At 71.1% G+C, this 55,577-nt stretch carries 53 protein-coding genes (2 of these 53 cut by a window edge); 18 read left to right on the top strand and 35 right to left on the bottom strand.

The features are described 5' to 3' along the window. The 3 genes from nirB to IEX05_RS13040 all read right to left on the bottom strand — a co-directional run. Positions 1-990: the start of a nitrite reductase large subunit NirB gene (gene nirB, locus IEX05_RS13030; protein WP_188702548.1), read on the bottom strand. It extends 1,599 nt beyond the left edge of the window; 990 of the gene's 2,589 nt are visible here — the first part of the coding sequence; the start codon lies at positions 988-990; the stop codon falls past the left edge of the window. A 98-nt stretch (positions 991-1,088) separates the two neighbouring features. Then, on the bottom strand, positions 1,089-1,559 hold the full coding sequence (locus tag IEX05_RS13035; RefSeq protein WP_188702550.1) for a VOC family protein: 471 nt from the start codon (positions 1,557-1,559) through the stop codon (positions 1,089-1,091). A 67-nt stretch (positions 1,560-1,626) separates the two neighbouring features. Then, positions 1,627-2,862: an Nramp family divalent metal transporter gene (locus IEX05_RS13040; RefSeq protein ID WP_188702552.1), complete on the bottom strand. Its 1,236-nt coding sequence runs from the start codon at positions 2,860-2,862 to the stop codon at positions 1,627-1,629. Positions 2,863-2,964: 102 nt separating this feature from the next. On the opposite strand from IEX05_RS13040, the gene IEX05_RS13045 reads away from it, so the two are divergent. After that, complete coding sequence (locus IEX05_RS13045) at positions 2,965-3,570, top strand: TrmH family RNA methyltransferase (protein WP_229661309.1); 606 nt, start codon at positions 2,965-2,967, stop codon at positions 3,568-3,570. A 191-nt stretch (positions 3,571-3,761) separates the two neighbouring features. Here IEX05_RS13045 and IEX05_RS13050 read toward each other — a convergent pair whose 3' ends face one another. Next, entirely contained in the window at positions 3,762-4,397 is a 636-nt protein-coding gene (locus IEX05_RS13050; RefSeq protein ID WP_188702555.1) for a metal-dependent transcriptional regulator, read from the bottom strand. A gap of 9 nt (positions 4,398-4,406) precedes the next feature. Beyond that, positions 4,407-5,381 (bottom strand): SDR family NAD(P)-dependent oxidoreductase, encoded by a 975-nt coding sequence (locus IEX05_RS13055; protein ID WP_229661310.1) that lies wholly within the window; start codon positions 5,379-5,381, stop codon positions 4,407-4,409. 93 nt (positions 5,382-5,474) lie between these two features. Between IEX05_RS13055 and IEX05_RS13060 the strand changes: the two genes are divergently transcribed. Beyond that, positions 5,475-6,251, top strand: a complete 777-nt coding sequence (locus IEX05_RS13060) for an HAD-IIA family hydrolase (RefSeq protein WP_188702558.1) — start codon at positions 5,475-5,477, stop codon at positions 6,249-6,251. Further along, positions 6,248-6,376: a hypothetical protein gene (locus IEX05_RS15445; RefSeq protein ID WP_268237876.1), complete on the top strand. Its 129-nt coding sequence runs from the start codon at positions 6,248-6,250 to the stop codon at positions 6,374-6,376. The genes IEX05_RS13060 and IEX05_RS15445 overlap by 4 nt, the downstream gene beginning before the upstream one ends. Before the next feature lie 16 nt (positions 6,377-6,392). Here IEX05_RS15445 and IEX05_RS13065 read toward each other — a convergent pair whose 3' ends face one another. Both IEX05_RS13065 and pyrE read right to left on the bottom strand, forming a co-directional pair. Next, positions 6,393-7,310, bottom strand: a complete 918-nt coding sequence (locus tag IEX05_RS13065) for an ROK family protein (RefSeq protein WP_188702664.1) — start codon at positions 7,308-7,310, stop codon at positions 6,393-6,395. A 2-nt stretch (positions 7,311-7,312) separates the two neighbouring features. Continuing rightward, positions 7,313-7,891: an orotate phosphoribosyltransferase gene (gene pyrE / locus IEX05_RS13070; protein WP_188702560.1), complete on the bottom strand. Its 579-nt coding sequence runs from the start codon at positions 7,889-7,891 to the stop codon at positions 7,313-7,315. A gap of 39 nt (positions 7,892-7,930) precedes the next feature. Here pyrE and IEX05_RS13075 point away from each other — a divergent pair, with 39 nt between their 5' ends. From IEX05_RS13075 to IEX05_RS13085, 3 genes are all read left to right on the top strand, one after another. Beyond that, positions 7,931-8,200, top strand: coding sequence for a hypothetical protein (locus IEX05_RS13075; protein ID WP_188702562.1), 270 nt, complete (start codon positions 7,931-7,933; stop codon positions 8,198-8,200). Positions 8,201-8,210: 10 nt separating this feature from the next. Further along, entirely contained in the window at positions 8,211-9,053 is an 843-nt protein-coding gene (locus IEX05_RS13080; protein ID WP_188702564.1) for an exodeoxyribonuclease III, read from the top strand. A gap of 124 nt (positions 9,054-9,177) precedes the next feature. Continuing rightward, positions 9,178-9,660 carry a pyridoxamine 5'-phosphate oxidase family protein gene (locus tag IEX05_RS13085; protein ID WP_188702566.1) on the top strand — a complete coding sequence of 161 codons (483 nt, stop codon included), beginning with the start codon at positions 9,178-9,180 and terminating at the stop codon, positions 9,658-9,660. Positions 9,661-9,675: 15 nt separating this feature from the next. Here the strand turns inward: IEX05_RS13085 and IEX05_RS13090 are convergent, their stop codons facing one another. From IEX05_RS13090 to IEX05_RS13100, 3 genes are all read right to left on the bottom strand, one after another. Then, positions 9,676-10,314 (bottom strand): response regulator, encoded by a 639-nt coding sequence (locus tag IEX05_RS13090; protein WP_188702568.1) that lies wholly within the window; start codon positions 10,312-10,314, stop codon positions 9,676-9,678. Positions 10,315-10,378: 64 nt separating this feature from the next. Next, entirely contained in the window at positions 10,379-11,665 is a 1,287-nt protein-coding gene (locus IEX05_RS13095; protein WP_188702570.1) for a sensor histidine kinase, read from the bottom strand. 131 nt (positions 11,666-11,796) lie between these two features. Further along, entirely contained in the window at positions 11,797-12,351 is a 555-nt protein-coding gene (locus IEX05_RS13100; RefSeq protein ID WP_188702572.1) for an NADPH-dependent FMN reductase, read from the bottom strand. A gap of 216 nt (positions 12,352-12,567) precedes the next feature. On the opposite strand from IEX05_RS13100, the gene IEX05_RS13105 reads away from it, so the two are divergent. Together IEX05_RS13105 and IEX05_RS13110 are read left to right on the top strand one after the other, a co-directional pair. Next, complete coding sequence (locus IEX05_RS13105) at positions 12,568-13,452, top strand: ABC transporter ATP-binding protein (protein WP_188702574.1); 885 nt, start codon at positions 12,568-12,570, stop codon at positions 13,450-13,452. Continuing rightward, positions 13,449-14,537: an ABC transporter permease gene (locus IEX05_RS13110; protein ID WP_188702575.1), complete on the top strand. Its 1,089-nt coding sequence runs from the start codon at positions 13,449-13,451 to the stop codon at positions 14,535-14,537. The genes IEX05_RS13105 and IEX05_RS13110 overlap by 4 nt, the downstream gene beginning before the upstream one ends. Here IEX05_RS13110 and IEX05_RS13115 read toward each other — a convergent pair. From IEX05_RS13115 to IEX05_RS13145, 7 genes are all read right to left on the bottom strand, one after another. Continuing rightward, entirely contained in the window at positions 14,452-16,401 is a 1,950-nt protein-coding gene (locus IEX05_RS13115; protein WP_188702577.1) for a phosphotransferase, read from the bottom strand. The genes IEX05_RS13110 and IEX05_RS13115 overlap by 86 nt on opposite strands. Then, on the bottom strand, positions 16,394-18,115 hold the full coding sequence (locus IEX05_RS13120; protein ID WP_188702580.1) for an ABC transporter ATP-binding protein: 1,722 nt from the start codon (positions 18,113-18,115) through the stop codon (positions 16,394-16,396). Before IEX05_RS13120 ends, IEX05_RS13115 begins: the two co-directional genes overlap by 8 nt. Then, complete coding sequence (locus tag IEX05_RS13125; RefSeq protein WP_229661320.1) at positions 18,112-19,263, bottom strand: glycosyltransferase family 4 protein; 1,152 nt, start codon at positions 19,261-19,263, stop codon at positions 18,112-18,114. Before IEX05_RS13125 ends, IEX05_RS13120 begins: the two co-directional genes overlap by 4 nt. Next, positions 19,263-20,447: a glycosyltransferase gene (locus tag IEX05_RS13130; protein WP_188702584.1), complete on the bottom strand. Its 1,185-nt coding sequence runs from the start codon at positions 20,445-20,447 to the stop codon at positions 19,263-19,265. Before IEX05_RS13130 ends, IEX05_RS13125 begins: the two co-directional genes overlap by 1 nt. Next, complete coding sequence (locus tag IEX05_RS13135) at positions 20,437-21,624, bottom strand: glycosyltransferase family protein (RefSeq protein WP_188702586.1); 1,188 nt, start codon at positions 21,622-21,624, stop codon at positions 20,437-20,439. Before IEX05_RS13135 ends, IEX05_RS13130 begins: the two co-directional genes overlap by 11 nt. 88 nt (positions 21,625-21,712) lie before the next feature. Further along, a complete protein-coding gene (locus IEX05_RS13140) occupies positions 21,713-22,378 on the bottom strand; it encodes a response regulator transcription factor (RefSeq protein ID WP_188702588.1) in 666 nt (221 codons plus the stop codon). Then, positions 22,353-23,807, bottom strand: coding sequence for a sensor histidine kinase (locus IEX05_RS13145; protein ID WP_188702589.1), 1,455 nt, complete (start codon positions 23,805-23,807; stop codon positions 22,353-22,355). Before IEX05_RS13145 ends, IEX05_RS13140 begins: the two co-directional genes overlap by 26 nt. Positions 23,808-23,918: 111 nt before the next feature. Here IEX05_RS13145 and IEX05_RS13150 point away from each other — a divergent pair, with 111 nt between their 5' ends. After that, complete coding sequence (locus tag IEX05_RS13150) at positions 23,919-24,374, top strand: hypothetical protein (RefSeq protein ID WP_188702680.1); 456 nt, start codon at positions 23,919-23,921, stop codon at positions 24,372-24,374. 87 nt (positions 24,375-24,461) lie between these two features. Here the strand turns inward: IEX05_RS13150 and IEX05_RS13155 are convergent, their stop codons facing one another. The 4 genes from IEX05_RS13155 to IEX05_RS13170 all read right to left on the bottom strand — a co-directional run bounded on the left by IEX05_RS13155 (position 24,462) and on the right by IEX05_RS13170 (position 29,335). Further along, positions 24,462-26,594, bottom strand: a complete 2,133-nt coding sequence (locus IEX05_RS13155; RefSeq protein WP_188702592.1) for an ATP-dependent Clp protease ATP-binding subunit — start codon at positions 26,592-26,594, stop codon at positions 24,462-24,464. A gap of 146 nt (positions 26,595-26,740) precedes the next feature. Beyond that, positions 26,741-27,430 carry a DUF899 domain-containing protein gene (locus IEX05_RS13160; protein WP_188702594.1) on the bottom strand — a complete coding sequence of 230 codons (690 nt, stop codon included), beginning with the start codon at positions 27,428-27,430 and terminating at the stop codon, positions 26,741-26,743. Between the two features lie 127 nt (positions 27,431-27,557). After that, positions 27,558-28,160: a response regulator transcription factor gene (locus tag IEX05_RS13165; protein ID WP_188702596.1), complete on the bottom strand. Its 603-nt coding sequence runs from the start codon at positions 28,158-28,160 to the stop codon at positions 27,558-27,560. Continuing rightward, positions 28,157-29,335 carry a sensor histidine kinase gene (locus IEX05_RS13170; RefSeq protein ID WP_188702598.1) on the bottom strand — a complete coding sequence of 393 codons (1,179 nt, stop codon included), beginning with the start codon at positions 29,333-29,335 and terminating at the stop codon, positions 28,157-28,159. Before IEX05_RS13170 ends, IEX05_RS13165 begins: the two co-directional genes overlap by 4 nt. 169 nt (positions 29,336-29,504) lie before the next feature. Here IEX05_RS13170 and IEX05_RS13175 point away from each other — a divergent pair, with 169 nt between their 5' ends. Next, positions 29,505-30,020 (top strand): small multidrug efflux protein, encoded by a 516-nt coding sequence (locus IEX05_RS13175; RefSeq protein WP_188702601.1) that lies wholly within the window; start codon positions 29,505-29,507, stop codon positions 30,018-30,020. 33 nt (positions 30,021-30,053) lie between these two features. Here the strand turns inward: IEX05_RS13175 and IEX05_RS13180 are convergent, their stop codons facing one another. The 4 genes from IEX05_RS13180 to IEX05_RS13195 all read right to left on the bottom strand — a co-directional run bounded on the left by IEX05_RS13180 (position 30,054) and on the right by IEX05_RS13195 (position 34,845). Then, entirely contained in the window at positions 30,054-31,271 is a 1,218-nt protein-coding gene (locus tag IEX05_RS13180) for a glycosyltransferase family 4 protein (RefSeq protein ID WP_229661311.1), read from the bottom strand. After that, complete coding sequence (locus tag IEX05_RS13185; RefSeq protein ID WP_188702668.1) at positions 31,268-32,407, bottom strand: glycosyltransferase; 1,140 nt, start codon at positions 32,405-32,407, stop codon at positions 31,268-31,270. The genes IEX05_RS13180 and IEX05_RS13185 overlap by 4 nt, the downstream gene beginning before the upstream one ends. 53 nt (positions 32,408-32,460) lie before the next feature. Continuing rightward, positions 32,461-33,888: a CCA tRNA nucleotidyltransferase gene (locus IEX05_RS13190; RefSeq protein WP_188702603.1), complete on the bottom strand. Its 1,428-nt coding sequence runs from the start codon at positions 33,886-33,888 to the stop codon at positions 32,461-32,463. A 162-nt stretch (positions 33,889-34,050) separates the two neighbouring features. Next, positions 34,051-34,845 carry an SDR family NAD(P)-dependent oxidoreductase gene (locus IEX05_RS13195; protein ID WP_229661312.1) on the bottom strand — a complete coding sequence of 265 codons (795 nt, stop codon included), beginning with the start codon at positions 34,843-34,845 and terminating at the stop codon, positions 34,051-34,053. A gap of 58 nt (positions 34,846-34,903) precedes the next feature. On the opposite strand from IEX05_RS13195, the gene IEX05_RS13200 reads away from it, so the two are divergent. Continuing rightward, positions 34,904-35,434, top strand: coding sequence for a helix-turn-helix domain-containing protein (locus tag IEX05_RS13200; RefSeq protein WP_188702607.1), 531 nt, complete (start codon positions 34,904-34,906; stop codon positions 35,432-35,434). Between the two features lie 20 nt (positions 35,435-35,454). Further along, positions 35,455-36,972, top strand: a complete 1,518-nt coding sequence (locus IEX05_RS13205) for a DUF7059 domain-containing protein (RefSeq protein ID WP_229661313.1) — start codon at positions 35,455-35,457, stop codon at positions 36,970-36,972. A gap of 285 nt (positions 36,973-37,257) precedes the next feature. On the opposite strand, the gene galK is transcribed toward IEX05_RS13205, so the two are convergent. Beyond that, the gene (gene galK / locus IEX05_RS13210) at positions 37,258-38,445 is read right to left on the bottom strand and encodes a galactokinase (protein ID WP_188702609.1); all 1,188 of its coding nucleotides are present in this window, start codon (positions 38,443-38,445) and stop codon (positions 37,258-37,260) included. After that, positions 38,442-39,599: a galactose-1-phosphate uridylyltransferase gene (gene galT / locus IEX05_RS13215; protein WP_229661314.1), complete on the bottom strand. Its 1,158-nt coding sequence runs from the start codon at positions 39,597-39,599 to the stop codon at positions 38,442-38,444. Before galT ends, galK begins: the two co-directional genes overlap by 4 nt. 157 nt (positions 39,600-39,756) lie before the next feature. On the opposite strand from galT, the gene IEX05_RS13220 reads away from it, so the two are divergent. The 3 genes from IEX05_RS13220 to IEX05_RS13230 all read left to right on the top strand — a co-directional run bounded on the left by IEX05_RS13220 (position 39,757) and on the right by IEX05_RS13230 (position 43,688). Next, the gene (locus IEX05_RS13220) at positions 39,757-41,679 is read left to right on the top strand and encodes a DUF6049 family protein (RefSeq protein ID WP_229661315.1); all 1,923 of its coding nucleotides are present in this window, start codon (positions 39,757-39,759) and stop codon (positions 41,677-41,679) included. 90 nt (positions 41,680-41,769) lie between these two features. Further along, the gene (locus tag IEX05_RS13225) at positions 41,770-43,050 is read left to right on the top strand and encodes a right-handed parallel beta-helix repeat-containing protein (protein WP_188702615.1); all 1,281 of its coding nucleotides are present in this window, start codon (positions 41,770-41,772) and stop codon (positions 43,048-43,050) included. After that, positions 43,047-43,688 (top strand): hypothetical protein, encoded by a 642-nt coding sequence (locus IEX05_RS13230; RefSeq protein ID WP_188702618.1) that lies wholly within the window; start codon positions 43,047-43,049, stop codon positions 43,686-43,688. Before IEX05_RS13225 ends, IEX05_RS13230 begins: the two co-directional genes overlap by 4 nt. A 47-nt stretch (positions 43,689-43,735) precedes the next feature. Here the strand turns inward: IEX05_RS13230 and IEX05_RS13235 are convergent, their stop codons facing one another. Further along, complete coding sequence (locus tag IEX05_RS13235) at positions 43,736-44,206, bottom strand: hypothetical protein (protein ID WP_188702619.1); 471 nt, start codon at positions 44,204-44,206, stop codon at positions 43,736-43,738. 131 nt (positions 44,207-44,337) lie between these two features. On the opposite strand from IEX05_RS13235, the gene IEX05_RS13240 reads away from it, so the two are divergent. Next, positions 44,338-45,294, top strand: a complete 957-nt coding sequence (locus IEX05_RS13240; protein WP_188702620.1) for a Dyp-type peroxidase — start codon at positions 44,338-44,340, stop codon at positions 45,292-45,294. Between the two features lie 119 nt (positions 45,295-45,413). On the opposite strand, the gene IEX05_RS13245 is transcribed toward IEX05_RS13240, so the two are convergent. Beyond that, a complete protein-coding gene (locus IEX05_RS13245; RefSeq protein ID WP_188702621.1) occupies positions 45,414-45,977 on the bottom strand; it encodes a TetR/AcrR family transcriptional regulator in 564 nt (187 codons plus the stop codon). 91 nt (positions 45,978-46,068) lie between these two features. On the opposite strand from IEX05_RS13245, the gene IEX05_RS13250 reads away from it, so the two are divergent. Next, positions 46,069-48,321, top strand: a complete 2,253-nt coding sequence (locus IEX05_RS13250) for a glycoside hydrolase family 3 C-terminal domain-containing protein (RefSeq protein ID WP_188702622.1) — start codon at positions 46,069-46,071, stop codon at positions 48,319-48,321. A 225-nt stretch (positions 48,322-48,546) separates the two neighbouring features. Here the strand turns inward: IEX05_RS13250 and IEX05_RS13255 are convergent, their stop codons facing one another. The 6 genes from IEX05_RS13255 to IEX05_RS13280 are packed head-to-tail and all read right to left on the bottom strand — an operon-like array spanning position 48,547 to position 55,295. Next, a complete protein-coding gene (locus IEX05_RS13255) occupies positions 48,547-49,548 on the bottom strand; it encodes a hydroxyacid dehydrogenase (protein WP_188702623.1) in 1,002 nt (333 codons plus the stop codon). A gap of 9 nt (positions 49,549-49,557) precedes the next feature. Then, positions 49,558-50,220: a DUF624 domain-containing protein gene (locus IEX05_RS13260; protein WP_188702624.1), complete on the bottom strand. Its 663-nt coding sequence runs from the start codon at positions 50,218-50,220 to the stop codon at positions 49,558-49,560. 2 nt (positions 50,221-50,222) lie between these two features. Further along, positions 50,223-51,137, bottom strand: coding sequence for a carbohydrate ABC transporter permease (locus IEX05_RS13265; RefSeq protein WP_188702625.1), 915 nt, complete (start codon positions 51,135-51,137; stop codon positions 50,223-50,225). After that, positions 51,134-52,051, bottom strand: coding sequence for a carbohydrate ABC transporter permease (locus tag IEX05_RS13270; RefSeq protein WP_188702627.1), 918 nt, complete (start codon positions 52,049-52,051; stop codon positions 51,134-51,136). The genes IEX05_RS13265 and IEX05_RS13270 overlap by 4 nt, the downstream gene beginning before the upstream one ends. 54 nt (positions 52,052-52,105) lie before the next feature. Beyond that, on the bottom strand, positions 52,106-53,389 hold the full coding sequence (locus tag IEX05_RS13275) for an ABC transporter substrate-binding protein (RefSeq protein ID WP_188702629.1): 1,284 nt from the start codon (positions 53,387-53,389) through the stop codon (positions 52,106-52,108). A gap of 40 nt (positions 53,390-53,429) precedes the next feature. Then, the gene (locus IEX05_RS13280; protein WP_229661316.1) at positions 53,430-55,295 is read right to left on the bottom strand and encodes a DUF2264 domain-containing protein; all 1,866 of its coding nucleotides are present in this window, start codon (positions 55,293-55,295) and stop codon (positions 53,430-53,432) included. Between the two features lie 100 nt (positions 55,296-55,395). Between IEX05_RS13280 and IEX05_RS13285 the strand changes: the two genes are divergently transcribed. Next, positions 55,396-55,577: the beginning of a heparinase II/III domain-containing protein gene (locus tag IEX05_RS13285; protein ID WP_188702633.1), read on the top strand. The gene runs 1,651 nt beyond the window's last position; 182 of the gene's 1,833 nt are visible here — the first part of the coding sequence; it begins with the start codon at positions 55,396-55,398; its stop codon lies beyond the right edge, outside the window.

Genomic DNA, 55,577 nt, shown 5'->3' on the forward strand with positions numbered 1-55,577 from the left:
GTATCCGGGGAACACCGCCGAGCCGCCGCTGAGGCGGTCGGCGAGGACCTCCGCCATGGCGTAGCCGGGCGCGACGAGCCCGACGCTGCGTCCCGCGTAGTTGGCGACCTCGCCGATGGCGTACACCGACCGGTCCGCCGTCATGCAGCCGTCGTCGATGAGCACGCCGCCGTTCGCGTGCGAGGCGATGCCCGCCTCGCGCGCCAGCTCGTCGTTCGGCCGCACCCCTACGGTGAAGATCACGATGTCGGCCTCCTCGTAGGAGCCGTCGGGGAACTCGAGCGCGGCGACCTGCGAGGCCGCCGTCGGCGCGATCCGCGTGGTGCGCGACTCGCACCGCACCCCGATCCCCCGGGCCCGGATCAGGCGCCCCAGCACCTCGCCGCCCGCCCGGTCGATCTGGCTCGACAGCAGGTGCGTGCCGGAGTGGATGACGGTGCAGTCGACGTCGAGGCCCTGCAGTGCGCCCGCGGCCTCGAGGCCCAGCAGCCCGCCGCCGACGACCGTGCCGCGCAGCGGCCGGCCGAGCGCCGCGGAGCGATCGCGCACGAAGGACTCGATCGCCTGGAGATCCTCGATCGTGCGATAGACGAAGCATCCGTCGAGGCGGGCGCCGTCGATCGCGGGGCGGGCGGCGTAGGATCCGGTCGCGAGAACGAGGGCGTCGTAGGCGTACGAGGCGCGCGACTCGGTCCAGACCAGCCGGCCCGCGCGGTCGATGAAGCTCGCGCGATCGCCCGTCACGAGCGTGACGCGCGGATCCGCGAAGGGCGCCGGATCCAGCGCCAGCTCCTCGGCCGACCGGCCCTCGAAGTAGGAGGTGAGGCCGACGCGATCGTACGGACCGCGGCGCTCCTCGCCGAGAACGGTGATCTGCCAGGGCACGTCCTGCCGGGCGAGCAGGCTCTCGACGAAACGGTGAGCGACCATGCCCGCGCCGACGACGACGATCCGCCGGGCGGAGGTGGGGGTGGCGTGTGCGGGGCTCATGCGAGCCACGTTAGGGACGGCGTGTTTCCCCGGAGGTGCCCAATTGTTTCCGCGTGTAAACGAGTGCCTCACACCGTCGCCGCGCGCGGTGTGAGGCGTTACAGCCCGGCGTCCTCCAGCTCGGAGATGACGATCTTCTTCATCGCCATCATCGTCTGCACCTGCTTCGGGGTCGTCATGAGCTGCGCCATGTTGGCGGGGACGATCTGCCAGCTGACACCGAAGCGATCCTTGCACCAGCCGCACTGCTCGGCCTCGGGCGTGTGCGAGAGGGCGTGCCAGTAATAGTCGATCTCGTCCTGATCCGCGCAGGTGACGACGAAGGAGACGGCCTCGCTCAGCTGGAACACCGGGCCGCCGTCGAGGCACACGAAGTCGACGCCGTCGAGCGTGAATTCGCCGTTGATCACCTTCCCGCGCATGCCCTCGAAGTGCTCGTCGAGGCTCTCGTCCGGATAGGTCTCGATCGAGCGGATCCTCGAGTTCGGGAAGATCGCCGTGTAGTACTCCATCGCCTCCCGCGCCTGATCGTTGAACCACAGGCACGGCTGGATCTTGCTGAGCTCCATCGCTTGCTCCGTTCGTCGGGTGCTACCGACGGTACGCGCGTGCGCGGCGCGGGGGAAGGGGCTGGTATCAGCCCGTGAAGGTGAGCCAGAGGAGCAGCGCGTTGAGGGCGACCAGGAAGGCGGCGAAGACGGCGCCGAGGAGGGTCGTCCACCAGCGGTTCCGGTAGGCTCCGAGCACGCCCTCGCGCGCCGTGAGCCACACGAGCGGCACGAGGGCGAAGGGGATGCCGAACGACAGCACCACCTGGCTCAGGATCAGCGCCTGGGTCGGGTCGAAGCCCACGCCGAGCACGACGAGCGCCGGAATCAGCGTCACGACCCGGCGCGCGAGCAGGGGCACGCGCACCCGCAGGAGCCCGTGCATGATCTCGGATCCGGCGTACGCGCCCACGGCGGTGGAGGCGAGTCCCGACGCGAGCAGGCCGACCGCGAAGACGGTCGCGACGGATCCGCCCAGCACCGCGGCGAGCGCCGCGTGCGCCCCCTCGAGGCTGTCGGTGCCCGGGACGCCCGGCAGATTCGCGGCGCCGAGCAGCAGGATCGCGAGGTTCACGGATCCGGCGATCGCGAGCGCGATCGTCACGTCCCAGCGCGTCGCGCGGAGGAGCCGCGGGATGCGGGCGGGGTTCCCGCCCGACGCGGGGTCGCTGCTCACCGAATCCGTGGCGAAGCGGTCGCGGGCGAGGGCGGAGTGGGCGTAGATCGCGTGGGGCATGACGGTCGCGCCGAGGATCGAGGCGGCGAGGAGCACGGAGTCGGACCCCTCGAAGCGCGGCACGAGGCCCGCGACGACGGATCCGGCGTCCGGTGGACCGAGGAAGACGCCGACCGTGAAGCCGACCGCGATGATCGCGAGGAGCGCGATGACGACGAACTCGAACGGCTTCGCGCCCCGGCGCGACTGGATCCACAGCAGCAGCATCGAGACCGCGCCCGTGATGAGGCCGCCCGCGAGCAGCGGGATGTCGAAGAGCAGCCACAGCGCCACGGCGCCACCGATGATCTCGGCGATGTCGGTGGCCATCGCGACGAGTTCGGCCTGCAGCCAGTACGCCCGGCGGCCCGTCGTCGAGGTGATCCGGCGCCCCAAGGTCTCGGCGAGGCTCTTGCCGGTGACGACGCCGAGCTTCGCAGAGAGGTACTGGATCAGCCAGGCCATCGCGTTGCCCAGCACGACGACCCACACCAGCAGATAGCCGAAGCGCGCGCCCGCAGACATGTTCGTCGCGACGTTTCCGGGGTCGAGATAGGCGACGCCGGCGACGAGGGCGGGGCCGAGCAGCCAGGCACGGGTCTTGGTCATGCACCCATAGTGGCAGATTTTTCGGTACACCGAAATCTCTGGATGGCGGCCGCGCGATCGCGCCCGGATCTCCCTCCCACGGGCGGGTGGGACGATGGATCCGTGACCGATGAACCGACCCACGGCGTGGGGCCCTGGCAGGGCGAATGGCCGACGGACGAGCGCTACGACCGCGAGCTGCTCGAACACGGCGATACCCGCAACGTCGTGGACGAGTACCGCTACTGGACGATGGAGGCCATCGTCGCCGACCTCGATGCGAAGCGCCACGGCTTCCACGTGGCGATCGAGAACTGGCAGCACGACATGAACATCGGATCCATCGTGCGCAGCGCGAACGCGTTCCTCGCGGAGGCCGTGCACATCATCGGCCGGCGGCGCTGGAACCGCCGCGGCGCGATGGTCACCGACCGCTACCAGCACGTGATCCATCACCCCGATGTGGCGTCGTTCCGCGCCTGGATGGACGAGCGCGGGATCCCCATCATCGCCGTCGACAACGTCGGCGAGGCGCTGCCGGTCGATAGGGCGGATCTGCCGGAGCGGTGCGTGTTCCTCTTCGGCCAGGAGGGCCCGGGCCTCACCGACGAGGCCCTCGCCGCGGCCTCGTCCCACATCGAGATCACGCAGTACGGATCCACGCGCTCGATGAACGCCTCGGCCGCCGGCGCGGTCGTGATGTACGAATGGTGCAGGCGGTGGGCGTAGCCCGGCGCCGGCACGCGCCGAAGGCGCCAGCGGCACCGCGCCCCGCGTCACCCGCCCGCGGGGGACGCAGGCGCTGGGCGTAGCCCGCGCAATTCCTCACTTTCCCGACCGCTCATCATGTCTCCGACAACTCCTCCGGCAACGACGGATGATTCGTCGGAGACTGGATGACGTGTGGCGAATGGGATGATTTACGCGGTGAGCCAGACGGCCTCCGCGGCCCCCTCCGGGAGCTCGACGGGCGTGCCGTCGAGCTCGAGGCCGTCGGCGCTCACGACGACGCGCGTGCCCACATCGATTCCGCAGGCGGTGATCGCGCGCAGCAGCAGCGGATCCCGGTCCAGCACGCGCAGCACGCGCCCCTCGTGCCCGACCGGCGCGGCGTCGAGGCGCACGAACGCGGGGCGGGCGACGGATCCGTCGGGCCGCGGGATGAGGTCGCCGTGCGGGTCGACCTCGGGGTGGCCGAGGCGGGCGTCGACCTTGGCGAGCATGCGGTCGCTCAGCGCGTGCTCGAGCACCTCGGCCTCGTCGTGCACCTCGTCCCACGTGTATCCGAACTCGCGCACCAGCCAGGTCTCGATGAGGCGGTGGCGGCGCGTCATCGCGATCGCGCGGGCCGAGCCGGCGGCGGTGAGCGTGACGGCGCGGTAGGGCTCGTGATGCACGAGGCCCGAGGCCGCGAGCTTCTTGACCATCTCGGTCACGCTCGACGGCGCCACGCCGAGCTTGGCCGCGAGCACCGAGGAGGAGATGGGCTGATCCTGCCACTCGGTGTGGGCGTAGATCGTCTTGAGGTAGTCGTCGGCTGCGGGGCTGGAGGGCATGCCTCCAAACTACCTGCGGCCCCGCGCCGCCTTCGCGAACGGCCAGGTCTCCCCGGAGAGCTGCTCGCAGCGCGCCCAGATCTCGGCCCGCAATTCCGGATCCAGGGACGTCGCGGACGGGCGCTGCCGCTCGGTGCCGCGCCCGAAGAGGCGCGGGCCCCAGTATTCGCCGCCGCCGATCTCGGGATCCACGAGGGCGCGGACGATCGCGTCGGCGCCGCGCTCCTTACTCGTCGCGATGGGTGCCTGCAGGCCGTCGCGGATCCGCTTCCAGCGGCTGGGCTCGTTCACGCCCGTGATCGTCTCGGTGCGGCCGCCGATCGCGTACCCGGGGTGCGCGACGACGCTCGCCACGGGCACCTCGGCGTCGCGGAGGCGGGCGTCGGCCTCGAAGCCGAGCGCCTGCACGGCGACCTTCGACTGCACGTAGGCCTTCCACCCCGAGTACGACTCCTCCAGCTGCACATCCGTCGGACGGTATGCCCCGAGGCGCGTCGAGATGCTGCCGAGCCACACCATGCGGGGGGTGCGGCGCGCGCTCGCGGAGCGGGCGAGGGAGACGAGCAGCTCGGCGCCCAGCACGAAGTGTCCGAGGGCGTTCGTGGAGAACACGAGCTCGCGCCCGTCGCGGGTCAGGGTGCGCTCCCGCGGCGTGTGCACGATGCCGGCGTTGAAGATCACGCCGTCGAGGCGGCGGCGGTCGAAGAGCCCGCCGCGCAGGCTGGCGGCGGCCGAGCGCACGGATCCGGGGTTCGCGACGTCGAGGATCAGCGTCTCGACGCTCGCGCCCGGCACGCGCGCTTCGAGCGCGTCGTGCGCGGCCGCGAGCCGGTTCGGGTGCCGGCCGCTCATGATGACGTGCGCGCCGGCGCGCGCGAGCTTCTCGGAGGCGAAGTAGCCGAGCCCCGCGTTGGAGCCCGTCACGAGATAGGTCCGCCCGTCCTGGGGCGGCACCTCGAAGTCGTCACCCGAGTGTGTGCGCACGATGCCGAGCATATTCCAGTGCCCGGCTTCCCGGGCGCGGCGCGCGGGAAAGAGGGCCTCGCAGATATTCCCCGATCGGCATACGCTGTGATCATGCAGAATCGCGGCGACATCGAGTGCTGGCTGACCGATATGGACGGCGTTCTCGTTCACGAGAATCGTGCCATCCCCGGCGCCCCTGAGCTGCTGGCGCAGTGGGCGAAGAACGATACCCCGTTCCTCGTGCTCACGAACAATTCGATCTTCACGCCCCGCGACCTGTCGGCGCGGCTGAGCGCGAGCGGCATCGAGGTGCCCGAGGAACGCATCTGGACCTCGGCGCTCGCAACGGCGGCGTTCCTGAGGAGCCAGTCGCCCGGCGGCACCGCCTACGTGGTCGGCGAGGCGGGAATTCTGACCGCGATGCACGAGGCCGGCTTCATCATGACCGAGACGGATCCGGAATACGTCGTCATCGGCGAGACCCGCAACTACTCCTTCGAGGCGATCACGAAGGCCATCCGCCTGATCAACGGCGGCGCCCGGTTCATCTCGACGAACCCCGATGCGACGGGCCCCTCCGCCGAGGGTCCGCTCCCCGCCACCGGCGCCATCAACGCCCTCATCACCAAGGCGACGGGCAAGGAGCCCTACGTCGTCGGCAAGCCGAACCCGATGATGTTCCGCTCGGCCCTCAACCGCATCGGCGCGCACAGCGAGAACACCGGCATGATCGGCGACCGCATGGACACCGACATCGTCGCGGGCATCGAAGCGGGCCTGCACACCGTTCTCGTCATGACCGGCATCAGCGACCAGCGCGAGATCGACCGCTACCCGTTCCGTCCGAGCGAGATCCTCGGATCCGTCGCGGAGCTGCTGGAGTCATGATGGAGATCTTCGGCATCGTCATCGCGCTCGCCTGCGTGAGCGCGATCGTCATGGGCATCCGCGCCGTGATGCACCTGAACAAGTCGGGGCGCGACGACGACGACGAGTTCGGCCCGCGCCGCTGACGCGGGCCGAACCGGCCTACGGCCTCAGCGCCAGCGCCGCGGCCCCGATGAGGGGGCCGTCGGCACCGAGGCCGCTGCGCACCACGCGCGTTGCCCGCGCGTAGGGGAGCTCGGCCCACTTCGCGAGGGACGCGGCCACGAGCTCGACGTAGTCGTCGGCGACGAAGCTGAAACCGCCCGAGATCGCGATGACCTCGAGGTCGAGCAGGGTCGACGCGTCGGCGAGCGCGCGTCCCACCGCTTCGGCGGAACGCTCGATGGCGGCGCGCGCGACGCGATCTCCGCGCCGCGCGTCGTCCGAGAGTTGTTCGCCCGTGGTGCCCTGCCAGCCGTTCAGCTGCGCCCAGCGCACACTCGACGGGCCGGAGGCGACCTCTTCGAGGGTGAGCTCGCCGCCCTGCTCGGCCGCATGCGTCTGGCCGAGGTGCCCGGCGTTGCCGGTGCGCCCGCCGATCGGGCGCCCGCCGATGACGATTCCGCCGCCGACGCCCGTCGACACGACGATCGACAGCGACGCGGTCGTACCGCGCGCGGCGCCCAGCCACGATTCGGCCATGGCGAGCGCGCCGCCGTCGTGGCGCATGGTGACGTCGACGTCGCTCGCGCCCAGGTCGACGATGACCGCGTCGCGCACGGCCTCGACGAGGCCGAAGCCGAACGCGTTCGGCATGTTGACGGGGTGGATCGTGCCGTCGGCCAGGCTCACCGGGCCCGCGGATCCGATGCCGGCGCCCGCGAAGTCCGCGCCCTGCGGCAGGTGGTCGAGGGCGTGGGCGACGACGGTCGACACGGCCCGCGCGAGGCCGTCTGCCGTGATGTCGCGCCCCGTGGGCACGCGGTTGCGGCTGGCGGCGAGGACCTCGCCCGCCTCGGAGACGAGCCCGGCCTCGATCTTCGTGCCACCCAGGTCGATGGCGAGCGCGTAGCGGGTCATCGTCACTGCGGGTCGAGACCGAGGTCGCCGAGATCGATGGCGGCGCGCCACTCGAGGCCCTCGGCCTCGATCGCGGCCTGCGCGCCCGTCAGGCGGTCGACGATCACGGCGACGGCGACGACCTCGGCACCGGCCTTGCGCAGCGCCTCGACGGCCTTGAGCGCCGACTGTCCGGTCGTCGAGGTGTCTTCGAGCACGACGACGCGCTTGCCCTCGACCTCCGCGCCCTCGATCTGGCGGCCGCGGCCGTGATCCTTGGGCTCCTTGCGAACCACGAAGGCGTCGAGGGGCTTCTCGGACGACGCGGTCGCGTGCATGACGGCGTTGGCGATGGGATCCGCGCCGAGCGTCAGGCCGCCGACGGCGACGACGCCGTCGATATCGGCGATGAGGTCGGCCATGATGCGGCCGATCGCGGGCGCGGCTCGGTGGTCGAGCGTGAGCTTGCGCATGTCGACGTAGTACGTGGCCTTCTTGCCGCTCGAGAGCGTGAAGTCACCGTGGAACACCGCCTCATCTTTGATGAGCGCGATGAGGTTCTGGCGGTCGTTTTCGAGCGCGGGCGTGGATGCGATGGCCATGCGACCCAGTCTATTCTTTTCGCCCCGTAGGCTTGGGGCATGGCAAAGAAGGCACGTCAGCCGCTCGAGGAGTGGCTCGCATCGCACCCGTTGAAGAAGCCGGGTATGTTCGCGGGTGAGGGGTACTCGCGCCGCGCCGTCGACGAGGTCACCGACAAGATCGTCGACCGCCTGCGGGCGGACCGGCAGTACATGGACCTCATCAAGAAGCTCGATTTCCCCCGTGCGCCGCGCGCCGAGGCCTACGACATCGCCGCCGTGGACGACCTCTTCGACAACCTGAAGTGGGGCTCCGACCCCCGCCACTAGGCTTTTGGGCATGCGCATCGCGACCTGGAATGTGAACTCCGTCCGTGCCCGTGTCGAGCGGATCGTGGCCTTCGCCGAGCGAGAGGGCATCGATGTCCTGCTGATGCAGGAGATCAAGTGCAAGCCCGAGCAGTTCCCGTTCCAGCCCTTCGAGGACGCCGGCTACACCGTCGAGGCGCACGGCCTGAATCAGTGGAACGGCGTCGCGATCGCCAGCCGCCTCCCGATGGAGGACGTGCAGCTGTCGTTCCCCGGGATGCCGGGCTTCAAGAAGGGCTACGACGGCGACGACGCGCCGCTCGAGGCCCGCGCGATCTCGGCCCTCATCGAGGGCACGCGGCTGTGGAGCCTCTACGTTCCGAACGGTCGCGGGCTCGATGACCCGCACTACGCCTACAAGCTGCGCTTCTTCGCGGCCCTGGAGGAGTACGTGCGCGGCGAGCTCGCGAAGGATCCGTCGCTGCCGCTCGCTCTCACGGGCGACTTCAACGTCGCGCCCTTCGACGCCGACAACGGCGACCCGTCGATCATCGAGGGCGTGACGACGCACGTCTCCCCGGCCGAGCGGGCCGCCTTCTTCGCGCTCGGCGACGCCGGCCTCACCGATGTCGTGCGCCCCCTGGTACCGGAGGGCTTCACCTTCTGGGACTACAAGCAGCTGCGCTTCCCCCGGAACGAGGGCCTGCGCATCGACTTCATCCTCGGCTCGCCCGCCTTCGCCGAGGCCGTCGAGGGCGCCTCGATCCAGCGCGACGAGCGCAAGGGCGAGGGCCCGAGCGACCACGTCCCGGTCGTCGTCGACCTGAACCTCGATGAGAATGACGACGACGACCTGCCGATGATCTTCGGCTGAGCCCGGAGAGGTTCCCCGGCTATAACGCGCCGCCCCGGCGTCCGCAACCCCTGAGGCCGACACGGTGAGGTCGGCGGAGGATGTGGACGAGCCGCCGACGGCGCGGCTCGGAAGGAAGGAACCCATGACCGACACGACTCCGACGCAGCGCGTCGCCGAATTGATCTCGGATCACCGGATCGCCATGCTGACCACGCGCAACGAGGAGGGGCGCCTCGCCGCGCACCCGCTCACCGTGCAGGAATCGGAATTCGACGGGGATCTGTGGTTCCTCGTCTCGAAGAGCTCGACGTTCGCCTCCGACCTCCGCCACGACGCGCACGCGGGCATCTCGCTCTCGTCCGGAAGCTCGTGGGTGTCGCTATCGGGCGAGGCACAGCTGGTGGAGGATCCCGCGAAGGTGCACGAGCTGTGGAGCTCGATGGACGAGGCGTGGTTCCCGCAGGGCGTCGACGACCCGGATCTCGGCCTGCTGAAGTTCACGGCCGAGTCCGCGGAGTATTGGGACTCCCCCGGCGGCAAGATCGCCGCCGCCTTCAGCCTCGTCAAGGCGAAGCTCACCGGGGAGCGGTACCAGGGCGAGAACGAGACGGTCGAGCTGCCGTAGCGTTCCGCCCGGCCCCTACACGACCCCGTTCCGGTACGCCCACACCACGGCGGCGACGCGGTCGCGGGACCCGGTTTTCATCAGGATATTGGAGACGTGGGTCTTCACGGTCGCCTCGCCGATGTACAGCTCGCTCGCGATCTCGGCGTTGCTCATCGCCCGGGCGAGGAGGCGGAGGATCTCGGTCTCGCGCTCGGTGAAGCCCGCGGGCTCTGCGGGATCCGCGGAGACGGCGGCGCCGTGCCGCTCGATCACGCGCCGGGTCACCGCGGGCGCGAGCAGCGCGTCGCCCGCGGCGGCGACGCGCGCCGCGTTCACGAGTTCCTCGGGCCCGGCGTTCTTGAGCAGGAAACCGCTGGCCCCGGCGTCGAGCGCGGCGAAGAGGTAGTCGTCGCGGTCGAAGGTCGTCACGATGACGACGCTCGCGCGCCCGCCCGCGGCGACGATCCGCCGGGTAGCCTCGATGCCGTCCATGTCCGGCATCTGCACGTCCATGAACACGACGTCCGGATCCAGCGCCGCCGCGCGGGCGACGCCCTCGAGGCCCGTGGCCGCCTCGCCGGCGATCTGCACGCCCGAGGCCTCGAGGATCATCCGGAACCCCGCCCTCATGGTCGCGTGGTCGTCGACGAGTAGAACGGTGGGCTGATTCATGAACCTATCCTCCGTTGAAATGACACATGTGAGGGGTGTGGACGCCCGCAACCCCGGAAAGGTGTCATATGAATGGTGGGGTGAGGGGGACCTTGACGCGCACGAGGTAGCCGCCGGAGTCGCGCGGGCCCGCCTCCAGGTGGGCGCCCATCGCCGTGGCGCGCTCGCGCATGCCGAGGGTGCCGAGGCCCGTGCGCGAGGCGAGGACGATGCGGCCCGTATTCGTCACCTCGAGCTCGACGAAGTCGGATCCGTAGCGCAGCCGCACATCGGCCGTCACGTCGGGCCCCGCATGGCGGCGCGCGTTCGTCAGCGCCTCCTGCGCGATGCGGTACAGGTTGACCTGGGCGAAGGCGGGAACGGGCCGCGGCTCGCCCACGATGCGGAGGCTCGTGGGGGTGCCGGCCGCCTGCGAGGAGCGCACCAGCGGATCCAGCGCCTCGAGCCCGATAGTCGACGGCGCGTCGTCGTCATCATCGGAGGAGCGCAGCGTGTCGAGGAGGTGCCGCAGCTCGCCGATGACCTGCCGCGACGATTCCTCGACCGCCGCGAGCGCGCCCTTGGCGGCCTCCGGATTCGCGTCGAGCACGGTGCGCGCGGCCCCCGCCTGCACGCCCATTGCCGAGACGTGGTGGGCGACGACGTCGTGCAGCTCGCGGGCGATGCGCACGCGATCGAGGGCCACCGCCTGAGCGGCGGCGATCTCCTGCTGCTCCTCGAGCTCCTGGGTGCGCTCCCGCAGGGCACGGCGGCCGAGGGCCGCCTCGTAGGCGCGGTCGCCCATGACATAGGCTCCCGCGAAGAACACGAGGTTCACGAGCCACTGGATCATCATGTACGCCACGAGCGGCGACATCGCACCCACGGCGTCGGGCATTCCCTCCGGTGGCGGCTCGGTCGCCGAGCGGAAGGTCGCGACCAGCAGCCAGATGAACATGGCGGCGATGATGCCGAAGCGCACGAGCTGCGCCCGGCGCCGGTCGTCGACCCACGCGCCGACGGTGTACATCGAGAGGAACAGCGCGATCTGGCCGACGTAGGCCTCCGTCGCGCCGGCCTCCATGCCGACGATGTAGACGAGGTTGACGACGATCGCGACGAGGATCGGGTGGCGACGCCGCACCACGAACGGCAGCGAGAGCGCCGCGGCGTAGAGCAGGCCCCAGCGGAGGTCGAGGCCAGCGGATCCGAACATCTGGGCGAAGTAGCCGAGGATCAGGCTGATCACCGAGCCGACGAAGAGCGCCAGGCCCACCCAGACGTCGCTGCGCGCCTCCGCCGCGGTCAGCGGATCCCGGGTGAAGGTCGCGGCGGCCGCGGCCGCCGCCGGCCGCTCGAGCGTCGTGGTCATGCGATCTACGCTATGCGGATCCGGCGACGCTCGCTTCCCCCGCGCGGCGGATCCGGTGCCCCGCGCACAGCAGAGCGCCCCACGGATCCCGGGGGAGAAAGTGGATCCGTGGGGCGCTGGTCTGATGAGGCTTAGGCGTGGGCCTTCTGCATGCGGGCGACGTGACCGAGGAAGGCGTCGGTGTAGCCCTGGAGGAACGCCTTGGTGCCCTCGTTCGTGATCTCGCCGTTCTCGATGAGGCCCGGCGTGACCTGGATGAAGCCCTCGGGCTGGCCCATGACGATCGCGTTGACGTGGCTCAGCACGGCCTTGAGGTGCTGCTGGGCGGCCGCGGTGGCGATGCCGCCGGGCGAGGCGCCGATGACCGCGACGGGGGTGCCGCCGAAGGAGAAGTCGCCGTAGGGGCGGCTCGCCCACTCGATCGCGTTCTTGAGGACGCCGGGGATCGAGCGGTTGTACTCGGGGGTGAAGATGATGATGCCGTCGGCCGACTCGATCTGGTCCTTGTAGTCGCGCGCGACCTGCGGGAAGTCTGCCTCGAGGTCGGTCGAGAAGAAGGGCAGCTGCTTGATCGGGATCTCGAAGACCTCGACGTCGGCCGGGAAGAGCTTCGCGAGGGCTTCAGCGAGCTGGCGGTTGATCGAGGTCGATCCGATGGATCCGACGATGTAGCCGATCTTCGTCACAGGGGTTCTCCTTGAGAGTCTTCAGGGGTCGGGCGCGAGTGCTCCGTGAAGCTGAAACCACGATAGCGGCAGCTGTATTCCCGTGAATCTAATTTTCCTGTGCGTCGCCGACGCCTCCCCCGCGAGGGGGAGAGCACGATCTCCCCCACCGGGCGGAAGCGCGCCGCCTCGGCCTTCCGTAGCGTCGGAGACACACAGCGACAGAAAGGATCCGACATGCTCGAGATCATCGGAATCACGAAACGATACGGCGAGCGCACCGTGCTCGACGACGTGTCGTTCACCGTCGGCCGGGGCCGGCTGACCGGTTTCGTCGGCGGCAACGGCGCCGGCAAGACGACGACGATGCGCATCGCGCTCGGCCTGCTCTCGCGAGAGTCCGGATCCGTGCGCCTCGACGGCACCGAGCTCACCGCCGACCGCCGCCGCGGCTTCGGATACATGCCGGAGGAGCGCGGCCTCTACCCCAAGATGAAGGTGCTCGAGCAGATCGCGTACCTCGCCCGGCTGCACGGCTTCGACAAGCGCGAGGCGACGGCGAAGGCGACCGAGATCCTCACCCAGCTGGGCCTCGAGGAGCGCCTGAACGACGGCATCGAATCGCTCTCGCTCGGCAACCAGCAGCGCGCCCAGATCGCCGCCGCGATCGTGCACGACCCCGACGTGCTGATCCTCGACGAGCCCTTCAGCGGCCTGGATCCGCTGGCCGTCGAAACGGTCGTCGGCGTGCTGCAGGAGCGCGCGCAGCGCGGCGCCGCGGTGCTGTTCTCCTCGCACCAGCTCGACGTCGTCGAGCGGCTCTGCGACGACCTCGTCATCATCGCGGGCGGCACTGTCCGCGCCGCGGGCGAGCGCGAGGCGCTCCGCCGCGAGCACTCGAGCAACCGATACGAACTCGTCTCCTCGGGAGACGCCGGCTGGATCCGCGACGAGCCCGGCGTGGAGGTGGTCGAGTTCGACACCGGCCACGCCGTCTTCGACGTCGACGGCGAGGAGACCGCGCAGCGCGTTCTCCGGCGCGCCGTCGCGGAAGGATCCGTCACCACCTTCGCCCCGCAGCACCCCTCGCTCGCCCAGATCTTCAAGGAGGTCGTCCGATGAACGCGCAGCCCCTGTCCCTGCCCCAGGCCACGTACCTCGTCGCGGAGCGCGAGGTCACCACCCGCGTGCGCAGCAAGGCCTTCATCATCTCCACGCTGATCCTCCTGATCGGCATCATCGTCGGCATCGTCGCCATGAACTTCTTCGCGAATCGCGAGGAGTCGACGACGGTCGCCGCACCCGCCGAGATCGCCGCGACGCTCGGGAGCCTGCCCGGGGTCGAGATCACCGAGGTCTCCTCCGCGTCGGACGCCCGCGCACTCGTCGAATCGGAGGAGGTCGACGCCGCCGTGATCTCGAGCGCCGACTCCCCCACCGGGACGGCGATCGTCGCCCTCACCGAAGCCCCGAGCGGGCTCGTCGAGGCGCTGTCGCAGCCGCCCGCGGTCGAGCTGCTGAACCCGGACGGTGGCTGGTCGCCGATCCGCTACATCCTCGCGATCGCGTTCGGCATCGTGTTCATGATGTCGGCGATGTCGTTCGGCATGCCGGTCGCGACGAGCGTCGTCGAGGAGAAGCAGACGCGCGTGATCGAGATCCTCATCACGTCGATCCCGGCGCGCGCGCTGCTGGCCGGCAAGGTGCTCGGCAACACGCTCCTCGCCCTGGCCCAGATCGTCCTGATCGTCGCCGCGGTCGCCGTGTCGCTCGTCCTCACCGATCAGACCACGATCCTCGCGGGGCTCGGGACTCCGCTGCTCTGGTTCGCCCTGTTCTTCGTGACGGGCTTCCTGCTGATCGCGACGCTCTTCGCCGCGACGGGCGCGATGGTCTCGCGCCAGGAGGACATCAGCCAGTCGATCGCACCGATCATGTACATCGTGATGATCCCGTACTTCCTCGTGATCTTCTTCAACGACAACCCGCTCGTGATGACGATCATGTCGTACGTGCCGTTCTCGTCGCCGGTGTCGATGCCGATCCGCCTCTTCTTCAACGAGGCCAGCTGGTGGGAGCCGATCGTCTCGATCGCGATCTCGTTCCTCGCCTTCGCCGCCGTCATCGGTCTCGCCGCGAAGATCTACGAGAACTCGCTGCTGCGGATGGGCTCGAAGGTGAAGTGGCGCGAGGCGCTGCGGAAGTAACCGGGGCCGGAACGCGGCGGAGCATTTCGCGGGAAGCGTGGTCTCCGCCGCGCCGGGCCGCGTAGACGCCCGCGAGGCGCAGGCGGGCGGCGGCGGCGTACGCCGGCACGCGGTCCCAGACGGCGCCCCCGCCGAAGCCCTCGCGCAGCGCCGCCGCGCCGAGGCGCGCGCGGCCCTCCGGCAGCATCCCCTGCACCTCGCGCAGCTCCAGGTGCACCAGGAGGTTCGCGACGTCGAGGGCGCGCTCGCCGACCCCGAGGGTATCGACGTCGATGAGCCTGATCGGGGCGATGCCGCTCGCCGGCAGCAGCAGCTGCTTATCGTGCAGGTCGCGGTGCAGCACGCCGCGCGGGCCGGATCCGCTCCGCAGGCCCCGTTCGACCAGCGCATACTCGTCGGGCGCGTGCAGCCCGCCTCCGGCGAGGGCGCGGCGGATCGCGGCGAGCTCCTCGTCGACGCCGTGCGTCGGCAGGCCCGACGGGTCGAGCTCCGCGAGCTCGGCGAGCCCAGCGCCGACCGTCCGCCACGCCGCGCGGAAGTCGTCGCCGCCGAGGTCCCGTCCCGCCTCGAGCAGGGTCCGCTCTCCGACGCTCTCGAGGCTCAGGGTCGCGCGGGCGTCGTCCCGCCGGAGGATCCGCGGCGCGCGGAGCGTGGCGAGCCCGGTCACGCGTTCTGCCCGGTCGGCGATGCCGGCGAAGCGCGAGGCGCGCGCGAGCTTGACGAAGCGGTCCCCGCTGCGCAGCACGGCGCGGCGCCCGGCGCGGTGGGCAATCACGGTGGCGTCCGGCGTGGCCGCCGCCGCACCCGGGAGCGCCTCGTCGCCCCGGACCCGTGCGAGCGCGAGGAGAGCCTCCGCCTCGCCGAGCATCCGTTCGCACTCCGACTGCCAGCCCTCGTCCTGGCGGCGGAAGGGCTCGGCGGCGCGCCGCAGCACGCCCGCCGCGGTGTGCGCCAGCAGTGCGGCCTCGGTGATGCTGCCGCCCGCGGCGACGTAGCCCTCGCGGAGCGCGGCGCCCGCGAGCGCCCGCGGGATCCCGCGCGCGATCTCGTCGGCGGCCCAGGATCCGAGGTCGGCGTGCGGGTCGCCGACGCCCGCGCGGTCAAGGTCGATGACGAAGGTCCCCGCGGGCCCCGTGAGCACCTGATCGGCGGAGAAGTCGCCGTGCACGGGCGCGGTCCGCGTGCCCGCCGCGAGCGCCTCCCGGATCCCCTCGGCGAGCCGCGCCTCGCGCTCCGCGAGCGCCGGGAGCACCGCGGCGAGCGCGCCCGGGGCGGGCGCGTCGACCCGCCGCTCCTCCGCCGGAACTGGCGCCGCGTGCACGCCGGCGAGGATCCGGCCCGCGGCGCGGGCGTCGGCGGATCCGGAGGCCACGGCCCCCGGCACGATCCGGGTCTCGAGGACGCCGTCGTCGCCCGCCCGCACGAGTTCGGCCGTCGGCACGAGCGGCGCGAGCGCGCGGTGACCCGCGAGCGCGGCCCCGGCGCGGTCGGGGGCGTGCGCCTTGATGATCACGCCGCACTCGTCGCACCGGGCGACCCAGCGGCGCGCCGGCTTGTACGCGAGCGTCTCGGCGTGCGGGTGCCGGGCGAGGGCGGCGCGGATCCCCGGCAACGCCCGATCGGCGGCGGCCGCGACGATCGCGATGCCGAGCTCCTCCTCGGCCCGGATGAGATCGCCCGCGGCGCGCGCCGCCCGCACGAGGCGGCCGAGCTTGTCGTGCACGCCGACGGGGTAGACGACGGCCTGGGCGGGCGCACCCGCCACCCGAACCGTCGCGATGAGTGAGGTGCCCGGCTTGTACCGCAGATAGCTCGGCCGCAGGGCGAGGACGGCCGGTAGCCCCGGCAGTTCGGCATCATGCATGGGCGGTGTCCTTCTCGTCGACGATGCGGCCGCGGCGCAGCGTGATCACGCGATCGCAGCTCTCGGCCTCTTCGGGGGTGTGCGTGACGACGATCGTCGTGCGCCCCGCGCAGAGCCGCTCGACCGCGACCCGCACCTTCTCGGCGCTCGCGCCGTCGAGGCCCGCCATGGCCTCGTCGAGGATCACGATGCGCGCGTCGCGCAACATTCCGCGCGCGATGGCGATGCGCTGGCGCTGCCCGCCCGAGAGGGTCTCGCCCCGCTCGCCGACGGGGGTGTCGAGCCCCTCGGGCATCGTCTCGGCGAACTCGGCGACGTTCGCGGCGCGCGCGGCCTCCTCGACCTCGGCGTCGCTCGCGTCGGGGCGACCCATGCGGATGTTCTCGCGAATCGTGCCGGTGAACAGCACCGATTCCTGCAGCACGATCGCGACGTTCTCGCGCAGCGAGGCGAGCGTATAGGCGCGCAGGTCACGACCGTCGATCATGACCGAACCGGCCACGGGGTCCTGCAGGCGCAGCAGCAGCGACGCGAGCGTCGACTTGCCGGATCCGGAGTGGCCGACGAGCGCGACGCGCTCCCCCGGGGCGATCTCGAGGTCGATGCCGTCGAGAGCCCTGGTGCCGTCTCCGTAGGAGGCGCTGACACCGCGGAACGACACGGCGCCGTCGATGCGCTGCATGCGGTGGGCGCCGGGCAGGTCGTCGAGCTCGTTGCGCGTGCCCACGAGGTCGATGATGCGCTCCCCCGACGCCGCGGCCTTGGCGATGCGGCCCGTGTACTTCGCGAGATCGCGCATCGGCTTGAACGCGCCCTTCAGGTACTGCACGAACACGACGAGGTCTCCGGGCGTGAGGCGCCCCTCGAGCACGCCCCAGCCGCCGACGAGCAGAACCGCCGCGGTGGCGACGCCGACGAGCACGTCGGTCCAGCGCTCGAGACCCGCCGAGAGCCGCGTCGCGCGCACGCCCTCCGACAGCTCGCGATCGTTCGATTTCTGGAAGCCCTGCTCGAGCTGGTCCTCGAGGGAGTAGGCATGCACGACCTTGATCGCCCCGAAGGATTCACCGGCGGATCCGGCGAGCTCGCCCTCGCGGGTGCGCTGCACGCGGGCCGCCGAGGTGATCCGCCGCGACGCGCGCCGGGAGTGCAGCACGAAGACCGGCAGGGCCGCGGCGACGATGAGGCCCAGGCGCCAGTCGATCACGAACATCACGGCGAGCATGCCGAGGAGCGTGACGACGTTTCCGATGAGGGGCATTGCGGCGGTGACGGCGACATCGCGCAGCTTGCCGATGTCGGACACGAGCCGGTTGATGAGATCGCCCGAGCGGGTCCCCGTGTGGAAGCGCAGCGGCAGGCGCAGGGTATGCGAGAACACATCGCTCCGCACGGCGTTCATCGCCCGCGTGCCCGCGAGCGAGAAGCACACCGTCATCAGGTACGAGGAGAGCGCGCGCAGCCCCGCCGCCGCCACCACGCCGAGCGCGCAGAGGGCCAGCAGCCCCAGGATCCCGGTGCGCTCCGCGGCGCCGGGCGCGATGACCGCATCGATCACGAACTTCAGCGGCCACGGCTCGAACAAACGGAACGCGACCTCCGCGAACATCGCGACGAAGCCGCCCGCGATGAGGCGGCGCTCGGGCTTCAGGTACGGGCGCAGAAAGCGGAGGAGGCGGCGTCCGCGGCGGTGATCCCGCTCCTTGCCGCTCATGACGGCACCCGCTCGAGCGTGCGATCGACGACGTGACGCCAGGTGCGCGTGCGCTCGATCTCGTCGCGGCCGGCCTCCGCGAGCTCGCGCCGCAGCGCCGGATCCTCGGCCAGCAGGAACAGCGCCGACGCGAGCGCGTCGGTGTCGGAGGGCGCGACGAGCACCCCGGTCCGGCCGTGGTCGATGAGCTCCGGCAGCTGGCCGACGCGGGAGGCGACCACGACCGCTCCCGCCGCCAGGTACTCGAGGACCTTGAGCGGGGAAAAGTACGGGTCGCCCGTTGCGGGGTAGGGAGCGGCCGCGACGTCGATCATGCGCAACCACCGAGGCACCTCGGACGGGGCGATCGCGCCGGTGAAGAGGGTGCGGCCGGCGATGCCGCGCTCGGCGGCGCGGGCCTCGAGCGCCTCGCGCTGCGGGCCATCGCCGATGATGACGAGGCGCGCGTCGAGCCGCGCCCCCGCGAGCTGCGCGAACGCGTCGATCAGCGTCTCGGTGCCGTGCCAGGGCTTCAGCGTGCCCACGAATCCGACCGTGAAGGGGCCGTCCCCGTCGCGCGCCTCCCACGCGAAGCGGTCGGCGTTGACGCCGTTGGGCTCCACCACGACGCGCGCGTTCGGCGCCTGCTCGAGGGCCCACGATGCGACGGGGTGCGAGACGCACACGACCACCGACGCGTCCGAGATCACCCGCCGGGCGACGGCGTCGGCGGCATCGGCGTGCACCAGCTCGCGGTGCTCAGCCTGTTCCCGCGGCAGCGGGGCGTTGACCTCGAGCACCGAGGGCAGCCCCGCCTCGCGAGCGAAGCCCGTGCCGGCCGTCGCGAAGAGCGCGTACCGCTCGTAGACCAGGTCGAAGGGCGCGGCCGCGTGCGTCGCTTCCAGCGCGAGCGCCGTCTCCGGCTCGAGCTGCATGAGCGCCCGTTCCCGGGCCCGCGCCGATTCCGCGCGGGGCACGGGAAGCACGTGCACCCGCAGGCGCGGCGTCGCGAGATCGCCGCTCGCGTCGCCGCCGGTGCGGCGGCAGAACAGCTCCACCTCGTGTCCGGCCTGGAGCAGGGCCCGGATCACCTCCTGGACGTGCACCGACGCGCCCTTCGTCCCGAAGACGGGAATGCCGGGATCACCGCAGACGTATGCGACGCGCATCACGCCACCTCCTCGAGAAGCGCCGACTGGCGACGCACGTCGAACTCGTCCGCGATGAGCGCGCGGGCCGACGCCGCGAGCGCCGCGGCGTAGCCGGGGTCGTCGATGAGGCGCAGGATCGCGCCGGCCAGTTCGTGCGGCGCGTGCTGCGGGACGACCAGTCCGGTCTCGCCCGCTCGCACCGCCTCGGTGATGCCGGTCACGTCCGTGGAGACGCAGGGCGTTCCGATCGCCATCGCCTCGAGCAGGACCGTCGGAAGACCGTCGGCGTTGCCATCGGATCCGACGACGCACGGGGCGACGAACACGTGCGCCCGCTCGAGCTCGTCGCGCACCTCCGCCTGCGGAAGCGGCCCCGTGAGGGTCACGAGCTCCCCCACACCGAGCGAGGTGATGAGCGCGCGCAGCTCGTTCTCGAGCTCGCCGCCGCCCACGATGCGGCACTGCACGGGACGGCCCGCGGCGCGGAGCTCCGCGACGGCGCGGATGAGGTCGGCGAAGCCCTTCTTCTCGACGAGGCGCCCGACGGCGAGGATCACGGGCTCGCCCGTTCGCCCCGGCACGTAGGCGAAGCGGTCGAGGTCGATGCCGTTGTACACGCGGCGCAGGGGCGTGACCGAGGCGGCCGGGTACGAGCGGATCAGGTGGCGCACGTTGAAGTCGCTCACCGTGACCACGTGCGAGGCGCCCGCGATCTTGCGGTCGACGTCGCGCGGATCCACGCTCTCGTGGAACAGATCCTTGGCGTGGGCCGTGAACGAGTACGGCACGCCCGTCAGCAACGAGGCGAGGCGCGCGACGGTCGTCGCGAGGCTCGCGAAGTGCGCGTGCAGGCGCGTCACGCCGGTGCGGCGGATCGCCAGCGCCAGCTCGATCGCCTGCCCCGCCTCGTCGTGCTCCGCCTCGAGCAGCTCGCCGAGGTGCGCGGCGAGGAGCGGCAGCTCGGGGTGTGCGCGCCGGAGGAGAGCCCAGAGCTCGGACGCCTTCGCCACGCGCGGGATCTGCTCGACGGGTGCCTGCACCTGCGCGAGCGTGTCGTGGAACCGCGTGTCGCTCGTGGGCCGCAGGGAAAAGATCCTGATGTCGGCCCCGCGGCGCTCGCGGGCGATGATCTCCGAGACGACGAAGGTCTCGCTGAAACGCGGGTACATCTTCACGACGTATCCGATGCGGTCATGCGACATGGCGGCTCTCCTGTCGGTGTGCGCCGACGAGGTCAGCGAGGAAGTCGGGGATGCGGGCGAGGCCGCTGAGGTCGAGCTCGGGCATCGCGTGCGGGGTGCGGTGCACGGTCTGCGCCGCCCACGCGGTGATGGCGGCGGGCGAGAGCTCGCGCGGGTCGAGCACGTCGACCGCGCCGAGGCGCTCGAGCGCACGCGCCCGGACGAGCTGCTCGCGGCGGGGAGCGATCCGCGGCACGACGAGCATCGGCGTCGCCGCGGCGAGCGCCTCGCACACCGTGTTGTAGCCGCCCATGCCGACGAGAGCGGCCGCCCCGGCGATGAGCGCGGCGGCGTCGGGGGCCGAGCGCACGACGCGGATGTCGCCGCGCTCCGCGGCGATGCGGCGCACCTCCTCGACGTCGTGCTCGGGCATGTGCGGGCCGGCGACGATCACGCCGCGGTGCCCGTCCGGCATTGCGGCGCGGGCGAAGGCCCGCGCGAGCCCGGCGCCATCGCCCCCCGCGCCCACCATCGCGAGCACGTAGGGGGGTCCGCCCGTCGTGGTGACGGCGCGCGCGGCGGGGCGGCCGTGCGCGAGGTAGCCCGTGTACCGCACGTTCACCCGGCCCGGGACCTTCAGATCGGTGAGGGGGTCGTGCACGAGGGGGTCGCCGTAGACCCACACCTCGTCGTACCAGTTCTTCAGCGCCCGCGCGGTGCGCGCCTCTTTCCACTCCGGCACGGCGGTCGCGGCGTCGTCGAGCACGTCGCGCAGTCCGAGAACGATGCGCCCACCGGCGTGGCGCACGGCGTCGAGGGCGGGTTCGAGCTCGCCGCGGAAACCGCGCGCGTGCTTGTCGACGATGAGCACGTCGGGGGCGAACGACGCGAGCGCGGCGTGCAGCACGGCCTGGCGCATCGCGATGATGTGCTCGGAGCCGACCGAGAGGTGGCGCGAGCGGTAGCGCCCTCGGTCGTCCTTCGAGAGCGCGGGAATCGACACGATGTCGCATCCGACGGGTCGCCCCGCGTGCGCCGCGTCGGGGGCGCTCGTGAGGAGCAGCAGGTCGACCGCGCCGCCGGATCCGCGCAGCGCGTGAGCGATCGCCAGGTTGCGCCGAATGTGGCCGAGACCCTGCGCGTCGTGCGAGTAGAGCGCGACGCGGAGGTGCCTTTCGGGGTCCGTCGTGTGTGTCATGTCACCCACGATGACAGTCGGCGATGAGACGCCTATGACCCGTCCATGAGGGGCCTCTTAGAGAACCGCTGGCGCGGCTCCCGGCGGGTCACACCAGGCGGTATCCGGCGCCGCGCACGGTCTCGATGCGGTGCGCCCCGAGCTTCTGCCGCAGGTAGCCGATGTAGACGTCGGCGATGTTCGAGCCGGGGTCGAAGTCGTAGCCCCACACGCGGCTCAGGAGTTGTTCGCGGCTGAGCACCTGACCGGCGTGGCGCACGAGTTCCTCGGCGAGCGCGTACTCCCGCGCCGAGAGGTCGATCGGCGGCTGGTCGTCGACGCGGGCCTGCCGCGTGCGCACGTCGAGCGTGAGATCACGATGACGGAGCTCGTTCGCGGGGGCCGCGGTGTCCGCGTCGCGGCGCATGCGCAGCCGGATCCGCGCGAGCAGCTCGTCGAAACGGAAGGGCTTGCCGAGGTAGTCGTCGGCGCCGCCCTCGAGCCCGGCGACGGTGTCGCCGACCTCGGTTCGCGCCGTGAGCATGATGATCGGCATGCGGGATCCGGATCCGCGCAGCTCCTCCAGCACTTCGAAGCCGGTCTTCCCCGGCATGTTCACGTCGAGCACGAGCAGGTCGAACTCGTCGGTCTGGGCGAGCGCGAGCGCAGAGGCGCCGTCGTGGGCGACGTGAGTGGCGTAGCCCGCCGCGCGCAGGCCCTTCTCGATGAAGGCGGCGATGCGCTTCTCGTCATCGGCGATGAGGATCGATGCCACCGGCGGGCCTTTCGTTGAGGGGTACGGAGATCTGGAAGATCGATCCGCCGCCCGGCGCGTCCGTGACGCTCGCGGATCCGCCGTGGGCGCGGGCGATGACCTGAACGATGTTGAGGCCGAGCCCGCTGCCCGGCTTCTCCGCCGCCCCGCGCGTGAAGCGTTCGAAGACGCTCTGCTTGTCGGCGTCGGCGACGCCCGGTCCGTAATCGCGCACCCACAGGTGCAGCTGGCCGGCGTCGGTGTGGCTGCCGATCACGAATCGGCCGCCGCCGTGGGTGACAGCGTTCTGAGAGAGCTGCAGCAGCGCCTGCGTGATCCTGGCCGCGTCGAGCGGGGCGACCACCTCGGCGATCGGACCGGCGGCGACGTCCGCGCCGTCGATTCCGGAAGCCTTGCGCGTGACCTGGGCGATGAGGTCGGCGGCGTCGGTCGGCACGGGCTGAACGGGCGTCGGCCCGTGCAGCGACGCCGTCGAGGACAGGTCCTGCACGAGCCTGCTCATGCGGTCGAGTTCGTCGACGACGAGCGCCTGCGTCTCGCGCACATCGCTCGGCTCTTCGGGATCCAGCAGCTCCACGTGGCCGCGGACGATGGTCAGCGGGGTCTTGAGCTCGTGCCCGACGTCGCTCAGCAGCTGGCGCTGCGAGTCGAGGGCCCCGTCGAGGCGGTCGAGCATGGCATTCATCGTGGCGGCGAGCTCGGAGACATCGTCGCGTCCCTCGATCGGGAGGCGCTCCCCGAGCGACTGCGCCGATACCCGCTCGGCCGTCTCGCGCATGCGGCGCAACGGGCGGAGCAGGCGCCCGGCGACGATCGTCGCCACGCCCGCGATCACGACGATGACGACGATCGACGAGATGACGAAGATCCGGCCCGGCTCGACCAGCTCGGACAGCTCCGCGTGCACGTCGTACGCCATGATGAACAGCACGTCGGAGGCGTCCGGGGCGTTCGGAAGCTCCACGGGCGCGGCGAGGAAGCGCCAGTTGACGCCCTCATCGGCGTAGGTGCCGAGCACGGGATCGCCGCCCGCCGCCGCCTCGACGGCGAAGGGCACGAAGCCGGGCGCCTCGCGCAGGTCGACGTCGAGGGGCACGCCGGGAAGGTAGGCGATGTTGTCGTCGACGACGCCGAGCACGCCCGTGTTGTCGTCGGGGCTCATGCGCCGCACGATGTCCTCGAGCGCCTCGCGCGAGGATCCCCAGCCGAGGGGGTTGGCTTCGTCGCCCTCGACGATGAAGCGCGCGGACTCGAGGTTCGCCCGCAGCCGGTCCTCGACCTGATGCATGATCGTCGCCCGCTCGACGACGAAGACGGCCGCGGCGACGGCCGCGAGACCGAGCGCGGCGACAAGCGTGATGACGACGACGAGGCGCACGCGCACCGATACCACGGGCATGCGTCGCTTCGGAGGCCTCGAGTCGTTCACGCCTCTCAGTATTGCTCCCCGCGTCGGCGGAATCCGGGCGATTCGGCCTCCATAAGAGCCTTCTCATCGAGCGGTGATGCGCAGTTTATGCCGAACCCGCACCATGGAGTCATGACCCGGAAAGCTGTCATCCTCACCTTCGTGGGCGGCCTGGCGCTCGCCGCGATCGTCGGCGGTGGCGCGCTCGCGGCCTCGGCGCTCGCGCCGCAGACCACGGGCGGGCACGTGCTCGACGGCGGCGCGATCACCGGCGAATACACCGTGACGCCCACACCGTCCCCCACCGCTCCGGCGGGCCCAACGGCCACCCCGTCGCCGAGCGCCTCCCCCAGCGCCTCCCCCACCCCGGACAAGAAGCCGACCCCCGCGCCGGCGCCCGCGTCGCAGGCCCCCGCACCGGAACCCGCACCGGATCCGGCACCGGCTCCCGCGCCGGCACCCGCTCCCGAGCCCAAGTATGTGCCCCCGGCACCGCCCGTCGAGGTCGACGATGACGATGACTGGGACGACGACGGAGACGACGACTGGGACGACGATGACGGAGACGACGGGGACGACGACGACTGATCGTCGCCGCCGATCGCGCCGCGCGGATCCGCTTCTCTCCGGCACCTCCTCCGCGGTCGGCGGAGGAGGCGCCGGAGATGCGTGGGGTTAGGACGGATCCGTCACCGCGAGGCCGTCGCCCGACGCGGCCACGTCGACCCGCACCATGTCGCCGTCGTGGATCCGGCCCGCGAGGATGCCCTTCGCCAGCTGATCCTGCACCTGCTTCTGGATGAGCCGGCGCAACGGGCGCGCGCCGAACGCGGGGTCGTAGCCGCGCTCCGCGAGCCACGTCCGGGCGTCCGGGGTGACGGCGAGCGTGAGCCGGCGATCCGCCAGGCGACGCTGCAGCAGGTCGATCTGCAGCTCGACGATCTGCGCGAGCTCGTCCTCGCCGAGGGCCGTGAACACCACGATGTCGTCGAGGCGGTTCACGAACTCGGGCTTGAACGAGCGCTGCACGAGCTCGAGCACCTGCTCGCGCTTGGTCTCGAGCGGGATCATCGGGTCGATGAGGATCGGCGATCCGATGTTGCTCGTGAGGATCAGGATGACGTTCTTGAAGTCGACCGTGCGGCCCTGACCGTCGGTCAGGCGCCCGTCGTCCATCACCTGCAGCAGCACGTCGAACACCTCGGGGTGCGCCTTCTCGACCTCGTCGAGCAGCACCACCGAGTAGGGGCGGCGACGCACGGCCTCGGTGAGCTGACCGCCCTGGTCGTAGCCGACGTACCCGGGAGGGGCGCCGACGAGGCGCGAGACGGAGTGCTTCTCGCCGTACTCGGACATGTCGATGCGGATCATCGCCTGCTCGTCGTCGAAGAGGAACTCCGCGAGAGCCTTCGCGAGTTCGGTCTTGCCGACGCCGGTGGGGCCGAGGAACATGAAGGATCCGGTCGGCCGGTTCGGATCCGACAGCCCGGCGCGCGAGCGTCGCACGGCGTCGGAGACGGCGGCCACTGCCTCGCGCTGACCGATGAGCCTCTTGCCGAGCTCGGCCTCGAGGTGCAGGAGCTTCTCGCTCTCGCCCTGCAGCAGGCGCCCAACGGGGATGCCTGTCCACGCCGCGATGACGCCCGCGATGTCCTCGTCGGTCACCTGGTCGCCGACCATCCGCTCGCCCTGCTGCTCGGCGGCATCCGCCTCGGTGAGCTCGCGCTCGAGGGCGGGAATCTCGCCGTATAGCAGGCGCGATGCCTTCTCCAGCTGACCCTCGCGCTGGGCGCGCTCGGCCTGGATCCGCGCCTCGTCGAGGCGGGTCTTCAGCTCGCCGACGCGGTTGAGCGAGGCGCGCTCGGCCTCCCAGCGGGCCTGCATCTCGTCGAGCTGCTTCTGCTGCTCGGCCATGGTGTCGCGGAGGGTGGCGAGGCGCTCCTTCGAGGCCGGGTCCTTCTCCTTCTTGAGCGCGAGCTCTTCGAGCTTCAGGCGGTCGACGTGGCGGCGCAGCTCGTCGATCTCGAGCGGGGCGGAGTCGATCTCCATGCGCAGCCGGCTCGCCGCCTCGTCGATCAGGTCGATGGCCTTGTCCGGCAGCTGGCGGCTGGGGATGTAGCGGTGCGAGAGCGACGCCGCCGCGACGAGCGCGCCGTCGGCGATCGAGACCTTGTGGTGCGCCTCGTAGCGCTGCTTGAGACCGCGCAGGATCGCAATGGTGTCCTCCACCGACGGCTCGCCCACGTACACCTGCTGGAAGCGGCGCTCGAGGGCCGCGTCCTTCTCGATGAACTCGCGGTACTCGTTGAGCGTCGTCGCGCCGATGAGCCGCAGCTCGCCGCGGGCGAGCATCGGCTTGAGCATGTTCGCGGCCGCGACGGATCCCTCCCCGCCGCCCGCGCCCATGAGCACGTGCAGCTCGTCGATGAAGGTCACGACGCGACCCTCCGACTCGGTGATCTCCTGCAGGACGCTCTTCAGGCGTTCCTCGAACTGACCGCGGTACATTGCGCCCGCGACGAGCGCCGAGATGTCGAGGGCGATCAGCTCCTTGCCCTTCAGCGACTCCGCGACGTCGCCCGCGACGATGCGCTGGGCGAGGCCCTCGACGACGGCCGTCTTGCCGACGCCGGGCTCACCGATGAGCACGGGGTTGTTCTTGGTGCGGCGCGTCAGCACCTGGCTCACGCGGCGGATCTCGCTGTCGCGTCCGATCACCGGGTCGAGCTTGCCGCTGCGGGCGCGCTCGGTGAGGTTGATGCCGAACTGCTCGAGTGCGCTCTTCTGCTCTTCTTGTTGTGCCGCCATGTTTTACCTCCTGGGTGATCGAATCCTGGGTGACCAAACTTGAGTAGGGTTGACTCAAGTTTAGCACTGTCGAGCGCACAACCGCTCGCCGCTGGTCCGGCGCCCGACGCACTCGGGTCCCGGATCCGCCCGGACCGCCCCGCGCGTCAGGCTCGCACGCCGTACAGCTCGCCGATCTCCTTCGACCCCATGCCCCGACTGTAGGTGGGATGCTGCGGCCAGCCCTCGGGAGAGTCCTCCCATTCCTCCTGCCTGCCGTACGGCAGGAGGTCGACCAGGCCCTGCAGGTGACTGAGCCGCTCGGTGCCGCGACCGTTGGTGTGCCAGGTGCGGTACACGGTGTCGCCGTCGCGGAGGAAGACGTTCACCGCGAACCCCGCCCCGGGAGGGGCGCCGACATCGGCGCCGAAGGAGCTGCCGGCGCTGGAGTACCACGCCATCTTGTTGCCCACGCGGTCGCGATACGCCAGGAGCTCGTCGATGGGGCCGTTGCTGACGATCACGAATCGGGCGTCGTAGTACCGCTCCAGCACGTCGAGGCGCGTGAACTGCGAGGTGAACCCCGTGCAGCCCGGACACTGCCACGTGTTGCCGTCCGACCACATGTGGTTGTAGACGATCAGCTGCGAGCGGCCGCCGAAGACCTCGGTCAGGGTCACCGGACCCTCCTCGCCGACCAGGGTGTACGCGGGCAACTCGACCATCGGCAGGCGACGGCGCTCGGCCGCGATCGCGTCGAGCTCGCGGGTGGCGGCCTTCTCGCGCACCCTCAGGTCATCGAGCCGGCGCTGCCATTCCTCGGCGGACACGATCGGGGGAAGGGGTACGGCGCTCATCGCAACCTCCGTCATCGGAATCGGTCGCCCTCAGTCTGCGCGCGGACACCGGCGCCGTCAACGGGGTGCGCGCGGCCCTCCGCGGCCGAACGCACGCCGGCGGTCGCCGCGGGCGGAGGCCCGCGGGCTAGATCCAGCCCTTCTCCTCCGCGATCAGGACGGCCTGTTGGCGCGTCTCCACGCCGAGCTTTCCGAGCACGACCGAGACGTGGTTGCGCACCGTGCCGGGCGCGAGCGACAGGGTGCGGGCGATCTGGCCCGTCGTCTCCCCGCGCCGTCCGACGCGCAGCACGTCGAGCTCGCGCGGCGTGAGCGGGCAGCGCACGTCGGTCAGAGCGTCGGCCGCGATCTCGGGATCCACGTACCGGCCGCCCGCCGCCACCTTCCGCACGACCTGGGCGACCTCGTCGGCCCCGCGCGATTTCGGGAGGAAGCCCGCGACACCCGACGACAGCGCGCGGCGGAGCACGCCGGGGCGGGCGTGACGGGTGACGACGACGAAGCGCGCCGCGATGCGGCGGCTCAGCTGCGCCGCGACGTCGACCCCGTCGGCGCCCGGCATCTCGAGGTCGAGCACGCACACATCGGGCTCGAGCTCGAGGGCCCTGGCGATCGCCTCGGTGCCATCGGCGCACTCGGCCACGACATCGATGTCCTCCTCGAGGCGCAGCAGCGCGGCGAGCGCCGAACGGATCATGGCCTCGTCATCGGCCAGCAGAACGCGGATCATCGCTCCCCCTCCCCCGGAACCCGGACCACGACGGCGAATTCGTGCGGCTCGCGCCGCACGTCGAGGCTGCCGCCCGCCTCCGCGACGCGCCGCGCGATCCCCTCCAGCCCGGATCCGTCGGCGCCGTCCTGGCCGCCCGCGCGGTCGTTGACGATCTCATAGCGCCACCCGTCTGCCCCCGACTCGAGCGCGAGGCGCGCGCGGCGGCCGCCGCCATGCCGCAGGACGTTCGTCGTGGTCTCGCGGATCACGGGCCCGAGCACGTCGGCGGGCGCGGCATTGACGTCGTCCGGTGCCTCGGCGGTCGCCGAGATCCCCGCCGCCTGCAGCAGGTCGCGCGCGTTCGCGATCTCGTCCGCGAGCGACACCGTTCGGAATCTCGTCGCGAGCTCGCGCGTGCCCTGCGTCGCCTCCGCGACGCTCACGCGCGCCGCGCGGATCTGCTCGAGGGCGGCGTCCGGATCCCGCCCCATCAGCTTCTCCGCGAGCTCGAGCTGCAGCGCGATGACCTGCAGGTGGTGGCCCTGCAGGTCGTGCACGTCGGTCGCGACGCGCAGTCGCTCCTGCGTCGCCGCGAGGCGCGACTCGACGCCGCGCGCGCGGTCGAAGGCGAGGAGCACGTCCCACCACCACAGCGAGGTGACGCTCGCCGTCGGCAGCGCGATCGAGAAGATCATGCCGATCGCCCAGACCGGGGAGTGCAGCTCGACCGGCGTCTGCGCCCTGTCGATCACGGCGATGGCGACGAGCGCCGCCGTCACCGCGATCACGACGCGCAGCCGCACCCCGCGCGGCCAGTTGAGGATGACGACGGGCTGCAGGAGGAACGCCGCCCCCGCGAGCCAGCTGCCCGTGAGCGCGGGCATCGCGACCGCGGCCGCGGCGCACACGACGAGGCCCGGGATGTCCCGGCGCGGCAGCAGCGGCCCCTGGTCCTCGCGGCGGCGATAGGCGAGCAGCACCCAGGCCGTGCCGCCGAACCACAGCGCGCCGACCGCGAGCGCGAGCGGGTCGACGTCGAACTCCCCCTCCGATGTTCCCCACGCCCCGGCCCACGCCGTGACGAAGAACAGCTCGAACAGCAGCACCGCCGAAACGGTGTACCACCACGTCGCCCAGATGCCGCGGGCGAGTTCGAAGGATCCGCGACCGCGGGCATGGGCTCTGCTACTCACAGACCCAGCGTAGGCGCATGACACATGTCATGGGAGGAGCGTGACGACCGCCTCGAAGCCGGTGACAGGCCGACACTGCCGCGAACGCGTCCGTGCCGGTGAACTGGAGTCATCCGGCGCGGAGAACCCCGCGACATCGAAACCCGCGACAACGAATAGAGAGCAGACCATGAACCTCATCGACACCTTCCAGGACCTCGTCGCCCGCGTGCCCGAGCTCGTGCAGCCGCTCATCGTCGCCCTCGCCGGCGCCGTGCCCTTCGTCGAGGGCGAGGGTGCGGCGGCGATCGGGGTGATCGGCGGCATTCATCCCGTGATCGCCGCACTGGCGGGCGCGATCGGCAACTTCGTGTGCGTCGCGGTCCTCGTCCTCCTGAGCGCGGGCACGCGCCGCGCGATCGTGGAGCGGCGGCGCGTCGCGGTTGCGGCGGGCGGCGGATCCGTCGCCGCGCCCGAGCCCGCCTCGCCGCGCAAGGAGAAGTTCCAGCGCGCGCTCGTGCGCTACGGCGTTCCGGGGGTGAGCCTGCTCGGGCCGCTGCTGCTGCCCACGCAGTTCACGGCGACGATGCTGGCAGCGGCGGGTGTGACCCGCGCGCGGATCCTCTTCTGGCAGGGGCTCGCAATCGTGCTCTGGACGACCCTCATCACCCTCGTGATCACGGGCGTCATCTCCGTCGCACAGTGATCCCTCGTCGGAGCGGCGGCTCCGGGACGCGGCTCAGCCGCGGGCCCGGAGCACGCGGCGGTAGACCTCGAGCATCGCCTCGGTCCGCGAGGACTGCAGGAACTCGCGCCGGACTCGCTCCGCGGGAACCGGCAGGGATCCGCTCGTCGCATCGCGCTCCACGCGACGCAGCGTCTCGGCGAGCTCGGCGATACGGGCGCGCTCGGAGCCGGCGACGGCGACCCGCCACACTCCCCCGCCCATCTCGTCGGCGATGTCGGGATCGCTGACGATCGAGGGGGTGCCGAGCTGGGCCGCCTCGAACGGCGTCATGCCCTGCGCCTCGAAGCCGATGGAGGTCTGCACGAGCGCCGTGGCGGCGGCGATGCGGGCGAGGGTGTCGGCGTACGACATCCGGCCGCGGAAGATCACACGCTCGCGCAGCCCGCGGTCGCGGGTGAAGCGCTCGGCCTCCTCCCTCTGAAAACCGCTGCCGATGATCTCGACCGGCAGGCGTATGCCGCTTTCGGCATACGCCTGGAGGAAGGGCATCAGGCGCTTCTCGGGGCTCATCCGGCCGACCCAGACCAGCGCCCCGGAGGGCGCGGATCCCTCGAGGCGGGCGAGCAGGTCGTCGTCGATGCCGTTCCACACGACGTCGACATGAGGCGCGATGCCGTGCGCCTCGAGCCGCCGCGCGAAGTGGGCGGAGGGCGCGGTCACGGCGGCGGCGCGCGAGGCGAGGCCGCGCAGGTGTGCCCAACCGTCCCAGCCCGCACCGGATCCGCGGAGCTCGACGCGTCGCCAGAGGTTGATCGCGGCGAGGACGGCGCGCGGGAAGGGCGCGGTGGCGGCGATGCCCGCGTCGACGCGGTTGTGCATGGTGTGCACGACCGGGATCCGCGCGCGCTCGGCGAAGCGGTAGCCGAGGAACGCGCCCCAGTAATCGGCCTGCACGTGCACGAGGTCGGGCAGGGGCGTGCCGTCGCGCTCGACGCGGCCGACGATTCCGAGATCGACGGCGCGCTCCGCGGCGGCGGGCCACGCGGCCGAGTATTCCCAGTCGGGAGGGATCGGCACGGAGGGAACGTCGAGACATACGTTTCCCGGCATATGCTGCTGATTGAAGCCGTGCCGGCGCGGCGAGACGATCGTCACGACGTGCCCGGCCCGCTCGAGATACTTCATCTGCAGCCGCATCGCCACCTGCGCCCCGCCGCTGGTGGCGGGATGCTGATCGCCGAACATGACGACATGCAGCGGGCGGCTCATGCCGGGATCTGCTCTCCCCGATACAGCGCCTCGAAGGTGTCGAGGGTGCGCGTAATGTCGTGCGCGGCGACCAGCTCGAGCGACGCGCGCTGCATGCGCTCGTACTCGCCCGCATCCGCGTCGAGCACCCGGTTCAGGCGATCGGTCAGCACGTCGACGTCCTCGGGCGGGAAGAGGTACCCGTTCTCGCCCTCGCGAACGAGGTGCGGCAGGGCGACGGCATCGGCGGCGACGATCGGCAGGCCCGAGGCCATCGCCTCCATCGTCGCGATCGACTGCAGCTCGGCGATCGACGCGATCGCGAACACACTCGCGCGCGTGAGCGCGGCGCGCAGGTCCTCGTCGCTCGTGCGCCCGTGGAAGACGACGCGCTCGCGGATCCCGAGCTCTTCCGCGTGGCGCTCGAGCGCCGCGCGCTGGTCGCCGTCGCCGACGAGCTCGACGATCGCGTCCGGGATCCGGGCGGCCGCCCGAAGTACGTCGCCGACGCGCTTCTCCGAGGTGAGGCGCCCGACGAACACGATGCGCTTCTCCTCGCGCGGGCCGATCTCGGCGGTGTACTGCGACATGTCGATGCCGCAGCTGATCGGGATGACGCCCGAGATGTCGATCGTCTGCTCGAGGAAGTCGGCGGCCTTGCGCGTGGGCGTCGTCACGGCGGAGGCCATGTCGAAGGTGCGCTTCGCGTCGTCCCAGGCGAGCTTGACGAAGATCCGGTTGCCCCACTCGGGCAGGCGCGTGAAGTCGAGGATGTTCTCGGCCATCGTGTGGTTCGTCGCGATGACGGGAATGCCGCGCTTGCGCGCCTCGCGGGTGAGGCCCCGGCCGATCACGATGTGCGACTGGATGTGCACGACGTCGGGGCGCACCGTGTCGAGTACCTTGCGCGCGTAGTGCTTCGAGCGCCACGGCCACACGAAGCGCAGCCAGTCGTGATTCGGCCACCGCACCGAGGGGAGGCGATGCAGGACGAGGTCCTCCCCCTCCACCTTCTCGATGCGCGGCTTCTCGAGCGCATAGCGGTCGTTCGGCGCGCTCACGTGAACGGTGTGGCCGCGCTGCACCAGGCCCGCCGAGAGGCGCTCCGCGAAGCGCGCGGCGCCGTTGATATCGGGCGTGAAGGTGTCGCAGCCCATGAGGATCCGCAGGGGTCGTCGATCAGGCACGCTTCGACGCTACACGGTGCAGGTTAAGACTGGGCGCCCCACCAGGCCAGAAGTCGCTTCTCGGCTTCTTCCTCGCCGAGCGGGCCCTCGTCGAGGCGCAGCTCCAGGAGGAAGCGGTAGGCCGTGCCGACCTGCGGCCCCGGCGCGATGCCGAGGATCCGCTGGATCTGGTTGCCGTCGAGGTCGGGGCGGATCGCGTCGACCTCCTCCTGTTCCCGTAGCTCGGCGATGCGCGCCTCGATGTCGTCGTACGCGGCCGCGAGCCGGCGCGCCTTGCGCTGGTTGCGGGTCGTGACGTCGGCGCGGGTGAGGATGTGCAGGCGCTCGAGTTCGTCTCCGGCGTCGCGCACGTAGCGGCGCACGGCGGAATCGGTCCACGCTCCCTCCGCGTATCCGAAGAAGCGCAGGTGGAGCTCAATGAGCGTGCCGACCGTCTGGATCGTCGCCGTGTCGAACTTCAGCTTCTGCAAGCGCTTCTTCGCCATGCGCGATCCGACAACGTCGTGGTGGTAGAAGCTCACGGCCCCGCCGGGCTCGAGCTTGCGGGTGCGGGGCTTGCCGATGTCGTGCAGCAGAGCCGCGATGCGCAGGGCCACGTCGGGCTCCGCACCCGGGTGGCGCTCGTGCTCGAGGTCGATCGCCTGCTGCAGCACCGTCAGGGAATGCTCGTAGACGTCCTTGTGGTGATGATGCTCATCGACCTCGAGCTTCATGGCGGCGATCTCCGGCAGGAACTCGTCGGACAGGCCCGTCTCCACGAGCACGCGGATCCCGCGCACCGGATCCGCCGTCTGCATCATCCGCACGATCTCGGACTGCACGCGCTCGGCGCTGACGATCTCGATCGTGCCGCGCAGCCTCTCGATCGCCTCGCGGGTGCCGTCTTCGACGTCGAATCCGAGCTGCGCCGCGAAGCGCGCGGCGCGCAGCATGCGCAGGGGGTCGTCGCCGAAGCTCACGGCGGGGTCGATCGGGGTGCGCAGCACGCCCGCGAGGAGATCCTCGACGCCGCCCGTGGGATCCACCAGCGTGACCTGCGGAACCCGCAGCGCCATGGCATTGACGGTGAAGTCGCGGCGGGTCAGGTCGCCCTCGAGGCTGTCGCCGAAGGCGACGACGGGCTTGCGCGTCACGCCGTCGTAACTGTCGGCCCGGTAGGTCGTGATCTCGACCTGCTCGCCCTGGACGCGGGCGCCGATCGTGCCGAAGGCTCGGCCGATGTCCCACTGCGTCGTCGAGACGGGCGTGACGATCCTCAGGATCTCGTCCGGCTGAGCGTCGGTGGTGAAGTCGAGGTCGTGCGTCGCGCGGCCGAGGAGAGCGTCGCGCACGGGTCCGCCGACGACCGCGAGGTCGCGCCCGGCATCGGCGAAGGCCTTCGCGAGCGTCGCGACGACCGGGTGCTGCGCGAGGTCACCGAGGCGGGCAAGACCGGCGGCCATGTTGAGCATGCCTCCCAGGGTACTGCCGCCCCCTGGGCGAGCCCCCGTGTCCCAGTTGAGGCGGGAATAGGGGCGCTATACGCGCACCAAGTGGGACACGGGGTGAGGCGTGTCCCACCTAATGCGGGAATAGGGGCGCTATACGCGCACCAAGTGGGACACGGGCCGGGGTCAAGCCGCCGACCAGCCGCCGTCCGAGGGCAGGATGACGCCGTTGAGGTTCGTCGCGTCGTCGCTGAGGAGGAACGAGATGCTCGCGGCGAGCTGCGATGCCTGAGCGATCGAGGGGATCGCCGCCATGCCCCGCTGGATCCGCTCCGCACCCAGCTCCGAGGCAAAGGTGCCGTCGATCCCGGTCGCGACGCCGCCCGGCGCGACGGCGTTGATCCGCAGGCCCTTCAGCGCGTAGAGGTATGCGGCGCTCTTCGTCATGCCGACGACGGCATGCTTCGACGCGGTGTACGCGGTGCCTGCGGCGGATCCGCGGAGGCCGGCCTCGCTGGCCACGTTCACGATGTTGCCGGCGCCGCGCTCGAGCATGCCGGGGGTGACGGCCTTCATCAGCTTGAACGATCCCGTGACGTTGACGGCGAAGACGCGATCCCACAGATCCTGGTCGATCTCGTGGACCGGCTGCATCCGGTCCATGATGCCGGCGACGTTCGCGAGGCCGTCGACCTGTGCGCCCGCGGCCTCCATGATCCGAGCGACGGCGTCGTCATCGGTGATGTTCGCGGTGACGGTGACGACATCCTGCTCGGCGTGCTCGGCGGCGAAGTCGCCGAGTCCCTTCTCGTTCATGTCGACGGCGATGACCCGCCCGCCCTCGCGCGCGATGCGGCTCGCCGTGGCGCGGCCGATGCCGCTGCCCGCGCCGGTGACGATGATGGTCTGTCCGTCGAATCGGCCGGGGAGGATCTTCTCCTCCCACGACTGCAACTGGGGTCCCTGCGGGGCGTCAGCCATGACATTTCCCTTCATAGAAAGATAACCGGACATTTATGTCCGGTACTATGCTACTGCTATGTCGAGCACGGGGGAAGCTCCCAGGAAGAATCGCGGCCCGGCCGCCGCCGCGGAGAACCGCCAAGCGCTCATCGACGCCGCGCGCGACCTCTTCGCCGAGCAGGGTTTCTCCGTGCCGTTCAGCGCGATCGCGCGCCGCGCCGGCGTCGGGCAGGCAAGCCTGTACCGCCATTTCCCCGACAAGGTCGCGATCGGCGTTGCGGTCTTCGAAGAGAACCTGCGCCTTCTCGAGGCGCGCCCCGTCGGGCTGCACGACTTCCTCGTCTCGATCGCCGACCAGGCGAAGGTATCGGCCTCGCTTCTCGAGGCGCTCGTGACCTCCCGCTCGCCCCTCGCCGAGGACCTCGCGGTACGCCTATCCGCGATCATCACCGACATGATCGCGCGCGACGATCTCCCGCCCGGCACCACGGTCGACGACGTGCAGGCGGCGGTGAGCATGGTGGCGTTCCACACCGCCGCGGCCCCGACACCCGACGCCGCCGAGCGCGCGATCGCGATCGTCGAGCGCGGCCTGCGCGCGCTGTGAACACCGGCGAGAATGGGGGAGTGCTGAACCCCGATCCCGAGCTCTGCCGACGCCTTTCCGCCGACCTCGCCGACGCCCGCTTCCGCTCCGAACCGATGCGGGCGCGCTGGGGCATCGAGGCTGACGACGCCATCGGGCGCACCCTGCGCACGCCCGCACTGCGGGGGCTCGGCGACGCGGACGACCCCCAGGCGGTCCTCGCGCGCCTGCTGATCTTCGGGGTCGCGCAAGCCGCGCCGCTCGTCGACGCGGCGCTGCCGCGACTCGGATCCGCAGGGCTCGTCGAGCTGGGGCTCGCACGCCGCGACGCGGGCGACATCGTGCCGACCGCCATCGTCAGACCGCAGTCGTTCCACGACGATCGGGGCCCGGGCGAATGGATCATTGCGGCCGACCTCGACGAGATCGCCACGGGAGTCGGTGCCCTGGCCGAGGATCACGTTCTCGGCGTCGGCGGAGCATCACTGACCCTCGCGGGGCTTCAGCTGCCGACGGCCGCGGGACGCGTGCTCGACCTCGGCACGGGCTGCGGGGTGCAGGCGCTGCGCGCCCGCCGATACGCCGACGTCGTCGTCGCGACCGACATCTCCTCGCGCGCCCTGCAGTTCACGCGGATGAACGCCCTGATCAACGACACCGAAGGCCTCGATGTTCGCGAGGGCTCGCTGTTCGATCCGGTGGCGGGCGAGACCTTCGACCGGATCGTGTCGAACCCACCGTTCGTGATCACCCCGCGCGTTCAGGGCGTGCCGGAGTACGAGTACCGCGACGGCGGGCTCGTCGGCGACGCCCTCGTCGAGCAGGTCGTGGCGGGCGTGGGGGAGCATCTCGTTCCCGGCGGCACGGCCCAGTTCCTCGCGAACTGGGAGACGAAGGACGGTGTCGCGGGACTCGACCGCTTCCGCGCATGGGTGGAGTCCTCCGCCGTCCCGCTCGACGCCTGGGTGATCGAACGCGAGACGCTGAACCCGATCGAGTACGCGGAGATGTGGATCCGCGACGGCGGTACCGCGCCCGGCTCGCCCGAACACGACCGCCTGCTGACAGCGTGGCTCGACGACTTCGCCGCCCGCGGCGTGAGCGAGATCGGCTTCGGTTACGTGCTGCTGCGCCGGCCGGCCGGGGCCCCGACGCTTGCGCGGTATGAGCGCGTGTCGCAGCCGATCCCCTCGGAGGGTGCCCTCGGATCCCACCTCGCGGAGGTTCTCGCGGCCCACGACGCGCAGTCGGCGCTGAGCGACGACGCGCTTCTCGAACGCCGCCTGTCGGCCGCGTCCGACGTCACGGAGACCCGGCATTACCTTCCGGGCGCCGAGAACCCGACGGTGATCGAGCTGCGCCAGGGCGGCGGCTTCGGCCGCTCGATCCAGGCGGATCCGGCCCTCGCGGGCCTCGTCGGCGCGAGCGACGGCGAGCTGTCGGCGGGTCAGATCCTCGGCGCGCTGGCGCAGCTGCTCGAGGTGGACGAGGGCGTCCTCACGGCCTCGGTGCTGCCCGCCGTCCGCGCCCTGATCGACGACGGCTTCCTCCGCCTCTAGCACCCGTGTCCCACTTGGTGCGGGAATAGGGCCGACATAACGACCACAACTGGGACACGGACCGGGGCATGTCCCACTTAATGCCGGAATAGGGTCCGCATAACAACCACAACTGGGACACGGACCGGGGCATGTCCCACTTAACGCGGGAATGGGACCCGCATAACGACCACAACTGGGACACACGCCCGGGGCATGTCCCACTTAACGCGGGAATAGCCCCCACATACCGACCACAACTGGGACACGCCCCGAAGCGTGTCCCAGTTAGCGCCGGAACCGGGGTTACGCGTCCCGCAGGAGGCCGTGGGAGGGGGTGACCGTGAACTGGTGCGGCTCGGTGAAACCCGCCTTCGCGAAGGCCTCGGCCACCGTCGAACGGGTGTCGGCGAGCTTGTCCGCCTCGACGACAGCGATCGCGGCGCCGCCGAACCCACCGCCCGTCATACGGGATCCGATGGCGCCCGCCTCGAGCGCCGCCGTCACGGCGGTGTCGAGCTCGGGGACGGAGATCTCGAAGTCGTCGCGCATCGAGACGTGCGAGGCGACGAGCAGCCCGCCGATCGCGCGCGGCCCCTCGGCGCGCAGCGTGTCGACGGTGTCGAGCACCCGCTGGTTCTCGGTCACGACGTGCGCGACGCGCCGGAAGGTGACGTCGTCGAGCACGGACCGGGCGTGGTCGAGGTCGCCGACGGTGATGTCGCGCAGCGAGCGCACGCCCAGTTCGCGGGCGCCCCTCTCGCACGAGGCACGGCGCTCACCGTAGCCTCCGGTCGAGTGCGCGTGCTTGACCTTCGTGTCGATGACGAGGATCTTCAGCCCCTCGCGCGCGAAACCGAGCTCGACGGCCTGGGTCTCGAGCGTGCGGCAGTCGAGGAACGTCGCGGCGTCGGTCTCGCCCATCAGCGAGGAGACCTGGTCCATGATGCCGGTCGGCGCCCCGACGGCGTGATTCTCGGCGGTGCGGCCGATCTTCGCCATGTCGAGGAGCGACAGGCCGAGCCCCCACACGTCGTCGATGGCACCCGCGGTCGCGCCCTCGATCGCGGCGGACGACGACAGGCCGGCGCCGACGGGCACCTCCGAGTCGATCGCGATGTCGAGGCCGGCGACGTCGGCGTGTGAGGCGTCGACGCGGGCCAGCGCGGCCCACGCGACGCCCAGCGGGTAGGCGGCCCACTCGGGCACCGCGCCGCTCGAGACGGCCTCGCCGGGCGCCCCGCCGAACAGGGCGGGCAGCTCGACGAGTGCGACCTCGACGGGGTTCGGGTCGAAGGTCGACGCGACGCGGATGATGTTGTCCGAGCGGCGCCCGACGGCCGCGTGCGTGCGGTGCTCGATCGCGAACGGCAGCACGAAGCCCTCGTTGTAGTCGGTGTGCTCGCCGATGAGGTTCGCGCGGCCCGGCGCGGACCACACGCGCTCCGGCTCGGATCCGGTCAGCTGGCGGAAAAGTTCGGTCGCGGTGCTCATGCGATGGCCTCCCGGAGTCGTTCCGCGCCCACCTCGGGCGGGATCTCGGCGGTCCAGGCGCCCATGGCGGCCTCGGATCCGGCGAGGAATTTGAGCTTGTCGGCGGCGCGGCGCGGCGATGTCAGCTGCAGGTGCATGCGCACCGCGTCGCGGCCGACGTTGACGGGCGCCTGGTGCCAGGCCGCGATGTACGGCGTGGGGGTGTCGTACAGGCGGTCGACGCCGCCGAGGATCCGCAGGTAGACCTCGGCGAGCTCGTCGCGCTCGGCGCCGGTCAGCTCGGTGAAGTCGGCCGCGTGACGGCGGGGGACGAGGTGCACCTCGACGGGCCAGCGCGCCGCGAACGGCACATAGGCGAGCCAGTTCTCGGCCTCGAGCACGACACGAGGCCCCGCCTGCTCGAAGTCGATGATCTGCTGGAACAGGTCCTTGCCCTGCTTCTCGATCTGCTGCAGCAGCGTCGTCGTGCGGGGCGTGATGTAGGGGTACGAGTAGATCTGTCCGTGCGGGTGGTGCAGGGTCACGCCGATCTGCTCGCCGCGGTTCTCGAAGGGGAAGACCTGCTCGACACCGGGGAGCGCCGAGAGCGCGGCGGTGCGGTCGGCCCACGCCTCGATCACGGTGCGGGCGCGCGTGCGGGTCTGCGTTCCGAAGCTGCCGGTGCGCTCGGGGCTGAAGCACACGACCTCGCAGCGGCCGATCGCGGTGCGGGTGCGCCCGAGGCCGGGGGCGGCGAGGTCGTCGAGGCCCTGCGGGGCGTCCTCGCCCTGCGGCACGCCGCCCGTCGCGAGAGCGAGGGCAGGGCCGAGCGACGGCGACTTGTTCTCGAAGACGGCGACGTCGTACTGGCTGGGCACCTCGGACGGGTTCGTCTCGCTCTGCGGCGCGAGCGGATCCAGCTCCGCGGGGGGCAGCATGGCGCGGTTCTGGCGGTTCGCGGCGACCGTGATCCACTCGCCCGTGAGCACGTCGCGACGCATGGTCGCGGTCTCGGGGCGCGGTGCGAGCTCGCGCTCGTCGATCCGGCGCTCCGGCGGCAGGCTCGTGTCTGGGTCGTCGAAGTAGATCAGCTCGCGGCCGTCGGCGAGGCGCGAGCTTCGCTTGACGACACCGCCCGTCAATTCGGTCACAGCGTCGATGGCGTTCGCAGTCACTATTCGCGCATCCCTCGTTCTCAGCGAAGTTGGTGTCTTGACACTGATCTTATCGGCCCGCGAGCCCCTGAGATTCCGCCCCGCGGGGCGCCTCTCAGCCGCCGGGAGAGTGGATCCGTAGAATCGACTTCTACGCCGCGTTCGCGGCCCTGTGCCTATGACATCCTCGATCCATCTCCCGCCTCGCCGGCACCCGCGCCGCGCAGCCCTCGCGCTGGCCGCCGCCGCGACGCTCGTCGCGCTCGCGGAGCCCGCCCTCGCGGCGAATGAGACCGAGGCGTCGGCCGCGAGCTTTGAGATGACGCTCGACGGCGGCGGGGTCGCCTCGGCGGGATCCGTCGAGGCGCGCTTCGCGGTCTCGGGCGGCGACGACGACATCGTCGTGTCCCGCGGGGACGCGCTCGGATCCGCCGAGGAGGTGCGTGCCTGGCTCGGAGGATCCGGATCCGCGAACACCCGGCTCGACGAGATCGAGGTGCCGACGGACGGCGACGACGACGCGGACGGCGAGGAGCTCACCGCGACGCTGTCGTTCGCCCGGCTCCCCGGGGGCGTGTACCCCCTCGCGGCGACGCGCGACGGCGACGAGCAGCGGGCCGTGGTCTACGTGCCCGCGGCCGAACAGCAGGGCGTCGCGGTGATCGTCCCCATCACGGCGCCGCCGATCGAGGCGGGCATCCTGTCGGCGGCGGAGCTGTCGGACCTGACCGCGGACGACGGCGCGCTCACCGCGCAGCTCGACGCGGTCGAGGGCACGGCGGCGATCCTCGCCGTCGACCCCGCGATTCCCGCGGCGATCCGGGCGCTCGGCGATGCCGCCCCCGATGCCGCCGCGGCGTGGCTCGAGCGGCTCCTGGCGCTCCCCAACGACCGTTTCGCGCTGCAGTTCGGCGACGCCGATGTGACCCCGCAGCTCGACGCGGGCCTCGACGCGCCCCTGGTGCCGACCCACCTCGGAAACTTCCTCGACGAGTCGGCGGCGGACGCCACGCTCAGCTCGCTGCTCGACATCGGCTCGGATGGCCCGGCCCTGTTCTGGCCGGCCCCCGGATCCGCCGACGACGAGACCGTGGCGGCGCTCACCGCCGGCGCGGACGCGCGCGTGCTCGCGCCCGCCTCGAGCACCGTCGACGGCGCACCCGCGCTCGGCGACGCGGTGCTCGCCTACGACGACGGGCTCGCCGATGCCCTGATGACGGCCGCCGAGGAGACGGATCCGGACGCGCTCGCGCTCGGCACCGAGGTCGCGCGCGCGCAGCTGTGGCTCGAGGAGCTGGCGGCGGACGAGCCGCTGCTCATCGCCTTCGACCGCGGCGACACAGAACACCTCGCCGCGGCCGTCGAGACGGTGACCTCGCTCTCGGGCCGGGAGACGGCGGGTCTCGACGAGATCCTCGAGGTCGGCAGCGGATCCGTCGTCCTCGAGGAGGCGCCGGCGGACGAGGACCGCGTGAGGGCCGTCACCGCCTACCTCGACGACCAGGCGGGTCTCACGACGATCTCCACGGCGCTCGCCGAGCCCGCGGCGTTCCTGGGGGAGACGCGGGCCGAGCTCCAGCAGCTGCTCGCGGTCGGCTGGCAGGGCGATCCGGACGCCTGGGGGGTGCGCGCCACCGCGCTCGCGGCCCTGAACGACGACCGCGCGCACGCCATTGAGGTGCAGCAGCAACAACCCGTGCAGCTGCTCAGCGGTTCGGCGCCCATGCCGGTGTGGATCCGCAACGACCTGCCGTACCCCGCGGAGGTCACGATCGTCGCGATCTCCGACGATCCGCGGCTCGTGATCGAGCAGCGCACGGTCGTCACGGCCCAGCCCGACAGCGTCACGCGCGCGAAGGTCGACGTGAAGGCCCGCGTCGGATCCGGCGACGTCACGGTGCACTACTCCCTCGAGTCGGCGGCGGGCACCCAGATCGGCCCGACGCGCGACGCCGACGTCACCGTGCGCGCCAGCTGGGAGCGCGTGGGCCTCGGCGTGCTCGGCGCGATCATTGTCCTCTTCCTCGGGATCGGCGGCGTGCGCCAGGCGCGCCGGCGGCGGCGCACCCGCGCGGCCGAGGCCCCGCCCGAGGCCTCCTGAGCCGACCCCGCCTCCTGAGCCGACCCCGGGGCGGGGGTGATCGCGCCCGCCGGTGCGGGCATCTGTCCGCAGGGTCCCTACAATGACCCCGTGCCCCATGCCCCCGTGTCCTTCCTCCCCGCGCGCGCCGGTGGCGCGCTGCTCGTCTCGGCGCTCGCGGCGCTGAGCCTCGCGGCCTGCGGATCCTCGACGCCCGAACCGCAGCAGCTCGTGCGCGTGACCAACGACGAGGAGCTGGCGGAGGCCGGGTCGCTCGTCGCCGACGGCGGTCTCATCCTCATCGAGGAGGGCACCTATCACGGCACGCTCCAGGTGTCGGCCGACGACGTCACAGTGCGCGGGGCGGACCGCAACGGGGTGATCCTCGACGGCCAGCTCGAGGCGTCGAGCGGCATCGTCGGCACGGGAGAGCGCTTCACCGTCGAGAACCTCACGGTGCGCGGCTACCTCCAGAACGGCGTGCTCGTCACCGGCGTCACCGATGAGAACGGGGCGGGCATCGCGCGCGGGCCCGACGGCTACCTGCCCGACGCGGCCCCGGATCCGGTGCCCGGCTACCTCGTGCAGTATGTGACGGCCGAGAACAACGGGCTCTACGGCATCTATGCCTTCAATCGCACCGACGGCGTCATCCGCAACAACCTCGCGAACGGCGGATCCGACTCCGGCATCTACGTGGGCCAGTGCGTCAGCTGCAACGCGCTCGTCGAGAACAACGTGATGCAGTGGAGCGCCGTCGGCCTCGAGCTCGCGAACGCCAGCGATGTGACGATCGTCGGCAACCGCATCGTCGAGAACCGCATCGGCATCACGGTTCTGTCGAACTACCTCGAGGCGCACGGCCCGACGAAGAACACGATCATCGCGGGCAACGTCATCTCGAACAACAACACCGCCGAGACACCCGAGCACGCGAACGGGGCCTTCGGCACGGGCATCGGTCTGGCCGGCACGGTCGGCGCGCGGGTCTCGGCGAACCGCATCGAGGGCAACGACAACGTGGGCATCTCGATCACCTCCTCCGAGGACTTCGCCCCGGTCGACAACGCGGTCGAGAACAACGCGTGGGGCGGCAACGGCCTCGACGTATCGTTCACGGCGTCGCCCAGCGCGCCGGGGGAGGGCACGTGCGTCCTCGACGAGGGCATCCGCACGGATCCGGAGGGCATGGGGTGCGACCCCGGTCCCGGATCCTATGTGCAGCCGGCCGCACCGGAGGGCGTGAGCTTCGCGAGCGTGCCCCATCCCGCCGAGCGGCCGGGCCTCGAGAGCGTCGACGAGACGCCCCGCGCTCTGCCGGAGACGATCGAGCGCCCCGATCCCGCGTCGATCGAGATCTCGCCGGCGGAGCTGCTCGAGGCCGCCTCGTGAGGCGCCGGGCGGGATCCGCGCTCGCGCTCGTCGCCGTCGCCGCGCTCGTCGCGGGGTGCGCGGGTGGCCTGAGCGAGGACGGCGAGGCGCTCACACCGGAGCAGGCGGAGCAGCTCGCGAACGAGCGCTTCCAGCTGTCGACGCTCGACTCCTTCGTCGCGGAGATCGAGGTCGGCGCGGACGACGACCTGGACAGGCTCGCGGCGCGCGTCACCGTCGACCCCGCCGAGCACCTCGCCTGGGGGACGCTGTCGCGCGGCCCCGAGAAGATCGCCGTCGACACCGAGATCATCATGTCGACCGCGATGTTCGCGACTGGCGGCGACGGGGCGTGGCAGCCGCAGCAGTGGTCGGGCGCCGCGGCGAGCCTGCCGATCGTGTTCTCGCTCACGACCGACCGCCCCGAGAACGCGTCGCTCCTGCGCCAGTCCGACGCACGCTTTCTCGGCACGGAGGACGAGCTCGACGTGTTCCGCCTGCCGACCGACGCGGGCGACGGATCCGCGACCGCCCGGCTCTGGCTCGATGGCAGCCGCATCGAACGGCTCGATACGACGACGGGCGCGCTCTCCGTCGAGATCGACCGCGAGGCGGAGCCCGCCCCGCGCCCGGAGGCCGTCGACGAGCTGGCGCCCTAACGCGAGGTGCCCCGGGGGTTGTCGTCCCCGGGGCACCTCGCGTCTCGTCAGCTGGCGGCGTAGAAGCTGGCGCTCAGGATGCAGGTGTCGCCGAGCGCATCGGTCGTGTTGACCTGCATGTTGGCGACGGCGAAGCCGTCTTCGTCGATGAGGGACACGGTGAAGTGCTCGACCGTGTCGCCGTCCTCCCGCTTGCTCTTCTGGGCGGCGCGGGTCGTGGTGGACTCGTTCTTCTGGACCTTGTCGGCCTCGTTCGCGTCGTCCTTCCACTGGTCGTGGGCGTCGTCGATGAAATCCTCGATCTCGTAGTCGCCGAACGAGTAGTAGTAGCCGGCGTACTCGAAGTCTTCGATCTTGTTCTCGGGGCACACGGCGCCCTCCGGAATCAGATCGGCGTCGTTCTCCTGCACGGCCTTCAGAACGTCGTCGGCGAGCTCGCTGCCGGATGCGGAACCGCAGCCCGTCAGGGTGGCCACGCTGATCAGCGCGACCGCGCCGACGCCAAGAATGCGCTTCATGTCTGTCTCTCCCCCGTATTCGCGCAGAAATCTGCGCGTCGATATGTTCGCGAGAATTCGCGAACGTCGCCAAGATATAACGGTAGATCTCGCACCGTCAAAGACGTATTCGTGTCGATAGAATGGCCTGGATGAACAGCCCCGACGAGGCGCCGAAGCTCCGGATCGGAAGGCGCGACATCTTCACCGCGGTCGGAGCGGCCGCGGTCGGCGGGGTTGCCGGGTGGGCCCTGCGGGGCACCGGATCCGAACCCGTCGCCGCGGACCCCGCGCCCTCCCAGGCGCCCTCCGCCGCGCCCGCCGGAGGCGTCCCCGGAATCACCCTCCCGGCCGTCCCCCAGCGCCACGCGCGCCTCACGGTGCTGGCCGTCGACGGCCCCGCGGCGGCCGTGATCGACGCGGCCCGCCGCATCGCGGCCGTGGATCCGGCGCAGCCCGCCGACGCGGGCGAGGTGAGCGTGACGATCGGCTTCGCCCCGCACATCGCGCGCGAGCTGTGGCCGGAGCGGGCCACGGCGGAGGCCCTGCCGCGCTTCGCGAGCGACGCGGATGACATCGTCGAGGGCGGAGAGCTCGCGATCCAGGTCTGCGCCGAGACGGCGCCGGGCGCGCGGGGCGCGAGCGCGCGGATCCTCGGCGAGATCTCTTCTCGCATTGCATGGCAGGCCGACGGCTACCGCGACGCGCCCACCCCCGAGGGCACCGCGCGCACGAACATCGGCTTCATAGACGGCATCATCAAGCCCCGCTCGGCGGAGGAGCTTGCGGCGGGGGTCTTCACGGCGCAGGGCGACACCTACGCGGTCTTCCGGCGGATCCGGATCGCGCAGAGCTTCCTCGACGCGAGCGTCGCGGGCCAGGAGGGGGCGATCGGCCGATCGCGCGAGACGGGCGCGCCGCTGTCGGGCGGATCCACGATGGACGAGATCGACCTGTTCGCCAAGACCGACGCCAGCCGCACGCTCATTCCGGCGGCGGCGCACGCCCGGCGGGCGCACCCCGCGAACATCGGCCGTCCGCTCATGCTGCGCCGCAGCTACAGCATCGACGCGACCCCCGGCGCGGGCCCCTCTTCGCCACCTTCATGAACGACCCGCAGACCTTCACGGCGACGCAGCGCCGCCTTGACGAGATGGACGACCTCATCCGCCACACCACGACCGAGGCTTCCGGCGTGTTCTTCGTGCCGGCGGAGCTCGGCTAGCCGCTACGCGCGCAGCTCGCCGAGGAGGGCCGCGAGCTCGGCGGCCATGTCGACCGTCGGATCCAGGAGGAACTGGGTCTGCAGGCCGTCGGTCGCGGCGATGATGATCGCGGCGGTGCGCTCAGGGTCGAGGCCCGGGCGGAGGGATCCGTCCACCTGCCCCTCGCGGATCCGCTCGGCGAGCACCCGGCGGAGGAACCCGTACCGTTCGCGGAAGAAGTCGTGCGCGGGGTGGGTGGGATCGGCCGCCTCGATCGAGAGCTGGGCGAAGAGGTGCACGAGCCCCGGCACCTCGGCGTTGTGCGCCACGATGCGCACGAGGTCCTCGAGCATGTCGCCCGTGTTGTCGGCGTTGTCGACCTCGTCGCGCTTGACGAGGATCGCGGTGAAGAGCTCGTCCTTGCTGCCGAAGTAGTGCAGCAGGCCCGCCTGGCTGAGCCCGACGGCATCGGCGATCTCGCGCACCGAGGCCCCGCGGTAGCCGTGCCGAGCGATGACGTCCAGCGCGACCGCGAGGATCTCCTCGCGCTTCGCGATGCCCTTTGCGTACGCGCCCCGTCGTGCCATCACTCGATCATACAAACCGAGGAACGCTTGTTTTTCAAAACCGAGCGACGTATGGTTTTTGTAACTGTCCTTTCGACGCGATGGAGCATCAATGCCCGACATCTCCGACCTCACCCTCGAGGAGAAGGCCGCGCTGACGAGCGGCCTCGACTTCTGGCGACTCAAGGCGATCGAGCGCCTCGGCATCCCCAGCATCATGGTCACCGACGGCCCCCACGGCCTGCGCAAGCAGGCGGGCGAGAGCGACCACCTCGGCCTCAACGCGGCCGTGCCCGCCACCTGCTTCCCGCCGGCGGTCGGCCTCGGCGCGAGCTGGGATCCGGCGCTCGCGGAGCGCGTCGGCGCCGCGATCGGTCGCGAGGCAGCGATCGAGGACGTCGCGGTCGTGCTCGGGCCCGGCGTGAACATCAAGCGCAGCGTGCTCTGCGGCCGCAACTTCGAGTACTTCTCGGAGGACCCGATCCACGCCTCCGACATGGGATCCGGCATCGTGCGCGGCATCCAGTCGCAGGGCGTCGGCACCTCGCTGAAGCACTTCGCCGCCAACAACCAGGAGACCGACCGCATGCGCGTGTCGAGCGACGTGGATCCGCGACCGCTTCGCGAGATCTACCTGCGCGCGTTCCAGGGCGTCGTCGAGGACACCCAGCCGTGGACGGTCATGTGCTCCTACAACCGCGTCAACGGCGTGTACGCGTCGGAGGATCCCTTCCTCCTCACCGAGGTGCTGCGCGAGGAATGGGGCTTCGAGGGCCTCGTCGTCAGCGACTGGGGCGCCTCAAACGTGCGCACCGAGGGCATCAAGGCCGGAATGGACCTCGAGATGCCCTCGTCGAACGGCCTCAGCGACCGCCAGCTCGTCGCCGCCGTGAAGGCGGGCGAGCTCGACGAGGCCGACCTCGACCGCGCGGCCGAGCGCGTGCTGAACCTCATCCGCCGCGCGAACGAGCGCGCCGCCGTGTCCGAAGCGCTCGACGTCGACGCGCACCACGCCCTCGCCCGCGAGGCCGCCGGCCGCTCGATCGTGCTCCTGAAGAACGAGGGCCCGATCCTGCCGCTGCGCCCCGAGCAGAAGGTCGCCGTGATCGGCGAGTTCGCGGAGAAGCCGCGCTACCAGGGCGGCGGATCCAGCCACATCACGCCCACGCGCGTCGACGTCGCTCTCGACGCGATCCGCGAGGTCGCCGACGGCGAGGTCGCCTACGCGCCCGGATACGTGCTCCCGGAGGCCCCCGAGGGCATCGGGATGAGCGGCGGCAAGTCGCCGAAGCCCGCCGCCGAGGTGCTCGAGAAGCTGCGCGCCGAGGCCGTGGCGGTCGCGAAGGATGCCGACATCACCCTCGTCTTCGTCGGCCTGCCCGACGAGGACGAATCCGAGGGCTTCGACCGCGAGCACATCGACCTGCCGGCCGAGCACCTCGCGCTCGTCGACGCGGTCGCGGACGCGAACCCCAACACCGTCGTCGTCCTCTCCAACGGCGGCGTCGTCGCCCTGCCCTTCGCCGACCGCGTCCCCGCGATCGTCGAGAGCTGGCTGCTCGGCCAGGCCGGCGGATCCGGTGTCGCCGACGTGCTCTACGGTGCGGTCAACCCGTCGGGACGCCTCGCGGAGTCGTTCCCGTACCGCCTCGAGGACACCCCCGCCTTCACCTCGTTCCCCGGCGAGGGCCAGCACGTGCGCTACGGCGAGGGCATCTACGTCGGATACCGCTGGTACGACGCCCGCAAGATGGACGTCGCGTTCCCCTTCGGTCACGGCCTCAGCTACACGAGCTTCGCCTACGGCGACGCCGCGGCGCGCTGGACCGACGAGGGCATCGCGATCTCGGTCGACGTCACCAACACCGGATCCGTCGCGGGCCGCGAGGTCGTGCAGGCGTACGTGTCGGTGCCGGGCTCGTCCGTCGACCGCGCGCCGCGCGAGCTCAAGGCCTTCGCGAGCGTCGAGCTGCAGCCGGGCGAGACGGCGACGGTCGAGCTACTCGCCCGTCGCCGCGACCTGCGGTACTGGGAGGAGCGCGTCCAGGCGTGGATCCTCGAGTCCGGCGACTACGTCGTCGAGCTCGGATCCTCGAGCCGCGAGCTGCACACGAACGCGACCGTCGCGGTCGCCGGCGACCAGCTCGTGATCCCGCTGACGCGCGATGCGTCGGTCGGCGACGCGTTCGCCCACCCCGTCGCGGGCCCGGTGGCGCGCGCGGAAATCGCGTCGAGCCCCTTCGGCGCCATCATGATGGACGGAGACGAGCTGTCGCCCATGGGCCGCGACATGCCACTCAGCCGCCTGGTGAGCTTCGGCGTCCCCGTCGAGCTCGTCACGCGGATCCTGGAGGCCGGCAAGTAAGAGACCCTACGGATCAGCGCCCCACCCACGCCCTGCGGGTGGGGCGCTGCCCATTCCCGCCGGAAGTGGGACACGCCTGATACCCGTGTCCCACTTGGTGCGGGAATGGGACTGCCATTCCCGCCACAACTGGGACATGCCCCTACCCGTGTCCCACTTAACGCGGGAATAAGACCGCCATTCCCGCCACAACTGGGACACGGCGCGGGGCCGCGCCGCCCCGGGCTACGCCGCCGTGACGAGGGACTCGTAGCGGACGGGGTGGGCGAGAGGCTCGCCCCGCGCGATGCGGTCGAGCTCGGAGATCTGCTGGTCGATCATGCGGTCGACCTCGGTGCCGACGGATCCGGCGATGTGCGGCGTGAGGAACGCATGGGGGTGGTCGTAGAGCGGGTGATCCGCGGGAAGCGCCCACGGCACCGTCACGTCGAGCAGCGCGTACAGGTCGCCGCGCAGCACGCGGGCCGTCAGCGCGTCCTGGTCGATCACGTCCCCGCGGGAGGTGTTGATCAGGGCGGATCCGGCGGGCATCGCCTCGATGAGCTCCGCCGAAATCAGCCCGCGCGTCGACGGCAGCGACGGCGCGTGCACCGTGACGACGTCGCTCGTCGCGCAGAGATCCTCGAGCGTCATGGCGCGCGCGCCGAGAGCCGCGATGTCCTCCTCCGACAGGGTCGGGTCGTAGAGCACGACCTCGAGGTCGAACGGCCGCAGCAGCTCGACGACGCGGCGTCCGATCCGCGACGCGCCGACGACGCCGACGCGGCGGCCGTAGCTGCCGACGACACCGAGCTCCGCCTGGTCGATGAGCTCGCGCCGCTCCCGGTACTCCCGCGCGATCTGCACCACGCGCTTGTTCGCCATGAGGATCGAGGCGAGCGTGAACTCGGCGACCGGCACGGCGTTCGCGTCGACGGCAGAGCTGACCTCGATCCCGCGCTCCCAGACCTCCGGGGTGAACTGCTCCTTGACGGATCCGGCGATGTGCAGGATCCATTTCAGATTCGGCGCGGCCTCGAGCACGGCCGCGTCGATGCGCGGCGTGCGCCAGCCGGTCACGAGCACGTCGGCGGTGGCGAGCGCGGCGCGCGCCTCGTCGGTGTCGAAGGCGTCGACCGTCGCGAGAAGGTCGGCGTGCGACGCGAGTTCGCGGGCGAGATGCGCTTCGGACGCGGGCGTGAAGGCGCCGGATCCCACGGCGCTGATCACGCGAGGCAGGGTGGACATAAGTGGTCCTTACGGGGTGACGGGGCGCAGGGCGGGGCGCAGCGAGTACCGCGATCCCGCCCACACGACGTAAAGGCAGGCGGCGGAGGTGAGGCCGATGCCGAGCGCGGGAGCCTGGGTGATGACGGCCGCCTGCACGCCGATGACGGCGAAGGAGGCCAGCGTGAACGGCCAGCGACGCACCGCGATGAGCAGCGAGACCCGCACGACATCGCGGAACCGCGCCCGCGGATCCTCGGTGATCGCGACGAAGCCGACGATCCCCGTGGCGACCGCGAGCAGGGCGACGGTCACGAGCAGCGGGGCGACGATCGCGCCCGGGCCCGTCGGCACGAGCACGAACACGTCGACCGCCGCGACGACGACGATCGCGACCACCAGCGAGGAGAGCGCGAGCGACGCCTTCCAGTGCCGGGCGAGCTGACGGAAGAACGTGCGGAACACCGAGGGCTCGCCGTCGGCGTGCTCGCGGAAGGTTCCGAACGCCGCCGCGATGCCCATGCCTGCGGGCACGGCGGCGAGCGCCAGCAGCGGCCACGAGAGCGACGGATCCGTCGTCACGAGCAGCACGAGGAAGGGCAGCGCGACGAGGGCCAGCGACACGTTGATGCCGAGCGCGAGGTGCACGACGCCAAAGAGCGTCGAGTACACGCTGTGCGGGATGCGCTTCATCGTCAGCCCTTCATGCCGCTCGTGGCGATGCCCTCGACGAAGAAGCGCTGACCCAGCAGGAAGATCACGGCGATCGGCACGACCGAGATCACGAGGCCCGCGAAGAGCACGCCGTAGTCGGTGTCGTAGAGGCTCGAGACGAAGTTCTTCAGACCCAGCTGCATCGTCCACAGCTCGGGGTCGCGCAGGTAGATCAGCGGACCCAGGTAGTCGTTCCACGTGTTGACGAAGGTCAGCAGCGACAGGCTCGCGATCGCGGGCACCGACAGCGGCAGCATGATGCGCCACCAGATGCCGTACTCCGACAGGCCGTCGAGGCGCGCCGCCTCGGACAGGTCCTCCGGCACCGTCTCGTAGAACTGCTTCATGAGGAACACGCCGAACGCGCCGAACGCCTGCAGCAGGATGATCGACCAGAGCGTGTTGGCGACGCCCGCGTTCGACAGCAGGATGAACTGCGGGATCATGTACGACTGCCACGGCACCGCGATGGTCGCGACGTAGAGCAGGAAGAGGGCGTTGCGACCGGGGAAGGTGATCCGGGAGAAGCCGTAGGCGGCGAAGGATCCCGTGAGCACCTGCAGGGCGGTGACCGTCACCGACAGAATGAGGGTGTTGCGGATCCAGGTGAGGATGTCGCTGCGGGTCCAGATCTCGACGTAGTTCTCCCAGACGAAGATCTCGGGGATCCACCGCACCGGCACGGAGAACACCGAGTTGGCGTCCTTGAGCGAGCTCATCACCATCCAGAAGAAGGGCGTGAGCATCGCCGCCGCGGCGACGATGAGGACCGCGTAGAGGATCGTGCGGCCGACCGCGCGACCGCCGGATCCGGCGGGGCGCGAGCGGCGCTCCGCCTCGACCGAGAGGCGGGGGCGCTTCGGCTCGGGTGTGACGAGGGCCATCGTTTCACTCATCGTGCACTCTTCCTCTGGTTCCACAGGAACTGCACGATCGTCACGACGATGCACAGCAGGAACAGGACCACGGACGCCGCCGAGGCGTAGCCGAAGTTGTTCTCCTCGAATCCCTTGCGGTAGATGAACTGGCTGATCACCATGGTCGACTGGCCGGGGCCGCCGTTCGTGAGCACGAGGATCAGGTCGAAGATCTTGAACGAGTTGATCGTCAGCATCACGGTGACGAAGAACATCGTGGGGCGCAGGCACGGAATGGTGACGTTCCAGAAGCGCTCGAAGACGTTCGCGCCGTCCATGCGGGCGGCCTCGTGCAGCTCGCGCGGCACCGTCTGCAGCGCCGCGAGGAACAGCACCATGTAGTAACCCATGTCGCGCCAGGTGCTGATGATGACGACCGCGGGCATCGACCAGTTCGCCGAGGTGAGCCAGCCGGGCGGGTTGGAGATGCCGACGAAGCGCAGCATCTCGTTGATGGGGCCGTACTCGGGGCTGAACAGCAGGTTCCACACGAGCGCGATCGCCACGATCGACGTGATGTAGGGGAAGAAGGCGGCGGTGCGGAAGAACGCGACGCCGCGCAGCTTGTTGTTCAGCAGCAGCGCCAGCCCGAGCGAGACGATGATCGTCAGCGGGATGTGCAGCACCGAGTAATAGAGCGTGTTGACGAACGAGGTGCGGAAGCTGCCGTCGTTCACCAGTCGCACGAAGTTGTCGAGGCCGACGAACTGGCTCGTTCCGAAGATGTTCCAGTTCGTCAGCGACATGTAGAACAGCACGATCACGGGCACGAGCGTGAGCGTGGCAAAGCCGAGGAAGTTCGGCAGGATGAAGCTCCACCCGAGCAGGGTGTTGCGCATCCGCAGGCGGGATCGCCGGCGCCTGGCGCGCTGCGGCGTCGCGGTAGTGGTCATGGTGCTCCTCGAGAGGGGGGCCCGGGCCCTCTTCCGAGGGCCCGGGAAAGGGTGTTAGCCGACCTCGGTCGCCACGCGGCCTTCGGCCTCGGCGATCGCGTCATCGACCGACATCGACTCGGAGAGGATCGCCGAGTGCATGTCGTTCAGGATGTTCTGCACCGCCGCCGTCTTGTTCGAGGCGGGGTTCTCGGGGCGCGTCTCGTGCGTCTGCACGGCGAAGGTCGACAGCTCGTCCTGCGGGGCGCCCTCGGCGCCGAAGTAGGCGTCGATGACGGGGTCGGTCAGCAGCGCGGGCGTGATGCCGATCTCGGCGAGCGCAGTCGCGGCCTCTTCGCTCGCGGCGAAGGCGAGGAAGTCCTTGGCGGCCTGGGCCTTGTCGTCGCTGATGTTCGCGTTGATGCCGAAGCCGGTCGGGTCGCCGAAGGTCACCGGGGTGTTCTCGGTGCCCGTCGTCGAGGCGTCGAGCTGCGGGATCGGTGCGATGCCCCACTCGAAGTCGTCGGCGTCGCCCGACGCCTGCTGCGAGATGAGCGTCGCGACGAACCAGGTGCCCATCGGCATCATCGCGGCCTTCTGCTTGCCGAACTCGCCCTGGTAGGTGAGCTGGTTCGCGGTGACGGTGTTGAACGACTCCTGCGCGCCGTCGCTCTGCAGCGCCAGGATGCGCTCGTAGAACGGCTTCATGTAGTCGTACTCGCCGGCGAGGAGGTCGGCGTCGTTCTGCGCGTTGGCGAAGCCCTGCAGGGTCGACTGCCAGCTGTGCTGGTAGGTGCCCTTCGCGCCGTCGAGGTTCGCGGCGAGCTCCTCGGCCGCGGCGTCGTAGTCCTCCCACGTCCAGGATCCGTCGGGGGCGTCGACGCCCGCCTGCTCGAAGAGGTCCTTGTTGTAGAAGAGAACCCACGAGTCCTGGCGGTACGGGGTGGCGTAGGCCGTGCCGTCGACCTTGTACGAGTCGGCGCCGCCGATGCCCTCGGGGAGCTCGACGTCGGACACGTCGAGAAGCTGGCCGCCCTCCTGGAACGTCGTCAGGAACTTGACCTCCTTCTGCGTGATGATGTCGGGGCCCTTGCCGGCGGCGAGGTCGGTGGTGAGCAGGGTGTTGTACTCGGCGGGGTCGTAGTCCTTGACCTCGACGGTGATGTTCGGGTTCTTCTCGTGGAACGCGTCGGCGAGAAGCTGGAACTCGGGGGTCGTCGCGACGCTCCACGCCGAGAGGGTGAGGGTCATGGATCCGTCTTCGGCGACGCCGTCGCCCTCGGATCCGCCACCCGAGCACCCGGCGAGGGCGAGGGCGCCGATCGTGAGACCGGCGGTGACGGTGATGATGCGCTTCATGGTGCTGCTCCTTCGCTGCAGGGGATTGCTATTGGTGTCTCTAGGGGAGGGGAACGTGTGTGGTCCGGCCGTCGGGCCAGGTCACGACGGCGGTGTCGCCGTCGATCGCGAGCGCCGCGTCGGCCGGCGCGCCGCTCGTGAGCACGAGCTCGACGGCGAGCCAGCCGGCGCTGAGCGGTTCCTCGAGCACGGGCACGGCGGCGGCGGGGCCGAGGGGGCTCGCGTCGTCGCGCCGCTCGATGCGGGCCTCCGCCGCGCGGCCGAGGGAGCGGATCCGGCTGCTCACGCCCGCGGACGCCACCGCGCCGGGCCCGCCCGCCTCGATCTCGGATCCGGCGACGGCCCAGCCGCCCCAGCGGATCCGGAGATCGCCGTCGGCGTCGTCGACGCGCGCGAGGCGGATCTCGTGCGTGCCGCGCGAGATGGTCACGGCCGTCACGCGGCCGAGCACGCGGGCGGCGCCCGCGAGGCCGGATCCGTGCCGGATCTGCGTCTCGTCGAAGTCGATCGTGTGGGCGCGCCAGCTCGAGGATCCGACGACCGCGTCGCCGATCACGCGGGTCTCGCGCAGCTCCATGGCGGCCCGGTGCGTGGCGAGGCCGGACGCGTCGACGAGCGCGATCGACTGCTCGAGCGGCTCCCGCCAACCCCGCTCGTCGAGCAGAGGGCTCGTGGCGGTCGAGTATCCGATGCGGGCGTAGAGCGGCGAGTCGGCGACGAGCGAACCCTCGTGGGCGTGATCGGTGCCGTGGTTGGCGATCCGCACGATGCCGTCGCCCGCGCTCACGGCCCAGCCGGGCGCGGCGATGGCGCGCACGAAATCGCCGCGCTCGGCGGGTAGCGGCTCCGCGGGTGCGGCCCACACGGGGTGGTCGGCGGGGAGCGCCAGGCCGATGAGGCCCTTGGACGCCCAGTAGGGCGAGCCCGGGCCCGAGTAGGCCTGCGCGAGCTGGCGCCACTCGTCGTGCCAGCCCATCGTCAGCACGCCGTCGCGGATCGCGCCGCGCTCGTCGAAGTGGCGCACGATCTTCTCGGCGGCGTGACGCAGGGCCCCCGCCGAGACGGAGGGAACCTCGGCGAGCACGCCCGCCCAGAAGGGCGCCGCGGCGGCGAAGCGGTAGATCAGGCTGCGTCCCTCGATGAGCGGCGAGCCGTCGGCGCCGACGAGGTGGATCGCGTCGATAAGGAAGCGGTCGAGGGCCGCGACGTCGCGCCGGTAGCGGTCGCTGGCGAGCTCGGCGGCACCGGTCATCCGCGCCCACAGCACCGGGTAGAGGTGCAGCGCCCAGCCGACGTAGTGGTCGTAGCTGCGTTCGTCGCCGTCGGACATCCAGCCGCCCTCGCGGCCGAAGCTGTCGTGCAGGGCGAGGTCGGCCTCGACGTCCTCGGGCGACCAGGGGCCGCCGACGGAGCGCAGGAAGGTCTGCACGACGAGGCGGAACCAGAGCCAGTTCGTGCGGGGGTAGGTGTCGTCGCCGACGGCGGGGGAGAGGTACTCGATCACGCGCGCCTGCGTCGTCTCGTCGAGGCGGTCCCAGATCCACGGGCGCGTCAGGTCGAGGATGAGCGCGAGCGACGCCGCCTCGACCTTGGCCTGCGCGTGCTCGTCGAGCCGCACCCAGCGGTCCGGTGCCGACGGATCCACGCCCGTGCGGATCCCGTCGGAGAAGAACTCGATGAGGTGGTCCACGCCCTCGCCGCGCTCGCCCGCGATGCGGAAGCCGGCGAGGAGGAAGGTGCGGGCGAAGCCCTCGAGGCCATCGACGTCGCGGCCGTAGCCGCCCTCGGCGCCGGGCGGCGTGATGCGGCCACGGCCCGTGGATGCGTGCGCCATCGCGCCCTCGAGCAGGCGGTCGGCGAAGGCCGCCCAATCGGCGCGCGTCCAGCTGGCGGTGTCGGATGCCACGAGATTCTCCTTCGAATGCGGGGTGCCCACCGAGCGTAGCAATCAAATTCGTTCGGCCAAACACTTTTCTGATTCGTTATGAGCGTTTACGATCACTTTTATGATTCGTCCCCTCACCGGAGCACTCGCCTCTCTCGCCGGCGTCGACGACGACGCGCTGCCCGCCGAGCTCTCCGCGCGCCTCCGCGGCGGCCTGCCCGCCGGATCCCTTGCCGAGGCCGACCCCGTCACCGTCGCGGCCTTCCGCGAGCGCGCCGAGGCCGAGCTCGGCACCCCGTGGCC

The sequence above is a fragment of the Microbacterium nanhaiense genome (assembly GCF_014646015.1).
Classification (GTDB): Bacteria; Actinomycetota; Actinomycetes; order Actinomycetales; family Microbacteriaceae; genus Microbacterium; species Microbacterium nanhaiense.

Excerpts from the sequence above, each read along its gene's own strand:
- IEX05_RS13035 (WP_188702550.1), bottom strand. The coding sequence starts at position 1,559 with ATGGAGCTCAGCAAGATCCAGCCGTGCCTGTGGTTCAACGATCAGGCG.
- IEX05_RS13040 (WP_188702552.1), bottom strand. The coding sequence starts at position 2,862 with ATGACCAAGACCCGTGCCTGGCTGCTCGGCCCCGCCCTCGTCGCCGGC.
- IEX05_RS13050 (WP_188702555.1), bottom strand. The coding sequence starts at position 4,397 with ATGCCCTCCAGCCCCGCAGCCGACGACTACCTCAAGACGATCTACGCC.
- IEX05_RS13060 (WP_188702558.1), top strand. The coding sequence starts at position 5,475 with ATGCAGAATCGCGGCGACATCGAGTGCTGGCTGACCGATATGGACGGC.
- IEX05_RS15445 (WP_268237876.1), top strand. The coding sequence starts at position 6,248 with ATGATGGAGATCTTCGGCATCGTCATCGCGCTCGCCTGCGTGAGCGCG.
- IEX05_RS13065 (WP_188702664.1), bottom strand. The coding sequence starts at position 7,310 with ATGACCCGCTACGCGCTCGCCATCGACCTGGGTGGCACGAAGATCGAG.
- pyrE (WP_188702560.1), bottom strand. The coding sequence starts at position 7,891 with ATGGCCATCGCATCCACGCCCGCGCTCGAAAACGACCGCCAGAACCTC.
- IEX05_RS13075 (WP_188702562.1), top strand. The coding sequence starts at position 7,931 with ATGGCAAAGAAGGCACGTCAGCCGCTCGAGGAGTGGCTCGCATCGCAC.
- IEX05_RS13080 (WP_188702564.1), top strand. The coding sequence starts at position 8,211 with ATGCGCATCGCGACCTGGAATGTGAACTCCGTCCGTGCCCGTGTCGAG.
- IEX05_RS13085 (WP_188702566.1), top strand. The coding sequence starts at position 9,178 with ATGACCGACACGACTCCGACGCAGCGCGTCGCCGAATTGATCTCGGAT.
- IEX05_RS13090 (WP_188702568.1), bottom strand. The coding sequence starts at position 10,314 with ATGAATCAGCCCACCGTTCTACTCGTCGACGACCACGCGACCATGAGG.
- IEX05_RS13095 (WP_188702570.1), bottom strand. The coding sequence starts at position 11,665 with ATGACCACGACGCTCGAGCGGCCGGCGGCGGCCGCGGCCGCCGCGACC.
- IEX05_RS13105 (WP_188702574.1), top strand. The coding sequence starts at position 12,568 with ATGCTCGAGATCATCGGAATCACGAAACGATACGGCGAGCGCACCGTG.
- IEX05_RS13110 (WP_188702575.1), top strand. The coding sequence starts at position 13,449 with ATGAACGCGCAGCCCCTGTCCCTGCCCCAGGCCACGTACCTCGTCGCG.
- IEX05_RS13115 (WP_188702577.1), bottom strand. The coding sequence starts at position 16,401 with ATGCATGATGCCGAACTGCCGGGGCTACCGGCCGTCCTCGCCCTGCGG.
- IEX05_RS13120 (WP_188702580.1), bottom strand. The coding sequence starts at position 18,115 with ATGAGCGGCAAGGAGCGGGATCACCGCCGCGGACGCCGCCTCCTCCGC.
- IEX05_RS13125 (WP_229661320.1), bottom strand. The coding sequence starts at position 19,263 with ATGCGCGTCGCATACGTCTGCGGTGATCCCGGCATTCCCGTCTTCGGG.
- IEX05_RS13130 (WP_188702584.1), bottom strand. The coding sequence starts at position 20,447 with ATGTCGCATGACCGCATCGGATACGTCGTGAAGATGTACCCGCGTTTC.
- IEX05_RS13135 (WP_188702586.1), bottom strand. The coding sequence starts at position 21,624 with ATGACACACACGACGGACCCCGAAAGGCACCTCCGCGTCGCGCTCTAC.
- IEX05_RS13150 (WP_188702680.1), top strand. The coding sequence starts at position 23,919 with ATGACCCGGAAAGCTGTCATCCTCACCTTCGTGGGCGGCCTGGCGCTC.
- IEX05_RS13155 (WP_188702592.1), bottom strand. The coding sequence starts at position 26,594 with ATGGCGGCACAACAAGAAGAGCAGAAGAGCGCACTCGAGCAGTTCGGC.
- IEX05_RS13160 (WP_188702594.1), bottom strand. The coding sequence starts at position 27,430 with ATGAGCGCCGTACCCCTTCCCCCGATCGTGTCCGCCGAGGAATGGCAG.
- IEX05_RS13165 (WP_188702596.1), bottom strand. The coding sequence starts at position 28,160 with ATGATCCGCGTTCTGCTGGCCGATGACGAGGCCATGATCCGTTCGGCG.
- IEX05_RS13175 (WP_188702601.1), top strand. The coding sequence starts at position 29,505 with ATGAACCTCATCGACACCTTCCAGGACCTCGTCGCCCGCGTGCCCGAG.
- IEX05_RS13180 (WP_229661311.1), bottom strand. The coding sequence starts at position 31,271 with ATGAGCCGCCCGCTGCATGTCGTCATGTTCGGCGATCAGCATCCCGCC.
- IEX05_RS13185 (WP_188702668.1), bottom strand. The coding sequence starts at position 32,407 with ATGGGCTGCGACACCTTCACGCCCGATATCAACGGCGCCGCGCGCTTC.
- IEX05_RS13190 (WP_188702603.1), bottom strand. The coding sequence starts at position 33,888 with ATGCTCAACATGGCCGCCGGTCTTGCCCGCCTCGGTGACCTCGCGCAG.
- IEX05_RS13195 (WP_229661312.1), bottom strand. The coding sequence starts at position 34,845 with ATGGCTGACGCCCCGCAGGGACCCCAGTTGCAGTCGTGGGAGGAGAAG.
- IEX05_RS13200 (WP_188702607.1), top strand. The coding sequence starts at position 34,904 with ATGTCGAGCACGGGGGAAGCTCCCAGGAAGAATCGCGGCCCGGCCGCC.
- galK (WP_188702609.1), bottom strand. The coding sequence starts at position 38,445 with ATGAGCACCGCGACCGAACTTTTCCGCCAGCTGACCGGATCCGAGCCG.
- IEX05_RS13220 (WP_229661315.1), top strand. The coding sequence starts at position 39,757 with ATGACATCCTCGATCCATCTCCCGCCTCGCCGGCACCCGCGCCGCGCA.
- IEX05_RS13235 (WP_188702619.1), bottom strand. The coding sequence starts at position 44,206 with ATGAAGCGCATTCTTGGCGTCGGCGCGGTCGCGCTGATCAGCGTGGCC.
- IEX05_RS13240 (WP_188702620.1), top strand. The coding sequence starts at position 44,338 with ATGAACAGCCCCGACGAGGCGCCGAAGCTCCGGATCGGAAGGCGCGAC.
- IEX05_RS13245 (WP_188702621.1), bottom strand. The coding sequence starts at position 45,977 with ATGGCACGACGGGGCGCGTACGCAAAGGGCATCGCGAAGCGCGAGGAG.
- IEX05_RS13250 (WP_188702622.1), top strand. The coding sequence starts at position 46,069 with ATGCCCGACATCTCCGACCTCACCCTCGAGGAGAAGGCCGCGCTGACG.
- IEX05_RS13255 (WP_188702623.1), bottom strand. The coding sequence starts at position 49,548 with ATGTCCACCCTGCCTCGCGTGATCAGCGCCGTGGGATCCGGCGCCTTC.
- IEX05_RS13260 (WP_188702624.1), bottom strand. The coding sequence starts at position 50,220 with ATGAAGCGCATCCCGCACAGCGTGTACTCGACGCTCTTTGGCGTCGTG.
- IEX05_RS13265 (WP_188702625.1), bottom strand. The coding sequence starts at position 51,137 with ATGAGTGAAACGATGGCCCTCGTCACACCCGAGCCGAAGCGCCCCCGC.
- IEX05_RS13270 (WP_188702627.1), bottom strand. The coding sequence starts at position 52,051 with ATGACCACTACCGCGACGCCGCAGCGCGCCAGGCGCCGGCGATCCCGC.
- IEX05_RS13275 (WP_188702629.1), bottom strand. The coding sequence starts at position 53,389 with ATGAAGCGCATCATCACCGTCACCGCCGGTCTCACGATCGGCGCCCTC.